Origin of the sequence: Cupriavidus necator A5-1 (assembly GCF_000744095.1) — a bacterium.
GTDB classification, from domain to species: domain Bacteria; phylum Pseudomonadota; class Gammaproteobacteria; order Burkholderiales; family Burkholderiaceae; genus Cupriavidus; species Cupriavidus necator_A.
The window spans coordinates 1,080,142-1,137,812 of the sequence record NZ_JQLI01000008.1 but is presented as its reverse complement, the minus strand read 5'-3'; the positions used below and the strand labels follow the sequence as shown (position 1 = coordinate 1,137,812).

Here is a 57,671-nt window from a genome sequence, read left to right as displayed (position 1 = left end):
ATGCGGAGAAACCGGCTGGCATCCGCGCTACCTGACGCTGTGGGTCGGCGAACGGCTGGCCGCGGCGATGCCGCTCTATGCCAAGGCGCATTCGTATGGCGAGTATGTGTTCGACTGGGCCTGGGCCGACGCCTACGCGCGCCACGGCATCGAGTACTACCCCAAGTGGCTGTCGGCGATCCCGTTCACGCCGGTGCGCGGGGCGCGGCTGATTGCAGAGGACGAGGCGGCGCGCCGGCTGCTGCTGCAGGTGGCCCTGGCGCTGGCGGCGGAAAGCAAGATGTCGTCGCTGCATATCCTGTTCCCCGACGATGCCGAGGCCGACCTGATGCAGGAGGCCGGCATGCTGATGCGCCATGGCGTGCAGTTCCACTGGACCAACGGTGGCGAAGGCGCGGATCCAGGCCCGGGCGGCGAACGCTATGCCAGCTTCGACGATTTCCTTGCCACGCTGTCGCAGAAGAAGCGCAAGAACATCCGCGCCGAGCGGCGCCAGGTGGCGCAGGCCGGCATTACCTTCCGCCACCTGCGCGGCGGCGAGATCGACGACGATGCGTGGCGCTTCTTCAACCGCTGCTATCGCCAGACCTACCGCGAGCACCATTCCACGCCCTACCTGAACCTGGATTTCTTCCGGCGCATCGGCGCGGCCATGCCGAACCATCTGCTGCTGGTGGTGGCCGAGCGCGAGGGCCAGCGGATCGCGTCCTCGCTGCTGGTGTACGACGACGCGCACGAAGTCAGCACGCTGTATGGTCGCTACTGGGGCGCGCTCGAATACCACCCGTGCCTGCACTTCGAGACGGCCTACTACCAGCCGCTGGAGTTCTGCATCGCGCAAGGCATCCGCACCTTCGAAGGCGGCGCGCAGGGCGAGCACAAGATGGCGCGCGGCTTCCTGCCGGTGGCCACGCGTTCGGCGCACTGGCTGGCGCATCCGGATTTTGCCGATGCGGTCGAGCGCTTCCTGGCGCGCGAGCGCCAGGGCATCGACGCTTATCTGGACGAGCTGGGCGAACGCAATCCGTTCACGCGCTCCTAATCGCGGCGCTCAGCGCAGCATCCGCCGCAGCGTGTTATCGCCCAGCATGTAGTGGTGGAACAGCGCCGCCATCGCATGCAGGCCGATCACCAGGTAGAAGGCGGTGCCCAGGGTCTCGTGGATCTCCTTGACGGTGCCCTTCAGCGCGGGATCCGGCCCCACCAGCGCGGGAATCTCGAGGCCCAGCGGTGGCAGCGCCAGCAGGTGCCCGCCGGCATTGATCGCCAGCAGCCCCAGCAGCGGCTGCGCCAGGATAAACAGGTACAGCACCCAGTGCATCGCCGACCCGGCCAGCTGCATCAGGCGCCGCCCCGGCTCCGGCGCGGGTGCGCCGCGCACCAGGCGCCACAGCAGGCGCGGCACCGTCAGTCCCAGCACCAGCACCCCGGCCCACTCGTGCACCGCCATCGCCAGCGCGCGCGGCGGCGTGCCTTTGGCGAAGTTGCCCGTCAGCTCGACCGCGGCATACGCCAGCGCGATCAGCAGGAAAACCGACCAGTGGAAGGACACCGCCAGCCGACCATAGCGGCGCGACGGCGACAACACGTCGGGCAGGGACTGGATATTGGTGATGTGGGTCATGTGGGCTCTTCTCTCGTCAAAAACACCGCTCAAGCGTAGCCCAGGCCACTCTGCGCGGTGCTAACCACCGTCAAGCGACGGCCAAAAAAAACCCCGCCGCAGCGGGGTTGATTCAGCCGGGGTTCAGCTCACTTCTTGTAGTTCGCCACGCCGTCGGTGATTTCCTTGTGGGCTTCCTCGATGCCGGCCCAGCCTTCGACCTTGACCCACTTGCCGGCTTCCAGTGCCTTGTAGTGCTCAAAAAAGTGCTTGATCTGGTCCAGCGTGTTCTGCGGCACGTCCGACAGCCCCTTCATGTAGGCGGTGGCGGGCGACAGCTTGTCCAGCGGCACCGCGACCAGCTTGGCGTCCACGCCCGACTCGTCGGTCATCTTCAGCATGCCGAGTGCACGGCAGCGCACCACGGCGCCAGCCAGGATCGGGAACGGCGACAGCACCAGCACGTCCACCGGATCGCCGTCGCCCGACAGCGTCTGCGGGATGTAGCCGTAGTTGGCCGGATAGCGCATGCCGGTGCCGATAAAGCGGTCGACGAACAGCAGGCCGGTTTCCTTGTCGGCCTCGTACTTCACCGGATCGCTCTGGGCCGAGATCTCGATGATGACGTTGAAATCGTTGGGGATGTCCTTGCCTGGGGATACGAGGTTGAAGCTCATGCGGTTCTCCCGATGCCTGCGCTGGGTTGTTGGATGGCGGGCATTATAGCGGCTCGAGCCTGACCAGAGGCTGACAGCTGCCGCGGGTCGCCCCGGAAGCGCCGCGTTGCAGACCGCCCGCCGTCGGCGATAATGGCGCATTCTTCAGCCGTCACTGAATTGCGCAGCCCCGTGCTGCCCTCGCCGCTTCGGAGCCACCCATGCACGCCCAGCACTTCGTCGCCAACCGCCTGATCGCGCCTGACAACGGCCTGCGCATCAAGGTATTCGATCCGTCCAGCGGCGAGCCGTTTGCCGAGATCGCGCGCGGCAACGCCACCGATATCAACGTCGCCGTCCATGCGGCGCGCCAGGCCGCCGAAGGTGCTTGGGGCCAGATGGCGCCCGCCGAGCGCGTGCGCCTGCTCAACCGCGTCGCCGTGGCGCTGATCGACCATGAGGACGAGCTGGCCGCGCTCGAGGCCCGCGACACCGGCAAGCCGCTGCGCCAGGCACGCGCCGACGCCCGCGCCGTGGCGCGCTACTTCGAGTTCTACGCCGGCGCGGTGGACAAGCTGCACGGCCAGACCATCCCCTACACCCCCGGCTACACCGTGCTGACCGTGCGCGAGCCGCACGGCGTGACCGGCCACATCATCCCGTGGAACTACCCGCTGCAGATCTTCGGGCGCAGCGTGGGCGCGGCGCTGGCCACTGGCAACGCCTGCGTGGTCAAGCCGGCGGAGGACGCCTGCCTGTCGCTGCTGCGTGTGGCCGAGATCGCCGCCGAGGCCGGCCTGCCAGAAGGTGCGCTCAATATCATCACCGGCTACGGCCATGAAGCCGGTGCCGCGCTGGCGCGCCACCCGGGCATCAACCATATCTCGTTCACCGGCTCGCCCCAGACCGGCAAGCAGGTGGCCCAGCTGGCCGCCGAGAACCATGTGCCGGTCACGCTCGAACTCGGCGGCAAGTCGCCGCAGATCGTCTTTGCCGATGCCGACCTTGACGCGCTGGTCCCGGTGGTGGTCAACGGCATCGTGCAGAATGCCGGCCAGACCTGCTCGGCGGGCAGCCGCCTGCTGGTGGAACGGCCGGTCTACGACGCCCTGCTCGACCGGCTGGCGTCGGTGTTCGAGTCGCTGCGCGTGGGCCCCTCGGAGCTGGACCTGGAATGCGGCCCGCTGATCAGCCGCAAGCAGCAGCAGCGCGTGTGGGACTTCGTTTCCGATGCGCAGCACGCGGGCGTGTCGGTGATGGCGCAGGGCCAGATCGTGGCCGAGGCACCGGAGGCCGGCTACTACCAGGTGCCGATGCTGTTCCGCGACGTGCCGCCCGCGCACCGGCTGGCGCAGGAAGAAGTGTTCGGCCCGCTGCTTGCGGCGATGCCGTTCGACACCGAGGCCGAGGCCATCGCACTCGCCAACGGCACGCCCTACGGGCTCGTCGCCGGCGTCTGGACCCGCGACGGCGGGCGCCAGCTGCGCCTGGCGCACAAGCTGCGCGCGGGCCAGGTCTTCATCAACAACTACGGTGCCGGCGGCGGTGTCGAGCTGCCTTTCGGCGGCACCGGCCAGTCCGGCTACGGCCGCGAGAAGGGCTTCGAGGCCCTGTACGGATTCACCACACTGAAAACCATCGCCATTCAACATGGGTAACATCAATTTCCTGTCCGTCGCCTTTGCCATCTTCTTTTTCTGGATGGCATGGCATGTGCGGAACAAGCGCGCCACCAATCCCTCCGGCATGCCGCGACTGCAGGTGTTCAAGCGCAAGTGGGGCGACGTCGTGGGCGATCGCGTGCACTGGTGCCTGTATGTCGCGCTGCCTTTCCTGCTGGCGCTGATGATGACGGCCAACGCGCTGCGTGGGCAGGGGCCGTTTTCGCATTGAGTACCTAAGCACAGCCAACAGATCACCGACAACCACAACACAAGGAGACAAGCGATGAGACTGGCCAACAAGGTAGCGATCGTCACCGGCGGCGGTTCGGGCTTCGGCGAAGGCATCGCCCACACCTTCGCGCGCGAAGGCGCCAGCGTGCTGGTGGCCGACCTGCGCGAAGACGCCGCCGAGCGCGTGGCCGCCGCGATCCGCGATGCCGGTGGCCAGGCGCGCGCGGTGCGCGCCGACGTTGCGCGCGGCGACGACACCGAGGCCATGCGCGAGGCCGCCCTGGCCGCCTTCGGCGACGTGCATGTCGTCGTCAACAACGCCGGCACCACCCATCGCAACAAGCCCATCCTGGAAGTCACCGAGGACGAGTTCGACCGCGTCTACGCCGTCAACGTCAAGAGCATCTACTGGTCGGCGCGCGCCTTTATCCCGCACTTTCGCCAGCGCGGCGGCGGCGTGTTCGTCAATATCGCCTCGACCGCCGGCATCCGGCCGCGTCCGGGGCTGGTCTGGTACAACGGCAGCAAGGGCGCGGTGATCACCGCGAGCAAGGCGATGGCGGCCGAGCTCGGCAAGGACAATATCCGCGTCAACTGCGTCAATCCGGTGATCGGCGCGACCGCCTTGCTGGAAGAGTTCATGGGCATGCCCGACACGCCCGAGAACCGCGCCAAATTCCTCGCCACCATCCCGATGGGCCGCATGTCCACGCCGCAGGACGTGGCCAACGCCTGTCTGTACCTGGCGTCGGATGAAGCGGCCTTTATCACCGGCACCTGCATCGAAGTGGACGGTGGACGCTGCGTGTAAGCAGCGCCCGCCAGGCTTTGTCGTAATACCGCTGTACCGCGTCGCAGCAACGCAAACATCCTCAGGAGACAGCATGACAACGACCGCAGTGAACCCCGGCGTCGGCGACGCCGCCTTTGAAGACGCCATCTACCGCAAGGTCAGCTGGCGCCTGGTGCCCTTCCTCCTGCTGTGTTACGTGGTGGCCTACCTGGACCGCGTCAACGTGGGCTTCGCCAAGCTGCAGATGCTCAACGACCTGAAGTTCAGCGAGACCATCTACGGCCTGGGCGCGGGCATCTTCTTCATCGGCTACTTCCTGTTCGAAGTGCCCAGCAACGTGATCCTGCACAAGGTCGGCGCGCGCATCTGGATCGCGCGCATCATGATCACCTGGGGCGCGATCTCGGCGATGATGATGTTCGTCACCACGCCGACCATGTTCTACGTGCTGCGTTTCCTGCTGGGCATCGCCGAGGCGGGCTTCTTCCCCGGCATCATCCTGTACCTGACCTATTGGTACCCGGCCAACCGGCGCGGTCGCACCACCACCTTCTTCATGACCGCGATCGCGCTGTCGGGCGTGATCGGCGGGCCGCTGTCGGGCTGGGTGATGCAGGCCTTCGACGGTCACAGCGGCTGGGCCGGCTGGCAGTGGATGTTCCTGCTGGAAGGCATTCCGTCGATCCTGGTCGGGCTGTGTGTGCTGGCCTACCTGGACGACCGCATCTCCCACGCCAAGTGGCTCACGCCGCAGGAAAAGGCGCTGCTCGAGCGCAATATCGCCAGCGAGGATGCGCACAAGGAAGACCCGCCGATCCGCACCGTGATGTTCAGCCCGCGCGTATGGCTGATGAGCGCGATCTACTTCTGTTTTGTCATGGGGCTGTACGGCGTCAGCTTCTGGCTGCCCACCATCATCAAGCAGACCGGCGTGAAGAGCGCACTCGATATCGGCCTGCTGACGGCGATCCCCTACGGCTGCGCGGTGGTCGGCATGGTGCTGGTGGCCCACAGCGCCGACCGCACCGGCGAGCGCCGCTGGCATATCGCGATCCCCGCGCTGCTCGGGTCGCTCGGGCTGCTGCTGTCGGTGCAATGGCACAGCGACACCACGCTGGCCATGGTGGCGCTGACGCTGGCCACGATCGGCATCCTGACCACCCTGCCGCTGTTCTGGAGCCTGCCGACCGCGTTCCTCGCCGGCACCGGCGCGGCCGCAGGGATTGCACTGATCAATTCGCTGGGCAACCTGGCCGGCTTCCTGAGCCCGTACGCGGTGGGCTGGCTCAAGGACCTGACGCACAGCACCGATTCCGGCATGTACCTGCTGGCGGCGTGTCTGGTGGTGGGCGCCGCGTTGACGTTATCGGTGCCTGCGCGCGGGGTGAGCCGCAAGTAGGCGCAGTGACGGCTGAGAGGGCCTGAAACCGGCCGTTTCCGCGGGGAAGCGGCCGGTTTTCCATTTGGGATCTCGTGAAGTCTCTCCCCCGCCGCTTGCGGCCAACAACGCGCCGTACGCTGACGCGGATGTAGGACCAAAACGGGCAGTGTTGGCCCGCATTGCGCCCTAGCATGAAAAAGAAGACACCCGGAGTGATCCCGACGGGGTCCTCCGGGGCATCTGATTCCGAGATCCGCCAAGGAGGCCACGATGCTGCACCGTCCCCCGTTTGCCCCTACCCGTTCGCTCGAGCGCGTCGAAGCGCGCCTGGCGCGGCGCTCGCGCGTCAAGCGCCTGGTGATCGCGCTCAGCGCCGGCGTGCTGGCGATGCTTGCCGTGATGCCGGCCGCCAGCCATGCGCAGGCGCCGGTGGTGGAAGCCACGCCTACGCCGATGCCGGCCACGCCTGCGCCCGTGACCCCTGCGCCCGTGACGCCTGCCCCCGCTGCAACTGCTCCGGACAGCACCATGGCGCCGACGCCGGGTGCCACGATGCCGGCCCCTGCGCCGGCCACCACCATGCCGCCGCCTGTTGCGCAGCCCGCTCCTGGCATGACCGCGCCGGGCACGGCAGCCCCGCCGCCGACGGCATCGCCGATGCCGGCGCCAAGCGGCACGCCACCGAGCGTACCGGCGCCGCCGCCGACCGCAGCCCCCGCCCAGCCGCGCCCGCCGCTGACCACGCCGCCGCCCCCGCCGCCGCGTGATGCGATGGTGCAGCGTACCGCTGGTGCGGTCACCTATATCTGCGGCGGCGTCGCCGAGGATGAACAGGTCAAGCTGCAGTCACAGGCGCGCAACTACAACATGAGCCTGCTGTTCACGCAGGGCGAGCGCGGCGAATACCTGTCGGATGTCGACGTCAAGCTGATGCGCGGCAGCAGGGAAGTCGCCAGCTTTGTCGCCGACGGTCCGCGTTGCCTGGTGAAGGCGCCGCAGGGTACATATAGCGTGCGGGCGACTTACAAGGGCCTGACCAAGACGGCAACGGTCAGTACTGGTGGCAAGAACGCGCAGATGCGCTGGTGATGGCTCGCGCCGTTCGAGGCGCGGCCGATGGAGGAGAAAGGAAGGCGCGGCATCCTGGATGTCGCGCCTTTTTGTGTTTAGGGCCCTTGGTAGGACGACGGGCTTTCAATTGCTATTGACGGGCTCCCTCTCCCGCGTGCGGGAGAGGGGAGAAAACCGGCAGCGTGCGAAGCTGGCTGCAGCGTCACGGAGCGCTTAAGCCGCCGGCCCATCCCCCAGCATCTGCGCCACCGACCCCGCCGTCCCCGCCGCCCGCTCCCCCAGCAACCGGTGCAACGTCCCCAGCAGCTCATCCTCGTTATAAGGCTTGCCCAGATACACATTGACGCCGATCTCCTCGGCATAGCGGCGATGCTTGTCCGCCGTGCGCGAGGTGATCATCACCAGCGGCATATGCGCGGTGCGCGAGTCGGAACGCACGTTGCGGGTCAGGTCGAAGCCGTCCATGTTCGGCATCTCGATATCCACCAGCATCGCATCCGGCATCACGTCCTGCAGATGCTTGAGCGCGTCCACGCCATCGCGCGCCAGCACCACCTGGTAGCCGGCGCGGCTCAGCAGGCGCTGGGCGGCCTTGCGCACGGTCAGCGAGTCGTCCACCACCATCACCGTCGGCTGCATGGCCAGGCCGGGCACCGGCTCGGCGCTGCCATCGCCGCCCAGTTCCGCCACCGCGCCAAGCTGCGCCGGGGCGGCCTGCGCAGGCACTGCCGGCAGCGCCTGCGGGCCGCGCTCGCCCACGAAGCGCTGCGCCAGCACCACCGGGTTGTAGATCAGCACGATTTCGCCGTCGCCCAGCGTGGTCGCGCCGGCAATGCCTTCCAGCCGCGCCAGGTGCGGGCCGATATGCTTGACCACCACTTCGCGGTTGCCGACCACGTCGTCCACATGCACCGCCACGCGTTCCGCGCCGCTGCGTACGACCACCACTGGCGAGTACTTGCGGCCCGCGGTGAGGGCGTTGCCTTCTTCCAGCAGCGCGCCGAAGTAGTAGAACGGGACCTCGGCGCCGGAGAAGGCCAGGCGGCCCTGGTTGTACGCCTCCAGCAGCGCCTGCGTGCGCAGCTGCTGGACCTGGTCGATCATGCCGCTGGGCACCGCATAGAGCCGCCCGCCCAGCGAGATCACCAGCACCTGCGTGATCGCCGTGGTCAGCGGCAGGTGCACGGTGAAGGTGGTGCCCTGCCCGGCCTTTGAATCCAGCGAGATGCGGCCGCCCAATGCGACGGTCTCGGCGCGCACCACGTCCATGCCCACGCCGCGGCCGGCCAGTTCCGACACGGCCTCGGCGGTGGAGAAGCCGGGCGTGAAGATCATCTCGGTGAGGCGCGCTTCGCTGGCCTCGTCATCGGCCGCCAGCAACCGGCGCTCGACCGCGCGCGCATGGATGCGCGCCAAGTCCAGCCCGCCGCCGTCGTCGACGAAATGCAGCACCACCTCATTGCCTTCCTGCTGCACCTCCAGCGTCAGCGCGCCGGTGGCGGGCTTGCCCGCGGCGCGGCGCTGCGCGGCGGATTCGATCCCGTGCACCACCGCGTTGCGGATCAGGTGTTCGATCGGGCCGGCCATGCGGTCCAGCACCGAGCGGTCGATTTCCACCGTGCCGCCCTTGATCAGCAGCCGCACTTCCTTGCCGGTCTCGGCCGCGGCCTGGCGCGCGACGCGGTAGAGCCGCTCGGCCAGCGCGTCGAACTGCACCATGCGCGCCTGCATCAGGCCGCGCTGCAGCCCGCGCGTTAGCCGTGCCTGCGCGGCCAGGTCGCCGGCGGCGCGGTCGAAGCCGCGCTGCAAGTTCTGCTCGACGGTGGCCACGTCGTTGACGGACTCGGCCATCATCCGCGTCAGTTCCTGGAAGCGGGTGAAGCGGTCGAACTCGAGCGGATCGAATTCCTGCTTGTGCTGCGCATCGGCGATGCGCGAGGCCATCTGCGACTCGGCCTGGATCTCGATCTCGCGCAGCTGGCCACGCAGGCGCGCGACGTTGTCGTTCAGTTCGCCCAGGTAGGCGCGCATCGCCTCCAGTTCGCTGTCGAGCCGCGCGCGCGTAGCGCCGACTTCGCCGGCCTCGTTGATCAGCGTGTCGAGCGCGCGCGCCTGCACGCGCACCAGCGCGCGTGGCTGTTCTGCGGGCGCCAGCGGCGTTGCCGGCAGCGTGACCATCACGTCGGACGGTCCCGGCACGGCCGGCAGGTTGGCCGCCGGGGCCACGGTTTCGGCTGCCTGCGGGGCACCGGCCTCGGCCTCTGTGTCCTGCGGCGCATCGGCCAGTCCGTTGACCACATCCGGATCGTCGGCCGGCAGCAGGCGGCCCGCCTGCAGCGCCTCGGCATGCGCGAGGATGCAGTCGTACCAGGCATAGAGCCGCTGGAACAGCTGCGGCCCCACGCCCAATGGCCCCTGGCCGCGCAGGCTGGCGTCCAGCAGCGTTTCCATCTCGTGCGCGGCCTGCCCCAGCGCCATCGCGCCGGCCATGCGCGCACTGCCCTTGAGCGTATGCAGCGCGCGCAGCACCAGGCCGCCATGGCTGGCCTCGTCAGGTGCCGCCTCCCAGGTGCGCACCAGCTTGCCCAGCTCGGGCAGCGTGCCCTGCGCCTCTTCCAGGAAAATTTGCACCAGCACCGGATCGGCTGCGCCTTCCGCGCCGTCTTCTGGCTGCGCCGGCGCAACGGGCGTGCGGTGCGAGGTCGGCAGCGCGATCACCACGGCATCGTGCGGGGTGGGCGCCGGCGCCAGTGGCGCTTGCGACGGCTCACCCTGCTGCGGCACCGACGGCTGCCCGAACAGCTGCGCCACCGAGCCATCGGCCTCGGCCTGCGCCTGCGGCGCGGGCACGGCCACGCGCGGGCGCATCAGCGCCCGTTCGCCGAACTCCACCAGGCTGCGGCGCAGGCCGGCGTCGGCATCGGGCCAGACGCCCGCGGCAAACTGGTGCAGCATGCCGCGCAGGCGCTCGACGGCCTGCTCCAGCAGGCGGAAGTCGCCCGGATGCATCACCACCGGGTGGGAGCCGAGCTGCAGCAGCAGCGCTTCCAGCGCCTCGGCAATCTCGCGCACCGGCTCCAGCCCCACGGTCGACGCGCTGCCTTGCAGCGTGTGGGCCACGCGCAGTGCCAGCTCGCTCGGGCACGGATGCCCCTCGTGACGCCACTCGGACAGGTCGGTGGCGAACTGGCGCAGCAGGTCGTCGGCCTCCTGCAGGTAGACGTTGTACAGCGCCAGGCCGATGCGCACCGGCCCGATCACCTTGTAGTGGTCGTCGTCGCTCGACAGCCCGCCGGACAGGCGGAACGGGATGACGTTGTCATCGCCATCGGTTGACGGCTGGGTTGACGGCTCGGTCGATGGCTCGGCCGGCACGGTTTCCACCGCAGCGGCCGGAGCATCCACCAGCGGCGCTTCGGCAGCCGGCGCCTCGGCTTCGGGCAAGCCCGCAGCGCCATCTCCGGCCAGCGGCGCGGCCGGATCGCGCACCGCCGCGGCGGCTGCCACCAGCGGCGCGATGTCGTGCCATGCGGCCGCGTCGCGATGCAGCTGCGCGACCCACGCCGACAGCTCGGCATGCGCGCGGCGCAGCAGCGACAGCAGTGCCGGCACCGGCTCGCGCGCTTCGGCGATCCACAGGTTCATCACCTGCTCCACCGCCCACGCGGCTTCGCCATAGCGATGCAGGCCGACCATGCGGCTGGAGCCCTTGAGCGTATGGAAGGCGCGCCGCACGCGGCTGAGCGTGTCGGCCTCGCGCAGTATCTCCAGGCCCGAGCCGAGGTCGCCGGCGATGCCGCCCAGCACTTCGTCGGCCTCGTTCAGGAAGATATCGAGCAGCTCGGCGTCGATGGCCGCGCTGTCGCCCGCGGCGGGCATGCCCTGCGCGGGCAGGGAGGCCGGTGCGGGCGCGGGCTCGGGCATCGCAGCGGCCAGAGCGACCACCAGGCGCCCGCCCGCCTCCTCGCTGCCGGCCAGCCACGCATTGCATTGCGTGATGGCGTCGGCGGCCTGGCGGCGCAGCGCGGCATCGTCGTCGATGGCGGCCTGGTCGGCCAGGGCCTGCAGCGCGGTGCGCAGCCGCTGTACCGGCGCCGCATCGGGGATGGCACCGGTGCGGATCGCTTCCTCGGCGGCGGCACGCGCGGCGTCCAGCGGATGCTGCAGGGCCTGCGCTTCGTCGCTGGCTCCGGCTTCGGCGAGCGCGTCAGCACTGCGCGTGCGGCCGAATTCGAGGGTATCGGCAAAGGCATGGACCGCGCCGAGTTCCGCCGCCACCGTGCCCAGCAGGGCGGCGCGTGCGCCGGCGTCGGCAAGATCGCCGGGCTCCGCCAGGCGCGCATTGACGGACTGTACCGCGGCGGCGGCCTGCGCGGCGTCAGCGGCAAGCGCCTCGGGCAGCGCCGCGGAACCTTGCAGCTGCGACAGCGTGGCGCCGAGCGCGGCGAACGCCTCGCGCGCATCGCGCAGGTGCCCTGCGGCGTCGGCACGCGCGGCATTGCGGTCGTAGCTGTCGAGCCACGATTCGCCGCTGTCGAGCTGCGCGCGCAGCTGCGCCACGGCCTCGCTGCGCAGCGCCTGCGCACGCGCCTCCTCGACCATGCGCGCCAGCCACGCCGGCGCGAGCGCGCCGGGATCGGCCAGGCAGTCGGCGAGCGCATCGCACTGCGCGGCAAAGCGCGCGGCGGCGGGATGCGCGGATTGCCCGTGCACGCGCCACGGCAGCGCCAGCGCGCGCGACAGGAACAGCGCGAGTCCGGTGGCGCCCAGCGCCTCGCCCCGCGCGCGTTCCCAGCCCTGGGTCACGGCCTGCGCCAGGCAACGCTGCAACGCAGGCTGCGCCAGCGGCAGCGCGGCCTCGGCCAGCGCGGCCAGCGCGATTTCCCAGGCGGCCTGGTCGGCGCCGGCCGCGCGTTCCACCCCGGCAGCGGCTTGCTGCAGGTTGCGCGTATCGATCGGGTCGAGCCAGCCGTAGTAGCGCAGGCGGAAGTCGGCATCGGCGACGGCGTGCGCGGCATCGAGGCGGAAGGCCTCGAGCGTGCGCGCAATGTCCGCGTGCAACGCTACCACGGCCGCATCATCCTGCGCATGGATTTCCGCCAGCCCGGTGCACACCAGCAGGAACATTGCGTCGTTCAGCAGCGCCTGCGGCACGCGCACCTGCCCTTGCAGGTATTGGCGCAGCAGCAGGTTGACACGTCCGGCAAAGCGCTTGGCCAGCAGGTCGGACGGCAGCAGGCCATGCGCCAGCACAGCGAAGGCCAGCCCCAGCACATGCCAGACGTCGCGGTCAGGGTGGTCGGTGGCGCGCCGCGCCTCCTGCTCGTTGGTGCGTACCGCGTCCAGTGCAGCATGCAGCGGCAGCCAGGCTTCGCGCAGCAGCGCACCGTCAGCGCACGCCATGGGCAGCCGCAGCGCCTTGAGCAGGGCTGCTTCGAACTGCTGGCGCGCGCGCGTGACCGCGGTCGGGCTCTTCGCCGGCAGCAGCATGCCGGGCAGCATCTGCAGCTCGTCGAGCCACAGGTCAGCCGGATGCACGCGCTCTTCTGCGAGCAGCCCGAGCACGCCCGCATAGGGCTGGAACAGGCGCAGCGGCGCTTCGTCGTCTCCGGCCATCAGGTCGTCGACATACTCGGCCAGCGCCTGCACGCCGGCGCGGAACACCGCCAGCGCTTCCGGGCCCGCGGCGACCGTGCCGGCGTCGATGGCGTCCAGCAGGCGGCGCAACGCCTGGCAATACGGGTCGGTGCCGCGCAGCCCGATGATATGCACCGCGCCGGCGGCCTGGTGCAGGTGCTGGCCAGCCAGCCGCAGCGAGGTGGTGTCGCGCGCGCCCAGCGCCTCGGGCGCCTGGCGTACCTCATCGACATAGTGGCCCAGCTCGGTGGCGGCATCCTCCAGCGCGCTGCGCAGGCTGGGGGCAAGCCACGCCAGGCCGGACAGGTCGCGCGCCGGCGCCGCCGCGGGAGCATCTTGCAGCGCCTGCGCCGCGGCAGGCTGCGGCGCGGGCTCCGGTTGCGGCCGTGCCGGGCCGGAGGGGCCGGAGGAACCGGCGGCCGAGGCACCGCCTTCGGCGGCATCGCGCGGGACAGGGATATTCAGGGACATGACGGCTTCCATTGCGGCGCCACGGGGGCGGCCGCGGGCGGCCGGCCACGGCGGGGCCGGGCCGGCGCTGAGTTGGCTTTGCAGGCGTGGCCAAAGCGGGGGCCGCTATGCACGGAAGCGGTCGCAGGCGTCATCCGGCCACTCAGGCGATCTTGAATCGCGACACGGAGTTGCGCAGCTCTTCGGTCAGCAGCGTCAGCTGTCGCACCGACTGCGCGGTCTGGCGCGTGCCGGTGGTGGTCTGCTCGGTGACCTGCAGGATGCGCTCGATATGGCGGGCCACGGTGGTGGCCAGGTCGGCCTCGTGCGAGGTCGATTGCGAGATCTGCTCGATCAGCTCGGCGAGCTGGCGCGACACGCGGCCGATCTCGACCAGCGCGGCGCCGGCGTTGTCCGACAGCCGCGCCCCTTCGACCACGCCCTGGGTGCTGCGCTCCATCGCGTGCACCGCGTCCTGGGTATCGGTCTGGATGGTGCGGATCAGCGCGCCGATCTGCTTGGTCGCCTCGCCGGAGCGCTCGGCCAGCCGCTGCACTTCTTCTGCCACCACCGAGAAGCCGCGCCCGGCCTCGCCGGCCGACGCGGCCTGGATGGCGGCGTTCAGTGCCAGCACGTTGGTCTGCTCGGTAATGTCCGAGATCAGCTCGACGATTTCACCGATCTCCTGCGACGACTCGCCCAGGCGCTTGATCCGCTTGGAGGTTTCCTGGATCTGCTCGCGGATGCCGTTCATGCCGGTGATGGCATTCTGCACCGCCTGCTGGCCTTGCTCGGCAGCAGACAGCGAAGCGCGCGCCACGTTGGCCGACTCGGCAGCGCCGCGCGATACCTGCGTGATGCGGTCGGCCATCTCCACCACCGATTCGCCGGTCTGGCGGATCTGGCGCGACTGCTCTTCGGTGGTCGACACCAGCTGGGTCGAGGTGGACTGCACCTGCCCCGAGGCCTGCGTCACCTCGCCGGCGGTCTGCTGCACCCGGCCGACCAGCTCGCGCAGTTCTTCCACGGTGTAGTTGACCGAGTCGGCGATGGCGCCGGTGATGTCCTCGGTCACCGTGGCCTGGCGCGTCAGGTCGCCGTCGGCGATGTCCTGCAGCTCGTTCATCAGCTGCAGAATCGCCTTCTGGGTGTTGTCGTTGTTGCGCTTTTCTTCAAGGCGGCGCCCTTCGGCCTCGCGTTCGCGCGCCTCGGCTTCCAGCGCGCGCATGCGCGAATCGCGCAGGTACAGCGCCGCCAGGCCGACCAGGCACAGCAGCGTCATCAGCGCCGACACCACGGTCGCGCCCAGCGTTACCGGGCGGTAGCGCGCCGACTCGGCATAGGCGCGCTGCAGCGTCGACAGCTCGCCGCGCAGCGCCTCGTTGTCGTTGAAGATCTGCTGCTGCGCGCGCTTGGCCGCAATCAGGCCGGGCAGATTCTGCAGGATGGTCTGGGTGGTCTTCTGCACCGCCTCGAAACGCTGCGACAGCTGCTGCAGGTAGCCGCGCGTCTCTTCGTCCGCGGCCGCGGACAAGCGCAGCGCCTCGCTGCCGTTGAGCAGGCCGTCCAGCGTCTCGCGGAAGGTGTTGGTGTCCTTGCCCAGCAGGAACGCGGTCTCGGGGTTGACGCCTTCGCCAGCCAGGAACTCGTTCAGGTTCTTGCCCAGGCGCTGCGTCAGCATCACCAGCTGCGCGGAAGCGGCCACCTCGCGTGCGTTGGCGCCCGACTGCAGCTTGATCGCGGCCACCTGTTCGGCGGATTCGAGCAGCTCGGGGTTAGAGGCGTTGAAGATCTGCAGCGTCTGGCCGATGGTGTTCAGCACCGCCTGCTGCGCCAGCACGTCGGCCGCGCTCTTCTCGGAGCGCTTCCACGACTGCATCGCGGTTTCCAGCAGCGGCGCGGCCGCGCCGGAGGTCGCGCGCACGCGCTTCTCGTCGCTGCCGTCCTGCAGCGCCTTCAGGTCCCCGGCGAGCGCGTCTTTCGACTGGCGCAGCTGGGTGAAGGCCTGCGCATTGCCCAGCAGCGCCACCGGCACCGCCTTGCCCAGGCGCTGCGAGTGCATCAGCATGTCGCCGGCGATCTCGATCTGCGCCGCGGCGTTGTTGGCAATGCGGTTGTCCATGTACACCGAGCCCAGCAGCGCCACCAGCGACACCACCACGCCCACCGTCAGCACCCGCTGCTGGGACGAGAACGGCATGCGCCCGAGCCAGACCGTGACCTGTTCCAGCGGCGTGGCGCCAAGACCCTTGGCGGCGGCGGGCGGGACAGGTGCGGGCTCCGGGCCGCCGGCATGGGCCATGCCCGGCTTGGTCACCAGGCCGGCGGCGGCATCCGCTGCCGGCTTGCGCCGGCCCAGGCTGATTTTCTTGAAACCCATAGCACCCTCTTCCGTTTTATTCGTTGTCGTGCCCGGCGGCTCGTTGCCGGGTGCGGCAGGCCGTGGCCTGCGCGTCGTTATTGTTATTTGCGTGACGTTCTTTGCGGGACCTCAGGCCGCGCCCCGTCCCACCTGCAGGAACGCCGGCGCGTCCAGCAGCGCGCGCACGTCCAGCACCTGCCAGTCACGCCCGTCGCGGTCGGCAAAGCGCTGGCCCTCCCAGGCCGGCGTGGCGGCGGACGGCGGCGGCGCGTCGCCGTGCGGCAGGCTCAGGTCGACGGCATGGCGCAAACCCGCCACGCGCGTGGCCAGGATGGCGCACGCGCGCTCGACCTGGCGCGACAGCACCACGATCTTGCTGCCCGGCTGCACCGGCGTCGGCGCGCCGCCGCAGAACAGGCTGAAATCGATCACCCCAAGCAGGCTGCCGCGCGCGTTGACCAGCCCGCTGTACCACGGCTGCGTCAGCGGCACGCGGCTGGGCGCGCGCATGTCCAGCACCTCGCCCGTGTCGGCCAGCGGTAGCAGCCAGTTGCGCGGCCCGACCTGCAGCGCCAGGTAGCTGTCGGCCGCGGGCAGGCTGCGCGCCTCGCGCAGGCGCCGGGCCAGCATGGCCTGGTAGTCCTGCAGGCGGGTCTGGCGGGCACGGAGGTCTTGGCGTGGCGCGTTCATCTGGCGGTCCCCGGAACAGGTGGCGGCGGCATCCCGTACGGCATGCGCGCGCGAAATCAGTGCGACAGCGCGGCGATCTTGCCCAGCAGCTCGTCGCCGTCGACAGGCTTGACGATGTAGTCCGACGCGCCCTGGCGCATGCCCCAGATGCGGTCGGTGTCAAGGCCCTTGCTGGTGCACATGATCACGGGGATGTCCTTGAAGCGGTCGTCGCGCTTGATCGCGCGGGTGGCCTGGTAGCCGTTCTGGCCGGGCATCACCACGTCCATAAGGATCAGGTCGAAATTCTCGGCTTCCAGGCGCGCGAAGGCCTGGTCGCTGTTGCCGGCGACCGCGACCTTGAAGCCGCGCTTGCCGAGCAGGTCGGACATGAACAGGGCTTCGGTCGGGGAATCGTCGACGATCAGGATCTTGTTGATGGCAGTCATGAGGTTTTCCTTCGATGCAGTTCGGTTCACTCAGGCCGGCAGCACGGCACCCGCGGCCTGGCACGGCAGGCAGCCCTGCACGGCCTGCAGCAGCGCTTCACGGGTAAACGGCTTGGCCAGGTGGTCATGCGCGCCGACCAGGCGGCCGCGCGAGCGGTCGAACACGCCGTCGCGCGAGGACAGCATGATCACGGGGATGGCATGGAACCGGGGGCTTTTCTTGATCAGGGAGCAGGTCTGGTACCCGTCTAGCCGGGGCATCAGGATGTCGCAGAAGACCAGGTCCGGATGCAGGTCGCCGACCTTGGCCAGCGCCTCGAAGCCGTCTTCGGCCAGCGTCACCTGGTATCCCGCCTGCGACAGGAAGATCTCCGCCGTGCGGCGGATGGTGCTGGAATCATCGATCACCAGCACCTTGCGGCGCGGCTGCGCCGTGGCGTCTGGTTTGGAATCGCCAGGCGTCGCGTGGACGCCGGCGGCATTGACCCGCTGGTTTTCTTCTGTTTGAGCGACCCGCATGTTGTTCCCGCGACCAGCTACCCCATGCGGAGCGCCGGCGATCACTTGAGAACACCCGTGCGAAGCAGCGCGACCCATGCGCACCCCGACGGACCCCCGAAAAATTCTTATTTCCCTTCAAGGCCAGGCCGTTGCCCGGCAGTGGCGGTGCGTGGAACCCGCACCTGCCTGCCGTCACCCTACCGATGGCGGATGGACGGCCAGTCATTTTGCAACAGAGTGTGACAAGACGCCGGGGGGCCGTCAATCCGGTCCGGCGGGCCCTTGGCGGCGTTCTGTCGCATTGGCGCGACGCGCGCGGCCAGTTTGCGGCTTTTCTGTGAAGCCTCGATGGCGTGCAGCCGACGCGCCTAATGGTTGCCGAGGAGCTGCCGGGGCTGCCGCCCAGCCGGGCTCAGATGGCAACCATCTCAAAGTCTTCCTTGCGCGCGCCGCACTCCGGGCAGGTCCAGTTGATGGGCACGTCTTCCCACCGGGTCCCGGGGGCGATGCCGTCTTCCGGCGCGCCTGTGGCTTCATCGTAAATCCAGCCGCAGATCAGGCACATCCAAGTCTTGAATTCTTCGTCCATAACAGGCTCTGGCCACTCTCCATTAAAATCCAGCGCAGATGGTACCGAAACCGTGACGCCGACGCCAGCCGGCGACCGCCAGATTCGTGCCAGTTCCGCCGTGTTCGCGCCTGTTAGCGCCCTGTTAGCGCATGATTGACAGCCAATTGCAGCGAAATCCTGCTGTTTTTGCCGCATGTCAACGACAAGTCCCGGGCCCAGCCGGACACGTTCTCCGCAGACTTGATTCCCACCTCAACGCCATGTCCCGTAATCAGCAGCTCTTCGACCGCGCCCAGCAGACCATCCCCGGCGGCGTCAACTCGCCCGTGCGCGCCTTCCGCTCGGTGGGCGGCACGCCGCGCTTTATCACGCGCGCCGAGGGAGCCTATATGTGGGACGCCGACGGCCAGCGCTATATCGACTACATCGGCTCCTGGGGCCCGATGATCGTCGGCCACGCCCACCCGGAGGTGGTGCGCGCCATCCAGGAAACCGCCACGCACAGCTTCTCGTTCGGCGCGCCGACCGAGGCCGAGATCGTGATGGCCGAGGAAATCTGCAAGCTGGTGCCGTCAATCGAGCAGGTGCGCCTGGTCTCCTCCGGCACCGAGGCCACCATGAGCGCGCTGCGCCTGGCGCGCGGCTTTACCGGCCGCGACCTGATCATCAAGTTCGAGGGCTGCTACCACGGCCACGCCGACAGCCTGCTGGTCAAGGCCGGCTCGGGCCTGCTGACCTTTGCCGACACCACGCAGAATGCGCCCTCCTCGGCCGGCGTGCCGGCGGATGTGACGCGCCACACCATGGTGCTGGAGTACAACAACGTCGAGCAGCTCGAGCAAGCCTTTGCCAAGCATGCCGGCGAGATCGCCGCGGTGATCGTCGAGCCGGTAGCCGGCAACATGAACCTGGTGCGCGCCACCGATGCGTTCCTGAAGGCCATGCGCGAGCTGTGCACGCGCGACGGCGCAGTGCTGATCTTTGACGAAGTGATGACCGGCTTCCGCGTGGCGCTGGGCGGCGCGCAGGCGTACTACGGCATCAAGCCGGACATGACCTGCCTGGGCAAGGTGATCGGCGGCGGCATGCCGGCCGCGGCCTTCGGCGGCCGGCGCGACATCATGGCCAAACTGGCACCGCTGGGCGGCGTCTACCAGGCCGGCACGCTGTCGGGCAACCCGCTGGCGGTGGCCGCGGGCCTGACCACGCTGAAGCTGATCCAGGCGCCGGGCTTCCACGACCGGCTGGCAGCGCAGACGCGCAAGCTGGCCGATGGCCTGGCCGAGGCCGCCAAGGCCGCCGGCGTGCCGTTCGCGGCCGATGCGGTCGGCGGCATGTTCGGCATCTACTTCCGCGACGGCGTGCCGGGCAGCTTTGCCGAGGTGACCAAGAGCGACACTGCGCGCTTCAACCGCTTCTTCCACGCCATGCTGGACCAGGGCGTCTACCTGGCGCCGTCGGCATTCGAGGCCGGCTTTGTCTCGGCGCAGCATGACGACGCCATCCTGGCGGCCACCCTCGACGCCGCGCGCAAGGCGTTCGCGGCCGGCTGAGCGCCGTCAAACAGGCGGCGCCCGGTGCGCCGCCTGCCACATGGGCGGTGCGCTACACTTGGGATTCGCTTCATCCATGTCCAACCCGCGGAGTTTCCCGATGCGCGCCTCTTCGTCCCTGTCCTCGCCGCTGTCCGTCTTCCGCTGGCTGCTGCTGGCGGTCATGGCCAGCCTGCTGTCCGCATGCGGCTACAACGACTTCCAGTCCAAGGACGAGGCGGTCAAGGCGGCCTGGAGCGAAGTCATCAACCAATACCAGCGCCGCGCCGACCTGATCCCCAACCTGGTCAACACCGTCAAGGGCTACGCGTCGCACGAGCGCGAGACCCTCGAAGCGGTGACCAAGGCCCGCGCTGCCGCCACCAGCATCCAGGTCTCGCCCGAGACCCTGAACGATCCGGAAGCCTTCAAGCGCTTCCAGCAAGCGCAGGGTGAGCTGTCAAGCGCACTGTCGCGCCTGCTGGCGGTGTCCGAGAACTACCCGCAACTGAAGGCCGACGCCTCGTTCCGCGACCTGCAGTCGCAGCTCGAAGGCACTGAGAACCGCATTACCGTGGCACGCCAGCGCTATATCGCCGCGGTGCAGGACTTCAATATCCTGGCGCGCAGCTTCCCGACCAACCTGACGGCGATGATCTTCAAGTACCCGGTCAAGCCGTCGTTCACGGTGGATAGCGAGAAGGCCATCTCCACGCCGCCCGCGGTCAAGTTCTAAGGCTGCACCCATGGGCCACACCCTGCGATCGCGCCTGCGGCCGGGCTGGCTGGCCGTCGCCCTGCTGTGGCTGGCGACGATCCTGTCCGGCCCGGCGCTGGCGGCTGACGGGTTCGTGCCGGTGCCGCCGCTCACCCAGCGCGTCACCGACCTGACCGGCACGCTGACGCCGCAGCAGCGCGGCGCGCTGGAAAACGTGCTGGCGGAATACGAGCAGCAGCGCGGCAGCCAGATCTTCGTGCTGATGGTCCCCACCACCGACCCCGAGCCCATCGACGCCTACAGCATCCGCGTGGCCGACGCCTGGCGCGCCGGGCGCAAGGGCATCGACGACGGCGTGATCGTGCTGATCGCCAAGGACAACCCGCCGGGGCTGCGCAAGATGCGGCTGGAAGTCGGCCGCGGCGTGCAGGGCTCGCTGACCGACGCCATGTCCAAGCGCATCTTGCAGGACATCATGGCGCCGCACTTCCGCCAGAACGACTTCTACGGCGGGCTGGCGGCGGGCATCTCCGCGATCCAGGCCACCATCGACAAGGAAGGCCTGGCGGGCCCGCAGGCACGCAAGGCGCAGCAGGCGTCCGCGCTGGCCGACTGGCTGCCGGTGCTGTTCCCGCTGGCGATCATCGTGTTCTTCTTCCTCAGTGCGATCCTGCGCCGGCGCGGCCCGCAGATCGTCACCACCCGGCGCGGCCGCGACGTGATCGCCGGCGGCCTGGGCGGACTGGGCGGCTATGGCATGGGACAGGACTGGGGCCGCCGCAGTGGCGGCTGGGGCGGCGGCGGCTTTGGCGGTGGTGGTGGCGGCGGCGGTGGCGGTGGCGGCTTTAGCGGTGGGGGCGGCGGCGGCTTCGACGGCGGCGGCGCCTCCGGCAACTGGTGACAGCACGAGGAACGAGGACGATGCCGAATCTGCGACGCGCACTGCACCATATCGCCACCACGCCCAGCGCCGCGCGCCGGCACTTCCCGCCTGACGCGCAGAAGCAGTTGCACCAGGCCGTGCATGCCGGGGAAGCGCGCCACCGCGGCGAGATCCGCGTGGTGATCGAGGCCAGCATGCCGGTCGGCGATGCCTGGGCCGGGGTCACGCCGCGCGAGCGCGCCCGTTTTCTCTTTGGCGCGCTGGAGGTCTGGAATACCGAGGACCATACCGGCGTGCTGCTCTATATCAACCTGGCCGACCATGCGGTCGAACTGCTGGCCGACCGCGGCATCGACGCCCGCGTGGGTGCGGACAGCTGGCGCGAGCTCTGCGATGAACTGGCGCGCGGGCTCAGGCAGAAGCTGTCGGTGGAGCCGGTGCTGGCCACGGTGGCGCGCATTCACGATCTTCTGGCCACGCATTTCCCGTCGGATGATGGGTATAACCCTAACGAACTGGACGACCGGCCGATCGTGCTCTAGATACTATGGAAGGGCTGGACAGATAAGCCCCCTGGAGTAAAACGAAGCTTCACGAACCCGTTTTACGAAAGGAGCCTGCAAATGAATGCGCCTGACACAGCCCTTCAAGGACAGGATAGGGCAGTTATTGGTCGACTGTATATGGCCTTCGAACTGGGCGAGAAGAGTTGGAAGCTGTCGCTTGGCGACGGCGTACGCGGGCCGAGCCGGTATACGGTGGCGGCCGGTGACAAGGACGCGGTCCTGCGAGCGATTGCCAAGGCCAAAGCACGCTGCGGACTGACATCGCAGGTGCCGGTCCGCAGTTGTTACGAGGCTGGCCGCGATGGCTTCTGGCTGCACCGCTGGCTGACCGAACAAGGCATTGATAACCTGGTGGTGGACTCGTCCAGTATCGAAGTCAACCGGCGTGCACGACGTGCCAAGACCGACCGGCTCGACGGCGACAAGCTGCTCTCGATGCTGCTGCGTTATCACGCGGGGGAGCGACGCGTGTGGGGCGTCGCGCGGGTTCCCACCCCGGAGCAAGAAGACGAGCGGCGGTTGCACCGGGAACTGGGGCGACTCAGGCAGGAACGCACCGCCCTCAGCAACCGAATTCGCTCGCTGCTGGTATTGCACAACCTGCGGGTCGCCCACGTCGGCGGCCGTTCCTGGGCGCACTGGTGGAACGATCATGGCGCGCAACTGCCTGTGGGGCTGCGCGCCGAGATCGAGCGCAGTGTCGCGCGACTGTCACTGGCGGTTACGCAGATCAGGACGATCGAAGCCCAGCAGCACGCGACCGTAAAGACCGGCGCGCAGCCGGCGATCGCCCTGCTCGCGCGGCTGCGCGGGATTGGCGTCGGCAGTGCCTGGATCCTGGTCAAGGAACTGTTTGGCTGGCGGAACTTTCACAACCGACGCGAAGTCGCCAGCTCCCTGGGCTTGGCGCCGACGCCCTACAGCAGCGGCGAAAGCCAGGTCGAGCAAGGCATCAGCAAGGCTGGCAACAAACGAGCCCGCTGGCTGATGATTGAACTGGCGTGGAGCTGGTTACGCTACCAGCCTGCAAGTCAGCTCACCCAATGGTTCAATGAGCGCTTTGCGCCAGGTGGCAAGCGCATGCGGCGCATCGGTATTGTGGCACTGGCACGGCGATTGGCTATTGGCCTGTGGCGCTATCTCGAGTACGGCGAGATTCCAGTCCAGGCCAGCTTCAAACCAGTCGCAACGTGATGCCGCCTGAGTATGGAAGGCTAAGCGGTAACGATCGCAGGTCAGCGCGCCCGTAACAGACTCGGGCTGCCCCCAGCGGGTAGCCGTTCTTCTAGATGGGGCGCGCGCAGGTAACAGGGGTGTTCCAGCGCTTCGCGCATGCGGTATGTGGTGACCCGGCCTTGCACCGGGCACGGATAGAAGGTAGACCGGGGCTGGGTCCCGGCCTTAAGTAACCCCGACCTCGGTTTCACGCCGTGTCAGCCCACGAAGATTCGAGGCTTGCAAGGAGAAAGCATCGCGCCAGTCATGTCTATGGAAATTCAATCCCGGAGGAGCTTGACATCCTCGCCCTCATAGAAGGGTCTGTTCACGTTTTCACGATCGGTTCAAACGCAGTGGCGAGCGACACGCCGGCCAGCGCGCTTCGCTCATTGCCGTTCCGACTTTCGGGTTCCCCGCTCTCATCGCGCTTTCCCCATTCCCCCGAGTCAGCTCGCAAGTGCCAGTGCCAGCATTTGCGTGACAGGGGAGCTTTTCACGGGCGAACCATACTTTTGCCCGATATGACCTCCAGCGCTCACAAGCTACGCTTGGTGAACAACTGCATCACAGCGAGAGAAGCGGAGCCCTCAGATTCCGCTGAAATTAGGGGAAAACCATGTTGGAAATCGCAGCAGAGAAAGACCGGGGGGCACCTGCGCCCAAAATAGACCTTCGAGAATTGCTGTTGGAGGCTGGTCTCAGAAGTGCCACCGCCATACTGCTTGCAGGGTTCGCATACGCGGCAGTCCGCCAGTGGCTCGCTGACCCGACGCGGATCACCTTGCTGCTGCTCGTGCTGGCGAGTTGTCTGACGCTCGGCCTATCCCTATTCGTCCGGGTTCCGATAAGGCGAGACTGGCATCCGGTCACAGTACTCTGCTCCTTGGGCGGCACGTACTACTTCCTTGCAGTTCAGCTGGCGCCAGGTGAGCATCTGGTACCGGAAATGTTCGGCGCTGTCCTGCAGGTCATGGGGATTCTGTGGCAAATCTATGCAAAGGTCTCGCTGCGTTGGTCATTCGGGATACTGCCCGCCAATCGCGGAATTGTGTCGAGCGGGGCTTACCGATTTGTGCGACATCCGATCTACCTAGGCTATTTCATTGCCGACGTCGGCTTTTTGCTCACAAATTTTGGGGTGCAAAACTTGCTCGTCTACGCTGGCCTGTACGCCCTGCAGGCGGTGCGGATAAATCGGGAAGAAAAGCTACTGTCTGATGATCCCGAATACCGCCAGTATCGTGACAAAGTACGGTTTCGCGCCTTGCCGGGCGTTTACTGAGAACCCTTGCCAATCGTCAGCGGGGGCGGCGCGCGCCCATTAGGTACCAAACCGCCGCCAGCGCCTGTAGCACCACCAGCCCGGTCCATGCCGCCAGGTGCGCTGCCTTCGGATAATGGCCGCCAGTAGCCGGCCACAAATCCAGCACGAAGCCGACCCCGACCTGGCAGGCAAAGGTAGCCAGGAACACCGTCAGCGTCAGCGCCGTGGTGGCGCGGCCGATCAGCGCGTCCGGGAAGCTGCGCGCGAGCACGGCATAGGTCAGGATGCCGCTGGAGCCGAACACCCCGTAGGCCGCCCACAGCAGCGCCGGTGGCAGCGGCACCTGAGCCATCAGCAGCATTTGGATCACGATAAATCCGGTCATGCCGGCGCCGGCAAAGGCGTACAGGCTGACCCCGATCCGTTCGAGGTGGCGCGCGGCCCAGCCCGAGCCGACGCAGCCGGCCATCATCGCAAAGCCGATCACCGAGATTAGCCGCGCGCTGGAGGCGGGGTCGAAGCCAGCCACATCGCGCATAAAGGCGCCGACCCACAGCGTCTGCACGGCCAGGAACACGCCCTGGTTGAGCAGCGTCAGCGGCACCACGCGCCAGAAGCGTTCGCTCGCCAGGATCTTGCGCGTGCCGCGCAGCTGTTCGCGCAGGCTTTCCTTGCCGGTGCGCGGCTTGTCGGGCACGCCGAACCACAGCAGCACCGCCATCGCCAGCGAGACGCCCGCCAGCCCTGCGCTGATCGTGCGCCAGTCGGAGAGCGACAGCAGCCACGCCAGCGGCGTGCCGACCAGCACCGCGCCCAGCCCGCCGATGGCCATCACCAAGCCGTTGAGCAGCGGCATGCGCGACAGCGGGAACCACATCGACAGCGCCTGGATGGCGGCGCCCAGGCACACCGATACGCCCACGCCAATCAGCAGCCGGCCGACGGCCAGCCCCGCCATGCCGGACGCCATCGCGAACACCAGCGAGCCGGCCACCGCCGCCAGCAGCATCGCCGCCTCGGTGCGGCGTGGGCCGTAGCGGTCCAGCAGGATGCCCGCCGGCAGCTGGGCGCAGGCAAAGCCGAGGAAGTAGAAGCTGGTGAGCAGGCCCAGGTCGCCGGCATTCAGGCCGAGCTCGCGCGTCAGGTACGGCGCAAAGCCCAGGTTGACCCCGCGGAACACATAGGAGACGAGAAAACCCAGCGAGAACACCGCCAGCACGCGCCAGCGGGCCCGGGCGGGCCGCACGGCGGGTTGCGAGTGCGGGGGCGTGGAAGACAAGTCGGGAGAGGTCGTGGTCGTCATGGCCTGCATTGTCTTCCCCATTCCGGTGCAAGGCCAACGAAAGATACCCGCCGCAATTGTGAGTAGAATTTGACGGCCATGGCCAATTCTCCCGGCAGTCGAGCCGATCGCCCCGTCCACCTGCCGCCCCTGCAAGCGCTACGCGCGCTCGAGGCCGCAACCCGCCACCGCAGCTTCTCGCGCGCGGCGGACGAACTGGCACTCACCCATAGCGCCATCAGCCATCATATCCGCGGGCTGGAGACCAACCTGGGCACCAAGCTGTTCCAGCGCACCGGCAGCCAGATGACGCCGACCAGCGCCGGCGCGCGGCTGGCCGAGCAGGTGCGCGGCGCGCTCGACAGCCTCGAGCGCGCGCTGCGCGAGGCCGACAACAGCGCGCCCCGCCGGTGGTGCGGCTGCAGGTCAGCGTGATGGCCGACCTCGCCAATGCCTGGCTGATTCGCCGGCTGCCCAGCCTGCACGCGCAGGTGCCGTCGCTGGACTTGCACTTGCGCCTGCATGCCGAGATCACGCCGCCGGACCCTTACAGCGTCGACGTGGGCATCTGGCACCAGCGCATCGACCTGCCCGGTTTCGAGTGCCACAACCTGATCGAGGACCATGTGATCGCGGTGGCCAGCCCGGCGCTACTGGCGCGCTACCCCGGCTTCACGCTGGCCGACGTGCCGCGCCTGCCGATGCTGCGCTTTGCGCTGCGGCCCTGGCGCGACTGGCTCGAAGCCGCCGGCCTGCCCGGCGACGAGCCCGAGCGCCACCCGCATCCCGTCGAGCCTGCAGTACTGGGTCACCTGGCGCGAGGGCAATCCGCGCGAGAAAGCGATCCAGCAATTCCACGCGTGGTTGCAGGAACAGGTGCGGCAGGAAGCGCCGCAAGCGAGCCCTGCCGGCGCTGACAATGGCGGGTAGTTTCATTCCTGACATTGTTTCGCCCGTCGATGTTGGCAATACGAATCATTTTCGTCCACGCAAGCAAAATCAACGGGTTGGCGTTTTACGCGAGCTGAGCGGCGGTGTGTCAGCGGCGTGCACATCAGGGGCGCCTATTGGCCCCGAGTTTCAGGAATGCAACCAATTCTTACGCCATGCCAACCGCCATGAAAAATCTGCCCAGCCCATCCAAACAGATGAGAAACGGCTGGGGCCGTCGTGCCTCGATTCCTGCAAAGGCCTGTCAACGCGGCGTTTGTCTCAGCCCGACCGCGCCTGCGCGGGGCGCGCGGCGCCAAAAGGCTGAGGTCTTTCCCGCTGTCGCTGGGGTACACGCTTCACGCCGTTGTAACGGAAATGAAACTCCTGGGCGGGGTCACCCGCGTGCAGCATCAGAGCCCTGGCGCCCTAGCGTTTGAAATCCGGCCTCCCCTCTTTAGGATGGCCTTCAGCGGGGCTAGGTAGCGTAGGCGGCACCTGTGTCGCGATGAGTGTGCGGAGCACGCCATATAACAATTCGGACAGATGCTGCATTGCAACACAAAAAGGCCAGTCGACGTATCAAAAACGGAACGTAATAACTCGCCGAGGCCTTGCCACAACTGGCCGGAAATTTGTCTTTCCCTTTGCTATCAACGATTTAGCCTGCTCTGGCACGTTCGTCGCACTTATGTCCGCGCGAACAGAAGCCCGGAACAGGGGGACGACTGGAACCGAAGCGGCAACACAGTGGCACGGGTTCGCCGAAGATCAGTTTCAGTACGATCCCCGCAAACTCCCAGGGCGGGATTCGGGCTGGCGCTGTAAGCGAGGGGTCACGCGGCAGGGACTGGCCCGCATCGGTGGACACCCAGTGGCCGCCGGCAAGATCAGAAGGAGGTCTTTCAGGGACACGGGCCGCAAGCCTGCGCGAGCGGCCCGTGAAGCCTGGAAACTGCGCGTCGCCACAGCAAGCCGGGCGGCACGCAGAAAACAAGACAGCCGCCCGGCATCGCCGGAGCGCCTGACAAAAACGGGGTGTAGCGAAAGCCTGCCATGCAGGCGCAGCGAAGCAGCCGCCGTCGCGACCGACGCCACCGCCAGGGGCAAGGCCGCGACGGCAGAGGGAACGGGCCCGTCAGCCCGTGCAGCGCGGCGCCCAGGAGGCAAGAGAACAATTTTTCGGGAGGGTGCCAGGCCGTGGCAACGAAACGATGCGGCCGGCGCAAGCCTTAGCAGTACCGAAGCCAGTGACGGCATCCGCCGGCGCCGGCTTCGTAAAAAAAATCCGGGGAAATCGTATGAGCGCATATGCCAATCGTCCGCTGCTGTACGTGTCGCAGCACCATGACGCCATGCTATGCAGGCTGCTCGCACAGCGGGGCTGGAAGATCAGCTTCGCGTCGAACCTGCACGACCTTAATGCGCTGCCACACGGCGCCCAGCCCATCGCCGCCCTGCTCGACCTGCATTGTGGCTTCAGCGATGCCGAGCTGGAGTCATTCGAACCCTGGCTCTCGCAACCCCAGATCGGCTGGATCGGCATCGTCGCCAGCCGCGATGCGCTGACCGAGGCGGCGCGCCGCCTGCTCGGACTGTACTTCGTCGACTACTACACCGCGCCGTTCGAGCCAGCCGACCTGGCGCACTCGCTCGGCCATGCGCAGGGCATGGCGCAGATGCGCCCCGGCGTGCAGCGTGCGGTGGCGGGCACCGCGCGCGCCGACGGCATGATCGGCAACTGCTCTGCCATGCAGACGCTGTTCCGCGGCATCGAGAAGGTCTCGCGCTGGGACACCCCGGTGCTGATCTCCGGCGAGTCCGGCACCGGCAAGGAACTGGCCGCGCAGGCGATCCACCGCGCCTCCGAGCGCGCGCAGAAGCCCTTCGTTGCGGTCAACTGCGCCGCCATCCCGCCCACGCTGCTGATGTCCGAGCTGTTCGGCTACGAGCGCGGCGCCTTCACCGGCGCCACCAAGCGCAAGCCCGGGCGCATCGAGATGGCCCAGGGCGGCACGCTGTTCCTCGATGAAATCGGCGACATGCCGCTGGAGAGCCAGACCAGCCTGCTGCGCTTCCTGGAAACCGGACGCATCGAACGGCTGGGCGGCACCGAATCGGTAGAGGTGAACGTGCGTATCATCTCGGCCACCCACGTCGACCTGGAAGCGGCGATCGCCGCCGAACGCTTCCGCGGCGACCTCTACCACCGCCTGTGCGTGCTGCGCGTACGCCAGCCCCCGCTGCGCGAACGCGGCAGCGACATCATGCTGATCGCCGAGCATGTGCTGGAGGGCGTGCGCAAGCAGTCGCCGGCCCGCATCCGCGGCTTCTCGCCCACCGCGCTGCGCGCGATCCAGCAGCACAACTGGCCGGGCAACGTACGCGAGCTGATCAACCGCATCCGCCATGCCGCTGCGATGTGCGAGGAAGGCGTAATCCAGCCGGCGGACCTGGAACTGGGGGTGCCTGCGGAGGAACGGCCGCTGACGCTTGCGGCGATCCGGCAAGCGGCGGAGCAGCATGCCATCGTGGAGGCGCTGCAGCGCAACCACGAACGGCTCATAGACGTGGCGGCCGAACTCGGGATTTCACGGGTGACGCTGTTCAGGTTGATGCGGGATTACAAGCTGCAGGTGAAAAAGGGCGACCTCGGTCTGCTTTGTGTGCAGGGATAACCTTCCCGATTGCGGAGGAATCAACCGATGTCCCCTGATGCCTATCTTGAAATGGCCGAAACAGAAGCCGGCCACTGGTGGTTCCGAGGACGGCGCGACATCCTCGCCACCGTCCTGACCGGCCTGGCGCTGCCGCGCGACGCCTCCATCCTGGAAATTGGAGCGGGCACCGGTGGCAACCTGGCCATGCTCTCGCAATTCGGCAACGTGAGCGCTGTGGAGATGGACGACACTGCCCTGCAACTGGCACGCGATAAGACCCATGGAGTCTACGACATACGCAGCGGCAGGTGCCCTGACGAAATGCCGTTCCCGGATCGGAGTTTTGACCTGGTTTGCCTGCTCGACTGCCTGGAACACATTGGTGACGATGCCGGGTCACTCGCCTGTGCAGGAAAGCTACTGAAGCCGGGCGGCGCAGTGCTTATTACCGTGCCTGCCTACCAGTGGCTATGGAGCCGTCATGACGTCTTCCTGCATCACCAGCGCCGCTATAGCAGGCGATCGCTGCAAGCGCTGGTCACCCGGTGTGGCTTGCGCCTGGACCGGATCTCCTACTTCAACACACTGCTGTCTCCGCTTGCGATCGCCGCACGAGTCAGCGACCAGGTGCGCGCCAGCGAGAAGGCAACCGGTGCTGGCATTCCATCCCAACCGATAAACAGTGCACTGCACGCCCTGTTCAGCGCTGAACGCCACTGGCTTGCGCGCGGATCGCTGCCGTTCGGCATCTCCCTGATGGCGATCGTGCGCGCATCGTGAAAGCCGGTGACAGCGCGCCTGAACTGCACAGGCTCGCGCGGTTCCTGGTGTCGGGTGCAAGCTCAACAGGCGTCCATGTCGCCGTCACCGCGACACTGGTCAGTGCAATGGGGGTTTCACCGGTCGCTGCAAACTGTGTGGCCTTCCTGTGCGCGACTGCTTGCTCCTACCTGCTCAACACCCTCTGGAGCTTCTCGTCACGGCTGCGCAACCGGACCCTGGGCCGCTTTGCCGGCGTATCGCTGCTTGGATTAAGCCTGACCACAGCCATTTCATGGACGGCGCAGTTTCTCGGCGCCACGTACTGGACAGGACTGGCCTGCATCGTGCTGACAGTGCCGGCCTTCACCTACCTTGCGCACCGGAGCTGGACGTATCGGGAATAGGACAGGCCCTTGCCCCGGGCCGTGCCTGACATCAACGTCCGTTGCCTGCCCCGCGCTCAAGCCGGATGACCCGCCTTCCCGTGGCAAGTTGCCGGTCCTGGCCGGACTCCTGGTAACGGCGTCGCACTAGGTAGATCGGCCGGCCCTTAGCTTCATCATAGATGCGGCCGATATATTCGCCGACCACCCCAAGTCCGATCAGCTGGATACCGCCCAGGAACAGCACGATCGAGAGCAGCGACGCATAACCAGGGACATCCACCCCGAATATCAACGTCCGCCCCACAATGAAAGCGCCATAACAAAATGCCCCGAACGCGATCAGCAGCCCGATATATGTCCAGCTGCGCAACGGTAGCGTGCTGAAGCTAGTGATTCCCTCGAGCGCAAGGTTCCACAAGCGCCAGCCCGAGAACTTTGAGCGGCCCGCAGTGCGCGGCTCACGCTCGTAGCGGACGATGGCGGTCTTGTAGCCCACCCAGGCAAACAAGCCTTTCATGAAGCGGTGTCTCTCCGGCAATTGCTTGAGCGCATTGATCACCACCCGGTCCATCAGGCGGAAATCGCCAACGTTCACCGGCAGCTTCAGGTCGGAGAGCCGGTTATGGATACGGTAATAGCTTGCCGCCGTCACGCGCTTGAGCCAGGAATCGCATGCGCGTCTGCTCCGTTGTGCCAGCACGACCTCGGCCCCCGCCCGCCAGCGCGCGACCAGCTCCGGGATCAGTGAGGGCGGGTCCTGCAAATCAACGTCGATCGGAATGACGGCATCGCCAAGGGCTTCGTCCAGCCCGGCGGTCAAGGCCGCCTCCTTGCCAAAATTCCGCGTCAGGTCCACCACGCGCACGCGTTCGTCCTTGCGCGAATACGCGAGCAGCTGGTCCAGCGTATCGTCCGTACTGCCGTCATTCACCAGCACGATCTCGAAGCGGATCCGGTCGATGGTCTCCAGTATCGGCATCACGCAATCAAAGAATTTCCCTATGCTCTCGGACTCGTTGTAGCAAGGCACAACCAGAGAAAGCAGCCTGACATCGTATGGACCCGACATGATTCCCTCCCGAGGCGGCGCGGCCAGCGCATACGCAGTCTCAATGGCGTTTTCACGCACGTTGCTTCTTCTAAGGTGAATAGGATTACAGAGAACACGGCCAACGATGCAGCCGTCCGGAGCCGCAACATCAGCAAGTCAATCCGACCTACTCCCCGTCCACGTCCTTCGCAGAATCATCATCAGCAGCAGCAGCGTCACGATGGGCCCGATCTGGGGCAAGTTGATTACCTGATTCATGCTCAGTATCAATGGCAGTAGCCAAGCCACCACCAGCAGTTCGCGCTCCCCCGTCATCCAGCCGCGCCGCACACCATCGACCGCCAAGCCGGCAATCGCTATCCCAAGCCAGGTCAGCTCGTAGTACCAAATGTATGGGCTTACCAGGAGGGTGGCAGCTGCCATGGCGGCAATACGCAGTGCTGTTGAATTTCGACCTCGCCAGACTCTGAACACAGCCCAGATTGCGAAAGCCGCGCATACGCCATGAATCAAGTACGCGACGGTCACTGGTGCCTCTGCCATGCGCAACATCGAAAAGATCGACGGGCAAAAGCGCCATCCGTTTCCACCTTGCTCTAATACTGTCTCCCGAAAAGCCGCACCGGCCTCAAGGAACGCGGGTATGGTTTCCCAGCCGCAAACGGCAATACTGCACGCTGCCACCGCGGCGGCCGTCGCTGCGGCGATGAAAAATGTCTTCCATGCCCCGTCCGCCACCAATGCCACAGGGAGCAACAGCGCCAGCTGCGGCTTGATGCACAGCAATCCGATCAGGACGCCCGACAGTACAGGTCGCGCTCTTAGGTGGATTAGCCCCCAAGCGGCCAGTCCAGCTGTCAGCAACGAGTTCTGCCCCATTATCGCGGCCTCATGGAGAGCTGGAGAGGCCAAAACGGGTAGCCACACCGCGCGGCGCCGCACGCCGGGAATGTCCAGGATCCTGATAAGTGCGCCAATGTAAATGGCTGCCGTGCTGCCAATGAAGAGAAGATAGCTCGCTGCAAACGGCAACAAGGCCAACGGCATGACAAACAACAGGAACATCGGGGGATAGGCCCACGGCAGATAGAACTGCCCTCCCCCTTTCACCGCACCGAATGCGGCAATCACAGGCCGCAACTTTTCGTAGTCATAGACCTCGGCAGCATGCCCTTTCAGAGCCAGGTAAGACGCACTCCAGAAGGCCGAGAAGTCTACGCCAGGGCGGCCCACCGAATCCGCGGTGAAGCCCTTCGTTCTCAAGCCCCATAGGAGGATCATTCCGCCATAGGCGATCAGCATGGCAATGCTGTAGACCTTGACTCGCTCCAGGCCGAGCCAATGTTGCAACGTCACGGATGCCGGCGTAGCTTCCGGGCTATGGTCCAGGCTCATCGTTCCCCGTTCTTATGTTGTTCTGTAGTACCACCGGCCCATGCATTTTTTTTAAAGAATGCCGCGGCGATGCCTCGATGTATTCGCTCCATTCTGGTCAGGAGGCCACCGATATACAAGCAGAATCAAAGCCCTGAACCGGCGACAAAAACTGGTTTGCGCAAGCGTTTCCAAACTGAATCACAGCCGGCTTTGACCGTATTCCCGCGTGTCACTCCAGTTCTTCCGGCGTTGATCGAGGTGCAGCACCCCAGCCGCAGCGCGGCGCGTTTCCCGGCTGAAACGTCGGCCACCTCCTGGCTTGCTACCCGACACACCATCCTTTGCGAGTCAGTGACGCGCGATTGGGCATCCACATCCGCCAAACGCACCGTGTGCCACGCGACCCGACTCATACTTTTGGCGCAGAAATGGCCCTGCGCGCGAGCAGCCCTGCTCGCGGCAACGAGGATCGGAGGAAATAAGCACGATTCGTCCTGGAAACGACAGGACGGGCACGTTGGCCACAAGCCGGCATGGCGCGCACCTATGGAACGCAACCCCACGGAAGACAAAGGCGTTTGCAGCGATGGCTCGCATTTTGCGATAACGGGCGACTGCGCCCTGCCTCGGCGGGCAGATCCGGTAAGCACTACAGCCATCGCGAGACGCCATGAAACTCACCACGACCTGGGTCGAGACGACGAACGGGGAAAGCCTGCTCCGAAAGGCCGCCACAAGACAGTGGTTCTGGCTTTCCGTCTTCGGCCTGAGCTTGTTCTCGATCCTTGCCTTCATTGGCGTCCGGCTACTGGCCGACGCGGACACCCTCTGGCACATTGCCGCCGGGAACTGGATCATTGCCAACCAGGCAGTGCCAACAACAGATCCGTTCTCCTTCTCTTTCCGGGGCGCCAAGTGGATTCCCCATGAGTGGCTGGCCGAGGTCATCCTGGCAACATCCTATGGATGGCTTGGCTGGGCCGGGCCGGTGCTGCTCACCGCGCTGGCAACCAGCGTCGCCCTGACCGTTCTGCTGCGGTTCCTGCTGCGCTATATCGAGCCGCTGCATGCGTTCACCGGCGCGGTACTGGCTTTCCTGACGCTGGCTCAGCACCTGCTGGCGCGCCCCCACACGCTGGCCTGGCCGCTGATGGTGATCTGGGTCTACTACCTGGTCATGGCGCGTGAGCAAGGCAAACGGCCAAGCCTGTGGCTGCTTGTTGCCATGCTGGCCTGGGCGAACCTGCATGCCAGTTTCCTGCTCGGCATCGTGCTGGCGGGCGCCCTGGCGCTGGAAGCCGTGCTTACCGAAGGCAATCCACGCCAGAGCGCGAAGGCATGGGCACCGTTCCTGGCACTCACGTTGCTGGCCGGCCTGATGACGCCAAACGGCGTGGACGGCCTGCTCTTTCCCTTCCATGTTTCCGAAATGACCTTTACGCTCAGCATCATCAGCGAATGGCAGCCGCCGGAAATCCGGTTGCTCCAGCCGATAGTGCTGTGGCTCGGCTTCGTGCTGTTCGGCGCCCTCTACTTCGGGTTTCGCTTGCCCCCGACCAGGATAGCGATGTCCTTCTGGCTTGTTTATCTTGCCCTGACATCCGTGCGCTATGCCGAGCTTCCCGGGCTGCTTGCCCCGCTCCTGCTGATGCCTTCCGTCGGCTCTCAGCTGCGCGCGGCCATTCGTCCGGAGGTAAAGGCAAGACTCTCACTCAGGTGTCTACAGGTAATCACTATCCTCTCCACCGTGCTCTTCCTCTCAAGCATCGTCTTCCTTGCAAGAGGCATCAACCGTGGCCAGGACCCGTCGCTACCCAGGGACGCAGTCCGCGCAGCCATGGCAGCGGGTGGCTCCGGGCCGGTGTTCAATAGCTACAACTTCGGAGGCTATCTGATCTTCTCCGGCATCGCGCCGGTCATCGACGGCCGCGCAGACCTTTACGGCGATAAATTCGTCCGCCGCTATATGGATGCCTATTCCGGCAATGCCAGGGTCCTGAAGACATTGATACAGGAGTACAAGATCCGCTGGGCCGTCCTGGAACCGTCAAGTCCCGCGTTACAGGTGATCCGCGACCTGCCGGGCTGGCGAAAGGTGCATGAGGATGCCGTGGCCGTAGCCTACGTCCGCGAACAATAGGGTCGTCGCTTCCCCGACTCCCGGCGTATCCCGCTGACAAACGGTGGATGGCGTGTTGTGGGCCATCCAATGGCTGGCCACGTCATTGCCTCGAACACAGCCGCTGGCCACACTGCGTTGGCTGCCGGGAGCGTGCGCTCCCGCAGTCGCGCCGGGCACCAGATTCTGACGCCATCAGCACTGCGCTATCTGATGACGCGCCGCTGGAGCGCCATCAGGGTTCAGGCGTTGCCGACGTTCACTGCTGACGCCTGTCTCTCCCGCCACTCCGCCTGGCAAGACGTCCCGTCATGACGGGACTTGCGCAATCCCGTCAACCCGGCAACTTGCAGGGCGACGCCGCTGCACTTCCGCTGGATCCCACGCTCGCCAATTCCCGATATCCACTGCGGCAAATCGCTGCGCCCCATCGATGACCTGCATCTGCGCGCCAACAGCCGGACGCTACGCAGCGTATCGCGCAAACACGCCTCAGCACCGTCGGCAGCAAGCATCGCGGCTTTCTGGTGGCATCCCGACGCCTGCAGGTCCGCAGCAGCCAGCCACGCAGAACAGAACGCATGACGGCCAACAACGGCCGCGGCCGCGACTGCATCGATAACGGCGCTTGGGCAGGCAACGTTTCCACATTGAATCATGCGACCTCATACGCCTGCGAGCCGCCTGCACACTGGGATTGCGGTGCATGCCTACGAATGTTGCCCTGCATTCCGCGAGTCCACCCGGCGATGTGACGTTTCGCTCCGGAAACGCTGGGTCGCCATCTGCCGCCCTCGTCCGTCAGTCTGGCCGACGTCGAGGAGGCGGGCGGAAGTCCGCTCGAATGCCACCGGCTGGAGTAGATGGCGGAGATCCGCGCAGGCATCACTTCATGCTTTCGGATGAGGTTTCCGCGCATTCTCCCCCGCCTCGCCGACATGGCCAAGCCGTCGATCTAGTCCTTCCGTCGCGCCTGCGGAAATGGCGTTAACTGCCTGCGTTTCCGCAAAGCAACGAAGCACGGCCAGGATGCGGTTATCGGGCTCAGCGAGGTCCCTGCCATCCTGCATCGCTACCCGCAAAGCCTTATGACACAACGGTCTGCGCGGGGCTGGCCCGCACTTTGCCTATACCTGGCATGCGGCACCGCAGTCTGGAAAGCCGCAATGCCAGCGCAACGTTCGCCGGCATCAGAAGCAAAAAACTATACGGGGAAATTTGCCATGCGAGCTGTCCGCCCACTTGCGATGCCACACCGGTATGTCGGCCACGCTGCCGCCAGCAGGGGTAGCGGCACCGCGCCATTCCGCTGCCTGGCCCGCAAAGGCCATGTGCAGCACGCCGCGCGGTGCATGCACGTGTCAGCCGAGCGTCGGCTGCAGGCGCGCAGCTCCTGTGACTCGCACGGCGGCCCTTGCCGCTGGCCGTTCCATGCCTGCGCCATCTGCGCCCCGCCCTGCCACCGCTTCTTCCAGCGCTGACCAGCTCAGCGTCCACACCGCAGTCTCGCAGTCTTACCAACTTGCTGCGCTTCGGCAACTATCCAGCCAGCCGCTTCGCAGCGCTGCAGCACCTTCTCTCAATCAAAGGAGATAGTCATGGAACACATCGCCCACACCGTCAAGCAATTCCTCCGTGATGAAGATGGCGTCACCGCCATCGAGTACGGCCTGATCGCCTCGCTGATTGCTGTCGTGATCATTGTCTCGGTGCAGACCGTTGGCAACAAGCTCAACGCAGTCTTCGACTACATCCAAACCAAGCTGGTCACGCCGTAAGCACACCGGCAATCGAAGCAGCACAAGGCGTGGACCGAAAGGTCCACGCCCGCCGCCCCCTTCCGAACGTCAGAATCCGGAGATCAGCATGTCAACGATCAATGCCCATTTGAAGCGGTTTCTGCGCGATGAGCGCGGAGTAACGTCGATTGAATACGCATTGCTCGGCGCGCTGCTCGCCATGGCAATCGTCAGTGGCGTCAGTGCGCTGGGCAACGCAGTCGGGTCTCTTTACAACACGATCGCTGCCAAGGTGTCATCGCTGCCCTGACCGGCAGCCGGACCACGAACGCGAGCCGATCCAGCCATGTCCGCCACCGCCACGCTCTCCCCCTTTATCGGTCCGATCGTCATCGCGATCGTACTCACCGCCGCAGCCATCGACCTGCATCGCCGGCGCATTCCGAACTGGCTCACGTTCGGCGCATGGATCGTTGCCCTGCCGGTGCAGGTTGCCATGCATGGCGTGCCCGGCGGAGCGTCGGCCTGGGCCCTGGGCTGGCTCACAGGATTCGGCGTCATCCTGCCCTTCTACCTGATGCGCGGCATGGCCGCCGGCGACGTCAAGCTCATGACAGCCGTGGGCGCATGGCTTGGCACCGGCATGGTCCTGAAGATCGCCCTGGCAACCTTCGTGATCGGCGGCGTCTGGGCGCTGATACAGATACTTGTAACCGGGCAAGCCAGAGCGACCCTGTTCCGCGTTGGACACATGCTGTTCGCCGCCGTGCTGCCTGGCTCCAGGCCAGTGCAACCCGATACCGAAGCCTCCGCCGGCACCATGCCCTACGGGGTATCCATCGCAGCCGGCACGCTGGCCATGCTCTTTGCCAGCACATGACACAGACAACACAACAGCACCTGCCTGTGGCGGGGCATTGAAAAACCAGGACACGAAGACCAGCAACGGGGAACGGCAATGAACGAGCATCACGACACGGGAAATACACCGCGGCTGCTGGAGGCGGTCACGGGCGGCAGGAATGCCAGCGCGGACCACGGCTCCGTGCCGCTGCCACCCTGCCATGTGCTGCCGCGTACCGTCGCGGATACCGGGCTGGAGATTGCCCAGTTGCTGGGCCTGCTGATGAAGGCGGCCTACCTGCACCGCACCGTTACGCTCGCGGTGCTGACCGACACGCTCAAGCTGCCGGCCACCGTCGTCAATGAGGTTGCCGCCGTCGCCGTGCGCGAGCGCCTACTGGAAATCGCACACCGCGGTGCCAGCGACCTGGACGTGCGCTTCCGCCTCACGGACGCCGGCTATACGCGCGCAGCCGAAACCTCGGCGCGCTGCAGCTACACCGGCGCCGCGCCGGTCACGCTGGATGCCTATCTCGATGCCGTTAAACGCCACTCGGTCAGTCACGCGTCAGTGACCAAGGCGGACGTCACCGCGGCCTTCCATGACCTGGTGATTCCGGTCCGTCTGCTGGATTCAATCGGCATGGCGCTAAATACCTGCCGCGCACTGATGATCTACGGCCCCGCGGGCAGCGGCAAAACCTACCTGGCGCAGCGCCTGGGCATGCTGCTGCCGGGCGCCGTGCCGGTGCCGCACGCCATCACCGTGGCCGGCGAGATCATCCAGGTGTTCGATCCGCTGGTTCATGTGCCCTTCGATGAAAGCGAGGCTTCGCTGGCGCGCCGTTCACTGGACCGCCGCTGGGTCCTGTGCCACCGGCCGGTGGTGCTGTCAGGCGGCGAGCTCACGCTGTCCATGCTGGATCTGCGCTACGACCGCGCCGCAGGCTTTTACCAGGCGCCCCCGCATATGAAGGCCAACAACGGCATCTACATCGTTGACGACCTGGGCCGGCAGCTCGTCGGCGTCACCGACCTGCTGAACCGCTGGATCGTGCCACTGGACCGCGGTGTCGACATGTTCACGCTGCAGACGGGTGTGCGCTTCTCGGTGCCGTTCGACGTCTGGCCGGTTTTCTCCACCAATCTGGAGCCCGCGGCGCTGGAAGACGATGCGTTCCTGCGCCGGCTTGGCAGCAAACTCTATGTGGGCGCGCTGTCGGTGGACGACTACCGCGAGGTGTACCAGCGCACCGTCAACGATTTCGGACTGACCAGCACTGATGCGGTGTTCGACTTCCTGGTCGACAGCCTGCACTACGCAAGCGACACGCCGCTGCTGGTCTGCATCCCGCGCGACCTGCTGCGCCTCGTCGCCTCCGGCGTGCGCTACCACGGCAACGCCCCGCACGTCACCGAGGAGGGGCTGCTGGCTGCCTGGCAGAGCTATTACGGTCTGCGGACCTCGGCCGAAGGTATGCCGCCGGCCAGCAGGGGCCACCGCTGGTCCGACGACCAACGCGCGGTGAGCTGAGCCGCACCAGCCAACACGGACAACTGTAGGGGAGAGTCATCATGAAAAACACACGTGCAATCCTGATGCTGCTGATTGCCCTGGTCGCCGGGGTGGCGGCGGTGGTATCCGCATCGCGCTGGCTGGTGGAGCAATCGTCCAGCTCGGTAAAGCAGGTGGTCGTGGCCACCGTCGACCTCAACCTGGGGCAGCCACTCAACGGCAGCCAGCTGCGGCTGGTGAGCTGGCCCTCGGGCAGCGTGCCGCCGGGCGCGTTCGAAGACCTCAAGGCGCTCGACGGCCGCGTGGTGCGCACCAGCCTGCAGCGCGGAGAGCCCATCCTCGACGCCAAGCTGGCGCCGATCGGCACCAAGGGCGGCCTCTCCGCCGTGATCAACGACGGCAAGCGGGCCATCACCGTGCGCGTCAATGACGTGGTGGGCGTGGCGGGCTTCGCGCTGCCAGGCAACTACGTCGACGTGATCGTCAATACCAATGAAGAGGCCAAGAGCACGCAGAACGGCAGCATCTCCAAGATCGTGCTGGAGAAGATCCTGGTACTGGCGGTGGCGCAGCAGGTCAGCCGCGACGACACCCAGCCCAAGGTGGTCAACGCCGTGACGCTGGAAGTCACGCCCGAGCAGGCCGAGAAGCTGGACGTGGCGCGCAGCGTGGGCACGCTGTCCCTGGTACTGCGCAACCAGATGGACGTGGCCGACATCAACACTGGCGGCGCCACCAAGGGCACGTTGCTGGGCAAGGCCCCGGAGCCGGCACCGGTCAAGGTCGTCACCCAGACCGCCACGCGCACCGTGGTCAGGACTCGCACGGTAGCGGCACAGCCCGCCCGCGGCAACTGCATCGGCGTGCTGGCAGGCATGCAGGGCGGTCTCGAGTGCTTCTGACCGGCCTGTAACCCTACCTCACGTGACGGACAACGAATCCTGATCTGCATCACCTCTCCGGGGGGAGATTCAAAATGAAACAGAAAATGACCGAAGCCGCCGGCAGCACTCGCACCCTGGTGCTGGCCGTGATCCTCTGCACCCCGCTGGCCGTCGCCGCGCAGGTGGCCATGGAAGCGGGCAACCTGACCAAAACGACCACGCCGGCCGCCGCCAAGGCGCCCGCAGGCCCGATGCAGATGACCATCAGCATGACGCCTGGGGCACCCGCCACCGTCGCGCAGAACACCGCCCCGGCACCCGTACCGACGGCCGAGGCACGCGGGCCGAACTGCACCGGCGCGATCCGCAACGAATCCAGCGTGGTGGTGCCGGTAGGCAAATCGCAGCTGATCCCGCTGCCGGAACCCGTGCGAAACCGCACACTGGGCAACCCGAACGTGGTGCAGGCAACCATGGTGTCGCCGCAGACGCTTTACGTGCTGGGCCGCAGCGTCGGCACCACCAACATGATCGTGCAGGGCCGCAGTGGCTCCTGCAGCATCATTAACGTCGTGGTCAACGCCGATGCCGGCGGGCTGCAGACCTCGCTCGGGCAACTGCTGCCGGGCGAGCCCGGCATCCGCGTGATGACCGCCGCCGACAACCTGGTGCTGACCGGCAGCGTCACCAACGCGCAGTCTGCGCAGATGGCCATGGACATCGCCCAGGCCTACGCCACCGCCGCGCAGGGCGACGGCAACAAGAAGGGCGGCGTGCTCAACATGATGTCGGTGGACAGCCCGCAGCAGGTGATGCTGGAAGTGAAGGTGGCGGAGGTCTCCAAGACGCTGCTGAACCAGCTCGGCTCGACCGTGAACCTGCAGGGCGGCTTCGGCTCCTGGAGCGGCGGCCTGGTGACGTCGTTGCTGACCGGCGCCTCGACCGCGATCTTCGCCAGCAAGGCCAACAACCGGCCCTTCGATATCGCCCTCGATGCGCAGAAGAACGACAGCCTGGTCAAGATCCTGGCCGAACCCAACCTGGTCACCATCAGCGGCCAGGAAGCCAGCTTCCTCGCCGGCGGCAAGATCTACATCCCGGTGGCACAGAGCAATGCGCTCGGCGGCGCGTCAACCATCACGCTGCAGGAAGAAGAGTTCGGCGTGGGACTGAAGTTCACGCCCACCGTGCTGGCAAACGGGCGCATTCACCTGAAGGTGTCGCCGGAAGTATCCGAGCTGTCGCCAACCGGTGCCACCGTACGCGGCGGCACTCTGGCAGGCCAGACCGTGCTGCCGGTGATCACCACCCGCCGCGCGTCCACCACCGTGCAAATGCGCGATGGCGAGAGCTTTGCCATCGGCGGCCTGCTGACGGACAGCGCGCGCGGCTCGCTCAAGGCGCTGCCCGGTGCGGGCGAGGTGCCGGTGCTGGGCACGCTTTTCCGCAGTACGCAGTACCAGCAGGACCTGACCGAGCTGGTGTTCGTCATTACGCCGCGCCTGGTCAAGCCGATGCAGACCAACAACTACCCGCTGCCGACCGACAGCTTCTCCACGCCGAACCCGCTGTCGCTCTACTTCATGGGCAATATGGAAGGCCGTGGCAAGCCCATGCCGCTGCCCGCGCCGGCACCGTCGCAGCCCGCCGCGCCTGCCGCAACGCCCACCACGGCGCCGTCGGCACCGCGCAGCGAAACCGCGACCGGCACGTCGGTCTCGATGGGGCCGGTGCCGAAGGGCCGCCCGCTGGATGAGCCCGCCGCACCAGCAGCCACACCTGCAGCTGCGACAGCGATGCCGCCCGCCGCCAACGCGCCGGCACCGGCCCAGCCGCCCGCCCGCAGCATCGTGGCCGCGCCGCCGGCTGAAGACACCGCCGCGCGCATCGCCCGCATCGAAGCCACCGCCGCGCGCCTCGCGCAGGCACGGGCCACCGGCACCGACAGCCGTACCGCCTCGGGCGGCAACTGATCCGCCGCCCACAGGAGAACGATCATGAGCAAGAACCTCAAGCTTTCACGCGGCGCCGCCGCCCTGGTGCTCGGCAGCCTGGCCTGCCTCACGCTGTCGGCCTGCATGACCTCGACGCCGGTGTGGGACAGCCAGCGCGGCGTGGCGCTGGCCACGGTCACGCAGCTGCAGATCATCAATCCCGACGCGCCGGCGGGCCTGCCCACCGTCACCGGCACCGACGGCAAGACCGCGGTGGCGGCGATGAAGAACTTCGACCGCTCGCTGTCCAAGGGTCAGCAAAACGGCACACCCGCCATGACCATCGACTTCGGCGCCGGCGGCTACGGCGGCGTCGGCATGGGCGGCGGTTCGCGCTAATCACTACAAGGGGAGCGCCATCATGACCAGACCCAGGCTTCACGGCACGACACTGGCGCGCCGCCACGCGCGGCAGCGCGGCGCCGTCGCCATCATCATGGGCCTCGTGATCGTGGTGCTGGTCGGCTTTGTCGGCCTGGCGCTCGATCTGGGCAAGCTGTACGTGGCCAAGAGCGAGCTGCAGAACAGCGCCGACTCCTGCGCGCTGGCCGCGGCGCGCGACCTGACCGGCGCCACGCCGCTGACGGTGTCGGAAGCGGCCGGTATCACGGCCGGCTCGCGCAACCTGGCGCTGTTCCAGAAGGAACAGGTGCAGCTGGTGGCGAGCCAGAGCGTGCGCTACACCGATTCGCTGTCCAATCCCTTCCTCGACAAGGACTCGTCCACCTACGCATTGAACACCATCAAATTCGTGCGCTGCGATGTCTCGCGCGTCGGCATCGCCAACTGGTTTGCCCACGTACTCAACGTCATGCCAGGCATCAATATCGGGCCCAGCACGGTGGCGGCGTACGCGGTAGCCACCACCACCTCGGCCCAGACCACCTGCGCGATCCCGGTATTCGTGTGCCGGCCTGACACCGCCAACCCGCCCGTGCCCGGCGGCTACACCATCGGCCAGTGGCTGATCACCAAGGCGGGCACCGCCGACAAGGACAGCGTGGCCTATGGCGGCGGCAACTTCGGCTGGGCCGACCTGACCGGCGGCAGCAGCGCCAAGGACCTGGCCAACCAGCTCAAGGGCGCGGGCCAGTGCAACCTGCCCGCGACGGGTGCGATGGTCGGCACAACCGGCGACAAGGCCTCGCTTGCCGACGAATGGAACAGCCGCTTCGGCATCCTCAAGGGTGGCAACCCGCAGGGCGTGACCGACTTCACCGGCTTCGCCTACACGAACGCCACCTGGACCGCCAAGTTCAATGCCTACGACGGGAGCTCGACCGACAGCCTGGGCAATGCGCAGCCCAACTTCCTGGCCGCGCGCAAGGCCTACCGCGCCTACCAGGGCGACGCCACCACGCTGCTGGACACGCAGGGCAGCGCCGCCCCCAAGGCGACCTACGAGTCCGGCGCCGACCGCCGCCTGGTGCTGGCGCCGATCGTAGACTGCACCACGCTCGGCACGCCGGGCACCCACAAGATCCCGGTCACCGGCTGGGCCTGCCTGCTGATGGTCGAGCCCATGCAGAAGGGCGGGCACAACGACACGGTGCGGCTGGAGTATCGGGGCGATACCGTGGCGAGCAGTCCCTGCGCCTCGCAAGGGCTGCCGGGCTCGAGCACGAGCAACGGCCCTCTGGTGCCGGTGCTGGTGCAATAGGAGACGGCGATGAAACGGCTGACGACATCACACAAACGCCAGCGCGGCGTGGCCGCGGTGGAGTTCGGCATCCTGCTCGCACCGATGGTGCTGATGGCCTGCGGGGTGGCCGAGTTCGGGCGCGCGATCTACCAGTACGACACGCTGACCAAGGCCACGCGCACGGCGGCCCGCCACCTGTCGCAGTTCTCGCCGGACGACGTCACCTATCCGACCGCCGCGGCCAAGTGCCTGGCGGCGTACGGCAACAGCGCCTGCTCCGGCCAGCCGCTGGCGCAGGGACTGAGCACATCCATGGTGGTGATCTGCGACCGCGTGGACGCCAGCGGCTGTCCTGGCCAGTCGTTCAGCAACGTCAGTACCTACGACAACCCTGACGGCACCGGCACGCCGGCGGGCACGGTGAACCTGGTCGCCGTCCGAATCACCGGCTTCGCCTATTCGCCGCTGCAGTCCTTTATCAATGTGGCCGGACTGACCTTCGGCGACATCACCACCGTCATGAGGCAAGTGCTATGAAACCGCTCGCCCCCTCTCGCGCCCGCGCGCGCCAGCGTGGCACCACCATCGTGGAATTCGGCCTGATCGCGGGCGTGTTCCTGACGCTGCTGATCGGCATCGCCGAGTTCTCGCGCGTGCTGTTCTACTGGAACACCGCCGCCGAAGCGACGCGCCTGGGCGCGCGCATGGCGGTGGTATGCGACGCCGGTGCCGCCATCGTCAAGACGCGCATGCGCAGCATGCTGCCGCTTCTGCAGAACTCGAACATCAGCGTGGCCTACCAGCCCGCCGGCTGCGATTCGGACCCTGCCACCGCGCGCTCCACCTGCCAGAGCGTCTCCGTCAGCGTGACCGGCGTCACGGTGGCCACGGTGATCCCGCTGGTGCCGATGAGCCTGGGCATGCCGCCGTTCACCACGACCTTGACACGCGAAAGCCTGAGCACGTCCACCGGAGGCTCGGTATGCAGCTGATGCACCCCGACAGACCCGGTTCCATCCGACCACCGACACCGCACCCAAGCATCGACCAGAGCATTGCGAGGACATCATGCTGAAGATCCTGATCGCATCCGAAGACACCGAACGCCTCGCCGAGATCAACCGGCTCTGCGCCGCGGTCGGAAACTTCCAGGCCATGTCGCTGCAGGAAAGCCTGGCGCGCTTCCCGTTCCATGCCAGCCGCCTGCGTATGGCCGACCTGCTGATCCTGGAGCTGCCCGCCATCGGCTCCGGGCAGATCCTGGCCATCGAGACACTGCGCCAGCAGCACCCTGACCTGCCCTGCATCCTGGTCACGCAGTCGCCCGACTCCGAGGTGCTGATCAAGGCGATGCGCGCCGGCATCCGCGACGTGCTGTCGTGGCCGCTGGACAAGGGCCAGCTTGCCGAGGCACTCAAGCGCGTGGAAGCCACGCATGTGCCGCGCGAGCACCACGCCGCTCAGGTGATCTCGGTGATCTCGTGCAAGGGCGGCGCGGGCACCAGCTTCGTCGCCGCTAACCTGGGCGACGCACTGGCACGCCACCTCGGCAAGCGCGTGCTGGTGGTGGACCTGAACCGGCATTTCGGCGACCTCACCCACCTGGTCAGCGACAGGGCCCCGCCCTCCACGCTGCCCGAGATCTGCGGCCAGATCGAACGGCTGGACGCCGCCTTCCTCGGCGCGTGCCTGGTGCATGTGGACAACGGCTTCGACGTGCTCGCCGGCGCCACCGACCCGGTCAAGGCCACCCAGATTCAGAAAGACAAGCTGGAGTGGATCCTGTCGGTGATGCAGCCCAGCTACGACTTCGTGATCTTCGATATCGGCCAGAGCATCGACCCGGTCTCGATCGGCATGCTCGACCACAGCGACCGCATCTGCGTGGTGGCCGAGTGCCTGATTGCATACGGCCGCGCCGGGCGCCGCCTGGTAGAGATCTTGCGCGCGCTGCACTATCCGACGGACAAGCTGCGCCTGGTGCTCAACCGCACGGGCCGCAAGAACGAAGTCCCGCGCGCGACGATGGAGGAGATCTTCGGCCTGAAGGTCGCCTTTGCCCTACCCGACGACCCGGCCGTCGTGGACGAGGCCGTCAGCCACGGCGAGCCCGTGGCCAAGCTGAGCCGGCGCAGCGCCATTGCCCGCGCGCTGCAGACCATGGCCACACAGTTCGCCACCACGCCCGAGGCCGAGCGGCGCCTGAGGCCCGAGCCGGTATCGCCGCTGCGCCGGCTGATGCTGCGCGCCAAGAGCACCTGAGCGCCGGCCGAATCCATTCAAACACAATAGAACGAGGGGAAACCATCATGTCCATCCGCGAACAACTGGCCAGTACCACAGCCGCCTTCAACGCCAATGGCCACGCCTCGATCCACTTCGGCGGGCAGGCCACGGCCGCCACCTCGCCCGGCTACCACGCGCTCAAGCGCGACGTGCACGAGACCGTGCTCGACCGCGTAGAGCTGGAGCGCCTGGCTCGCTTTCCGCAGGAACAGGTCAGGCAGGAGATCGGCGCCCTGGTCAACCTGATCGTCGACGAGCAGAAGGTGCTGCTCAACGACAACGAGCGCCGCCAGCTGACCGTGGAGATCTACGACGAGATGTTCGGCTTCGGCCCGCTCGAGCCGCTGTTGAACGACCCCACGGTGTCCGACATCCTGGTCAATACCGCGCGCCAGACCTATGTGGAGCGGCGCGGCAAGCTGGAACTGACCGACGTGGTGTTCTACGACGACGCCCACCTGATGAAGGTGATCGAGAAGATCGTCTCGCGCGTGGGCCGCCGCATCGACGAAACCAGCCCGATGGTGGACGCGCGCCTGCCCGACGGCTCACGCGTCAACGCCATCATCCCGCCCTCGGCCATCGACGGCCCGCTGTTGTCGATCCGCCGTTTCTCGGTCAATCCGCTACAGGTCTCCGACCTGGTCAACCTGCGCAGCCTGACCCCGCCGATGGCGCAGATGCTGCAGGCACTGTCGACGGCCAAGGTCAACGTGCTGGTGTCGGGCGGCACCGGCAGCGGCAAGACCACAATGCTGAATATCCTGTCAGGCTTCATTCCCGAGGACGAGCGTGTGATCACCATCGAGGATGCGGCCGAGCTGCAACTGCGCCAGCCCCATGTGCTGCGGCTGGAAACGCGCCCGCCCAATATCGAAGGCAAGGGCGAGATCAACCAGCGCGCACTGGTGCGCAACGCGCTGCGCATGCGCCCGGACCGCATCATCCTGGGCGAAGTGCGCGGCGGCGAGGCGCTGGACATGCTCAACGCGATGAACACCGGCCACGAAGGCTCGCTCACCACCATCCACGCCAACACCCCGCGCGATGCGCTGACGCGGCTGGAAAACATGGTCAGCATGGCCGGCCTGACCATGCCTGCAAAAGCCATGCGCCAGCAGATCGCCTCCGCCATCACCGTGATCGTGCAGGCGGCGCGCATGACCGACGGGCGTCGCAAGATCGTCAGCATCTCTGAGATCACCGGCATGGAGGGCGACATCATCAACATGCAGGAGATCTTCACCTTCCAGCGCACCGGCGTGGACAAGGACGGCACCGTGCGCGGGAACTTCCGCGCCACCGGCGTCTATCCCAAGTTTGCCGAGCGGCTGCGCGTGTTTGGCGTGGGCCTGCCGGATGAAACCTATGACCCAGCCAAGCGCTACGAAGTCTGATCCGCCCGGCCAGATACAACGAAAAGCAACTCCCGGGAGATACACATGAGCACGATCTTCTACGCCTTCGCCATCCTGCTGTTCGTTGCCGTGGTGCTCTGCGTCGAGGGCATCTACCTGTGGTGGAACAACGCCCACGGCCCCGCGGCCAAGCGCATCGAGGCACGGCTGCGGGCACTGTCCGCGGGCGGGCAAGTCAGCGCCGAGCGCCTGTCGATCCTGAAGAAGCGCATGCTGAGCGACAAGCCGCTCATGCAGCGTTGGCTGATGAGCGTGCCGCGCATCGGCACGCTGGACCGCTGGCTGGAGCAGTCGGGCAGCAGCTGGTCGGTGGCGCAGCTTCTAGGCTACTGCGGCCTGGTGGTGCTGTGCGCGGTGGCGCTGGTGCCCCTGCTGCCGGTGCCGGTGCCGATGATCCTGGGCGGTGCCGCGCTGGCGGGCGTGCTGCCGGTGCTGCTGGTGATCCGGCAGCGCCAGAAGCGACTCAAGCAGATGGAAGCACAACTGCCGGACGCGGTGGACATGATCAGCCGCGCTCTGCGCGCCGGCCATGCCTTCAGCGGCGCGCTGGGCATGGTCGGGACGGAGATGAAGGCGCCGATCGGGCCGGAGTTCCGCACCACCTTCGAGGAGATCAACTACGGCGTGGCGCTGAACGAGGCCATGACCAATCTCGCCATCCGCGTGCCAATCAACGACCTGCGCTACTTCGTCATCGCGGTGCTGATCCAGCGCGAAAGCGGCGGCAACCTGGCGGAAATCCTCGACACCATCGGCAACCTGGTGCGCGAGCGCCTGAAGCTGTTCGACAAGATCCGCGTGCTGTCGGCCGAGGGTCGCCTGTCGGCGTGGATCCTGGGGCTGCTGCCCTTTGGCACTGCCGGGATGATCCTGGTGGTCAACCCCCAGTTCATGCGGGTGTTGTGGGAAGACCCGATGGGCCTGCGCATGATCGGTGGCGCGGCGATGTCGATGGTCTTCGGCGTGCTGTGGATGCGCAAGATCATCCGGATCCGGGTATGAGCGCGGGCATGCAGCGCCAACTGCCATAACAAAAACGCACAGCCGTCGAGAGGGGAGTCCATCATGCAAGGCATTTTCCAGGGGTTCCAGCCAGACCAGTTGGTCGTGCTTGGGCTGATTTTCGTGGCCGCGTTCGGCATTGTGTTCGGCGTGCTGCACGTGCTGTCGCCCAACCGCATGCGAGGGCGCATGGAGCAGATCGCCGGGCAGGGGCGGGTGGAAGCCGACGCCGGCAAACAGCATGCCTGGGTCGAGAAGATGCTGCAGTGGTCCAGGCATATCTCGCGCCTGTCGTTGCCCAAGGAAGGCTGGGAGAACTCGCAGCTGCGTGTGCGCTTCATGAACGCCGGCTGGCGCAACGCCAGCGCCGCGCCGATGTACTTTGCCGGCAAGACGGTACTGGCGGTGGTGCTGCCGATGATCGGGCTGTTGGCGCTCAGCGGCCAGCCGGCCTTCCAGGAGCGCAACATGATGTTCGGGCTGCTGGCGGTGCTGGGCGCACTCGGCTACTACCTGCCGAACGTGGTGCTGGCGCGCAAGGTGTCGCAGCGCAAGCGCCTGGTATTCGAAGAGTTCCCGGACGTGATCGACCTGCTGACGGTCTGTGTGGAGGCGGGACTCGGGCTAGATGCGGCACTGATGCGGGTGGCCGACGAACTCGCGCTGCGCTGCCCGGTGCTGGCCGATGAGCTGCAACTGATGCTGCTGGAACTGCGCTCCGGCTTCTCCAAGGAAAAGGCGTTGTCGAACCTGTCGCTGCGCACCGGCGTCGAGGACGTGGACAAGTTTGCGTCGATGCTGATCCAGGCCGAACGCTTCGGCACCAGCCTGGGCGAGTCGCTGCGTGTGCTGTCCGACATGCTGCGCACCAAGCGCCGCATGCTGGCCGAGGAGCAGGCCGCCAAGATCGCCCTCAAGCTGCTGTTCCCGCTGATCTTCACGATCTTCCCGTCGCTGCTGCTGGTGCTGCTGGGGCCGGCGTTTATCCAGATCTACCGTGTCCTGCTGCCGACCATGGCAGGCCAGGGCGGGTGACGCCACACACTTGGGTACCGCTAACGGTTCCCCCGGCTGTCTCCCGGCGCAATGCCGGCCAGACAGTCCCTTGCCCGGACCTGGTTCCGGGCTTTTTTCTTTTCTGTTTTTTTTGCCGGATGGCCCTGGGGCTTGACCAGACCGGCGGGCTTCTTAAGAATGCAGGCAATCCCCACGCCGCCGCGGCGGCCCATGCAGCGAGCCCGGCTCGCCCCGGAGTCCCCATGAAGCTACGCATCCTGAGCGACCTCCATATCGAGCACAACATGCCGCAGTCTGTGCCCGGCTGCGATGCGGACATCGTGGTTCTGGCCGGCGATATCGCCAACGGCCGCGACGGCATCGACTGGGCGGCACGCACCTTCAGCCAGCCGGTGGTCTATGTCCCCGGCAACCACGAGTACTACGAAAGCAACTTCGATACGGTCGACCGCTTGATGAGGGAAGCCGCCACCGACCACCCCGGGATGCAAGTGCTCAACGGCGCGGTGGCCGAGTTCAGCGGTGCGCGCGGGCGCGTGCGCATTCTCGGCACGACCTGGTGGACGGACTACACGCTGTTCGGCAACGACCGGCGCGAAGACGCGATGCAGGCCTGCGCCGCAGTGATGCTGGACCACCGCCTGATCGAGCTGGCCGGCGACGACGGCCGCACGCGACACTTCACGCCGGAGGACGCGCTGGCGCGCCACCAGGCCGCGTCGGCCTGGCTCGCCGCCCAGCTGGCGCAGCCCTTCGACGGCAAGACGGTGGTAGTCACTCATCACGGCCCCGACCTCGGCAGCCTGGACCCGCGCTATTCGCACGACCTGGTTTCCGGCGGCTTCCTGTCGCGTCGGCCCGACCTGGTGGCGCAGGCCGACCTGTGGATCCACGGCCATACCCACACCAGCTTCGACTACTGCATCGACGATTCGCGCGTGGTGTGCAATCCGCGCGGCTATGTCAGCCGGCGTACCGGCGAGCCGGAGAACCCGCGCTTCGACTGGTGCTGCGTGGTCGACGTCTGACGCCGCGGTGCGCGCCTCCAGCGGGCACCGTCCAAAAATAAAAACCCCCGCGGGCTCGCACCCGCGGGGGTTTTTGTTCAGACAGCCTGCCCGTAAGGGCAGTCGGTCGGCGATGAATTACATCATGCCTTCCATGCCGCCCATGCCGCCCATGCCGCCCGGCATTGCCGGAGCCGACTCGTCCTTCGGCGATTCGGCCACGGCGCAGTCGGTGGTCAGCATCAGCGAAGCCACCGAAGCGGCGTTCTGCAGTGCGGTGCGGGTGACCTTGGTCGGGTCCAGCACGCCCATCTCGACCAGGTCGCCGTACTCGCCCGAAGCCGCGTTGTAGCCGTAGTTGCCCTTGCCTTCGATGACCTTGGCAACGACGACCGACGCTTCTTCACCGGCGTTCAGCACGATCTGGCGCAGCGGCTCTTCCATCGCGCGCAGCACGATCTTGATACCGGCGTTCTGGTCGGCGTTTTCGCCGGTCAGTGCCGAGATCGCAGCGCGGGCACGCAGCAGAGCCACACCACCACCGGGGACGATGCCTTCTTCCACCGCAGCGCGGGTGGCGTGCAGGGCGTCTTCCACGCGGGCCTTCTTTTCCTTCATTTCGACTTCGGTGGCAGCGCCAACCTTGATCACGGCAACACCGCCGGCCAGCTTGGCCACGCGCTCTTGCAGCTTTTCGCGGTCGTAGTCCGAGGTCGCTTCTTCGATCTGGGCGCGGATCTGCTTCACGCGGCCTTCGATCGCACCTGCATCGCCGGCGCCATCGATGATGATGGTGTTTTCCTTGCCGATCTCGATGCGCTTGGCCTGGCCCAGGTCGTTCAGGCCGGCCTTTTCCAGCGTCAGGCCGATCTCTTCAGCGATCACGGTGCCGCCGGTCAGGATGGCGATGTCTTCCAGCATGGCCTTGCGGCGGTCGCCGAAGCCCGGGGCCTTGACGGCGGCGGTCTTCAAGATGCCACGGATGTTGTTCACCACCAGGGTCGCCAGGGCTTCGCCCTCGACGTCTTCAGCGATGATCAGCAGCGGGCGGCCGGCCTTGGCCACTTGCTCCAGCACCGGCAGCAGGTCGCGGATGTTCGAAACCTTCTTGTCGAACAGCAGCACGAACGGGCTGTCCAGCTGGACCACCTGCTTTTCCGGGTTGTTGATGAAGTACGGCGACAGGTAGCCGCGGTCGAACTGCATGCCTTCCACGACTTCCAGCTCGTCGGCCAGCGACTTGCCGTCTTCGACGGTGATCACGCCTTCCTTGCCGACCTTGTCCATGGCTTCGGCGATGCGCTCACCGATCGAGGTGTCGCTGTTGGCCGAGATCGCGCCAACCTGGGCGATTTCCTTGCTGGTGGTGGTGGGCTTGCTGACCTTCTTCAGCTCTTCCACGGCAGCGGTAACAGCCTTGTCGATGCCGCGCTTCAGGTCCATCGGGTTCATGCCGGCGGCAACGTACTTCATGCCTTCGCGCACGATCGACTGGGCCAGCACGGTTGCGGTGGTGGTACCGTCACCAGCGTTGTCGCTGGTCTTGGAAGCCACTTCCTTGACCATCTGGGCGCCCATGTTCTGCAGCTTGTCCTTCAGCTCGATTTCCTTGGCCACGGACACACCGTCCTTGGTCACGGTCGGGCCGCCGAAGCTGCGCTCCAGCACCACGTTGCGGCCCTTCGGGCCCAGGGTCACCTTGACTGCGTTGGCGAGGATGTTCACGCCTTCGACCATCTTGGCACGTGCGGCGTCGCCGAACACTACGTCTTTAGCTGCCATTCTTGAATCTCCTGAAATCTGTACGGGTGGCGGTCAGTCGGTGAATTACTTGTTCACCACGGCCATGATGTCTTCTTCGCGCATGACCAGCAGTTCCTGGCCTTCCACCTTCACGGCTTGGCCGGCGTACTTGCCGAACAGCACGCGGTCACCGACCTTGACGTCGAGGGCGATGTTGTTGCCCTTGTCATCCTTCTTGCCAGGACCGATTGCCAGTACTTCGCCTTGATCAGGCTTCTCGGCAGCGTTGTCGGGAATCACGATACCGGACGCGGTCTTGGTTTCGTTGTCCAGACGCTTCACGATCACGCGGTCGTGCAAAGGACGCAGATTCATACGGACTCCTAGATGCAAAAGTGAGTTTCTAATCACAAATCGGCCGGCTACCGAGGCGACGGCCGTCTGAAATGTTCAGGTGCCGCAAGGGGCTCACTGTGCTGTTAGCACTCACCCCCGGCGAGTGCTAATTATAGGGACGGGGTAGGACCATTTCAAGACACGGCCTTGATGCGGGTTTTCCCGGGGGCGCGATTGCCGAGATGAGGTTGTACGCCGAAGGTGGCTACGGAAGCAGCCACACGGGCTCTTGGATCAGGCCGGCAAAAGCCCCCTTCCGTTCACGCGCGCCTGACCGGAGGCGGCGTCCATGAACCGTCGAGCACTGGCGCCTTAGGCCAGCCCGGACATAGAGCGAGAAGTCGCCCTTCGGCGCCGGCAGCCAGTTGGCGTGCTGGAGCGGGTTGCCCGGCGGCGTTGCCTGCACATAGATGGTCAGAGAGCCATCATTGTTCGGCTGCAGATCCTTGTTCTTTGTGCCAACCGAAAACCGATTGATTGGATTGGCGACAAAGAAATGATTCGAATTGTAGATCGACAGCGACCAGAATCCGTTGACCGGCGGCGTAGCGTCCTTGGGGAAGGTGATGGTGTAGCGGTTGGCGCTGTTCAGCCGCGCGCCGCTGGCGTCAAGATCCAGGTAATAGTACTTGGTCTCGTTCGGTGAGTTGACCAGGATATTGGCCTTTGCCGCCGCGGTACGCGGTGTAGTAGTCGGTGCCGAATGCGGACTCATTGGAAATCGTGCCCCAGCTGTGGGGCAGCGGCTGGGCAAAGTTGCGGAACTGGAACAGCGGCCTGACCAGTTGCTCGTCGGCTTCCTTTGCGCCCTCGGTCATCGCCTGCTTCAACTTGGGATCATTCCTGGCGGCTGCCAGTACGGCCAGCGCCTGCGCGCCCTGGGGCGGCGCGGCAACTTTCGGGAGCGCGGCCCAGTCCTTGGTCTTCATGCGGCCGTCGTATTCGGCCAGCGGATACATCAGCACGCCGCGCAACACCTGCTGGATGGCCTTCCTGTCCTCCGCGGTATCGTCCATGAATATACGGGGCCCGACCAGGCCGGTGTTGGTCGGCGAGCGGAACCGGGTAATGCCTTTCGGTACCTCGCCTTTCCAGCTCGGCCCCACCAGCATGTAGAACCCCGGCGTGGTGTTGTTGTACATCTTGCCGAGCTGGACAAAGCTGTCGGTGCGCAGATCCACTACCTGATACACCACAGGCGAGACATCCAGCCCGATTGCGCCAAGGCCATAGACCACGTCCTGGTTAGGACACGCCACCGCCCGCTCGCCGGGATCGACATAATCCGTCAGCATCGCGAACTGGTTGACCGGCGCCTGGATCAGGGGCCCGAAGCGGGCAGGTTCCTTCACCGTCGAAAAATGCCGCCGGCGATTGAAGACATTGACCATCGGCCAGGTCCAGAAATAGGCGTCGCGTCCGACATGCCTGGCATATTGCTCGGTAAGCCTGACCCGCGTATTTCAGGCGTCGGCGGCATTGCCCGGGTCCAGTTGGGGGATGGCTCGACGGGTAATGCGGGCGGCTGGACTTGTGCTTGCGCGAAGCCGGTGGCTGCGGGCAAGGCGGTTGCCGCGACCGCGGCCCCTCCGGCGACCAGGAAATTGCGTCGCGCTGGCTGACGAGGATTCTTCTTTTCACGGTCCTTGCCGTTTCTCCTTGAAGAGCAGTCGATTTCGCGACCTCCAAGGGTAAATGAGACCAGCGTCACCGCGTCCTTAATATTCTCGTTTGGTCGTCTTAATTCTTTTTAACTTTAACGGCGGCCTTACCCCACTTCGCCGAAGGCCACACTCGGCTACGCCATGCGCCAAGGTAACGGTCCACCACCACGGGAATCGCCGGCAGCGAGTTCAGTTCCGGGCGCCGCAGTGGGATCACGCTCACGGAGGATTTAAGAAGGATTTTGAGCCGCCCACACCCACTGCATCAGCAACTGGTTCCTCCGCGATGGGCTCCGGCGCAAGATGCCGGACAGCGCCAGGCAACCGCATCCGCCTGCCCCCCGGAGAGTTGCCGTGGCGCAACGCCGGACTTGTAGGAGTATGCCCGGCACCGCTTCGGGCGCATGCCCGACAGCGCAACACTGCCAAGCTGCCTAGACCGAACTTTGGCTTCTCAAATAGCCGGAATCCGCATCAGCAGTGGGTTCCGGCTATTTTTTGAGGCTATTATGTAGCCATGTAAATTAGTATTTATCTATTGTGTTTCGGTAGCTTTGTGCTTGAATAGGTGTTCATGTATATCGAACACGTCCCGAACCGCAACTCGCCCCCCGCCATCCTGCTGCGCGAGTCCTATCGCGACGGCAACACGGTCAAGAAGCGCACCCTCGCCAATCTCTCGTCGCTGCCCGCCGAGGTCATCGAAGGCTTGAAGGTGCTGCTACGCGGTGGCGTCGCGGTGTCGTCCGCCGATGAGGCCTTCGTGATCGAGCGCAGCCTGCCACACGGACACGTGGCCGCCGTGCTTGGCGCGGCGCGCGCCTGCGGCGCCGAGCAGTGGTTGTCCTCAGCGCCGGCCGCGCTGCGCTCGGTGGTGATGGCACTGCTGGTGGCGCGGGTGGTGTCCCCCGCGTCCAAGCTCGCCACGCATCGCATGTTGCGCGACGAGACCGCGACCCACTCGCTGTCGCGACTGCTGAAGTTGGGCGACGTCGAACTCGAGCAGGTCTATGCCGCGCTCGACTGGCTGGGAGACGCTCAGGAAGGCATCGAGAAGCGGCTTGCCAGGCAGCATCTGAGCGGCAGTACGCTGGTGCTCTATGACCTCACTTCCACGTGGGTGACGGGACGCTGCTGCGAGCTTGCCGCCCACGGCTACAGCCGCGATGGCAAGCGCGACGATCCCCAGATCGTGTTCGGTCTGGTTTGCACGCCTGAGGGCTGTCCGGTGGCAGTCGAAGTCTTCGCTGGCAACACCGCCGATCCGGCAACCGTGGCCTCGCAGGTGGACAAGCTCAAGAATCGCTATGGCATCGAGAAGCTCGCGTGGGTGGGCGACCGGGGCATGCTCACGCAGGCGCGCATCGACTCGGTCTTGCGCCCGGCTGGCCTGGACTGGGTGAGCAGCCTGCGCGCGCCGCAGATGGCCGCGCTTGCTCATGAGAAGGGCCCCTTCCAGCCCTCGCTGTTCGATGAGCGCAACCTGCTGGAGGTGACCAGCGAGGCGTTCCCCGGCGAGCGGCTCATCGTGTGTCGCAATCCGCTACTGGCCGAGGAGCGCAGCCGCAAACGCGAGGCGCTGCTGCAGGCCACCGAAGCCGAGTTGATGAAGATTACCGACGCGACCACGCGTGCCCGCAACCGCCTCAAGGGCACCGAGGCGATTGCCCTGCGCGTAGGCCGCGTCATCGATCACTTCAGGATGGGCAAGCACTTCGAGCTGAGCATCACCGACTCGAGCTTCACGTGGGGGCGCAAGGCCGAACAGATTCAGCAGGAGGCTGCACTCGATGGCCTGTACGTGGTGCGTACGAGCCTGCCGGCAACGGACCTGTCAGCTGAGGCGGCCGTGACGGCCTACAAGGGGCTGGCAGTGGTGGAGCGGGCCTTCCGTTCGCTCAAGACGGTCGATCTGCAGGTGCGCCCCGTGTTCCATTGGAACGCCGCGCGCGTGCGCGCTCACGTCTTTCTGTGCATGCTCGCTTATTACGTCGAGTGGCACATGCGCGAGACGTTAAAGCCGATGCTGTTTGACGATGAATACGTCGAGCTTGCGCGTGCGGCCCGGCCTTCGCCAGTGGCCAAGGCACGACGCTCGGACCAGGCGAAAGCCAAGGACGCCACCAGGCTTGGCGAGGACGGCTTGCCGGTGCACAGCTTCCGCACGTTGCTCGATGATCTGGCCACGCTCGCGTACAACGTCTGTCACACCCCCCTGAACCCGCAGGCAAAGATCGTCATGATCACGCGGCCGACCCCAGTTCAAGAAAAGGCCTTCCGCCTCCTCAACATCAGCCCCGTCGCCTGTACCCAGTAATCGACTCGCTCGCGAGCACATAACCGCGAGGAATCAAAGCGTTATGCGCGCCGCGTGCTCAAAGTTCGGCCTAGACTGAGGGCTACCGTTGCATTCCCGCTCCGGCAGGAATGTGCGGCAGAAGCCGCGCCGGGCACGTCCGCTGCCGGCGCCTCCGACAATAACTCTGGAGGTTTTCCATGGATCCGAAACAGCCCGCTCGCCTTCCTAAGCTCGTCAGCGCGATTGCCGCAGGCCTGGCAGGCCTCAGCTGCGCCGCGGCGATTGCCCAGACGCCGGCCAGCCCTGCCACACCGGCAACCCCGGCTGCCCAGGGCATGCCGGCCACCCCGGCAACCCCGGCCGTCCCTGGCACCGCGGCAGGCTCCCAAGGTGCATCGCCCGGCGTGACCCAGATCCAACCGCCAAAGGATCCACTGGTCGAGCGCCGTGAGGCACGCCAGAAAGCCTCGGCCGAGTACAAGGCCAAGAAGAAGGCGGCCAAGGGCGAGTACAAGCAGGACGTCGGCGCGGCCAAGCAGGAGCGCAAGGTCGAGAACACGGCTGCGGACGCAGTGGCCAAGGACCAAATGGCCGCGCCTAAGCAATAGCGCCCGCCGGCGCAGAACGGGGTGGCCGGGAGCAGCCGGCCACCTTCTTTTTTGCCTGTCGTATTCCCTCCTTTTGCCGGCGGCACATCCGGGGTTGGCAGCTTGTAACAGGCAGGATCGCGCCTAGACTCGATATATACGAGTCGCGCGCCTTTCCGCCCGGCTTGCCATCTGCGCCATGTCCGCTCTTCACCCGCACCACTGGTTCGCAGGCCTGTTCCTGTCCGGCCTGATGGGCGCATTCAGCCTGTACAGCACGTTTGCCGTAGCGCAGCAGAAGGCGGCGCCGGCATCCGCACCCGCGGCGGCCCCGGCAGCGAAAGCCGCGGACGGCACGCCCGCTAAGCCGCGCGGTCTGAACCTGGCCAGGAAACCGCGCACGGGCGATTTCGATGTGATGGTCAACAGCCGCGTCATCCGCGTGCTGGTGCCATACAGCCGCACCCTCTACTTCAGCGACAAAGGCCATGAGCGCGGTCTGACCGCAGAGCTGGTGCGGGAATTCGAGCGCTACCTGAACAAGACCTACGCCGATCGTCTTGGCAAGCGTCCGCTCACCGTCATCATCATCCCCACCACGCGCGACCGCCTGCTGCCCGACCTGGCGGCGGGCCTGGGCGATATCGCCGCCGGCAACCTGACCGAGACCGAGACCAGGCTGAAGCAGGTCGACTTTTTCGCGCCGCGCGATCGCAAGCCGGTGCGCGAGCTGGTCGTGACCGGCCCCAAGTCACCAGCGCTGAAGAGCCTGGACGACCTGGCGGGCAAGACCGTCCACGTGCGCCGGGCGAGCAGCTACTACGAAAGCCTGACCGCGCTGAACGAGC

49 protein-coding genes and 1 pseudogene (2 of these 50 only partly in view) are annotated in these 57,671 nt (G+C 66.4%); 35 read left to right on the top strand and 15 right to left on the bottom strand.

The genetic code is table 11. From position 1 onward, the window contains the following. Positions 1-1,042, top strand: partial view of a GNAT family N-acetyltransferase gene (locus K307_RS29405; protein ID WP_080745260.1) — the 3' portion only. The gene continues 203 nt to the left of window position 1, outside the view; 1,042 of the gene's 1,245 nt are visible here — the last part of the coding sequence; its start codon lies beyond the left edge, outside the window; the stop codon is at positions 1,040-1,042. A 9-nt stretch (positions 1,043-1,051) separates the two neighbouring features. On the opposite strand, the gene K307_RS29400 is transcribed toward K307_RS29405, so the two are convergent. After that, positions 1,052-1,624, bottom strand: a complete 573-nt coding sequence (locus K307_RS29400; protein ID WP_042884441.1) for a cytochrome b — start codon at positions 1,622-1,624, stop codon at positions 1,052-1,054. Positions 1,625-1,752: 128 nt separating this feature from the next. Beyond that, positions 1,753-2,280, bottom strand: coding sequence for an inorganic diphosphatase (gene ppa / locus K307_RS29395; protein ID WP_042884440.1), 528 nt, complete (start codon positions 2,278-2,280; stop codon positions 1,753-1,755). 200 nt (positions 2,281-2,480) lie between these two features. On the opposite strand from ppa, the gene K307_RS29390 reads away from it, so the two are divergent. The 5 genes from K307_RS29390 to K307_RS51190 all read left to right on the top strand — a co-directional run bounded on the left by K307_RS29390 (position 2,481) and on the right by K307_RS51190 (position 7,417). Next, complete coding sequence (locus K307_RS29390; protein WP_042884439.1) at positions 2,481-3,917, top strand: aldehyde dehydrogenase family protein; 1,437 nt, start codon at positions 2,481-2,483, stop codon at positions 3,915-3,917. Further along, entirely contained in the window at positions 3,910-4,152 is a 243-nt protein-coding gene (locus K307_RS29385; protein ID WP_042884438.1) for a hypothetical protein, read from the top strand. Before K307_RS29390 ends, K307_RS29385 begins: the two co-directional genes overlap by 8 nt. Before the next feature lie 54 nt (positions 4,153-4,206). Beyond that, positions 4,207-4,965 (top strand): SDR family oxidoreductase, encoded by a 759-nt coding sequence (locus K307_RS29380; protein ID WP_042884437.1) that lies wholly within the window; start codon positions 4,207-4,209, stop codon positions 4,963-4,965. A 73-nt stretch (positions 4,966-5,038) separates the two neighbouring features. Then, positions 5,039-6,346: an MFS transporter gene (locus K307_RS29375; protein ID WP_042884436.1), complete on the top strand. Its 1,308-nt coding sequence runs from the start codon at positions 5,039-5,041 to the stop codon at positions 6,344-6,346. A gap of 252 nt (positions 6,347-6,598) precedes the next feature. Next, positions 6,599-7,417, top strand: a complete 819-nt coding sequence (locus K307_RS51190) for a hypothetical protein (protein ID WP_042884435.1) — start codon at positions 6,599-6,601, stop codon at positions 7,415-7,417. 195 nt (positions 7,418-7,612) lie between these two features. On the opposite strand, the gene K307_RS29365 is transcribed toward K307_RS51190, so the two are convergent. The 6 genes from K307_RS29365 to K307_RS29340 all read right to left on the bottom strand — a co-directional run bounded on the left by K307_RS29365 (position 7,613) and on the right by K307_RS29340 (position 18,056). After that, positions 7,613-13,507 carry an Hpt domain-containing protein gene (locus K307_RS29365; protein ID WP_042887528.1) on the bottom strand — a complete coding sequence of 1,965 codons (5,895 nt, stop codon included), beginning with the start codon at positions 13,505-13,507 and terminating at the stop codon, positions 7,613-7,615. A 142-nt stretch (positions 13,508-13,649) separates the two neighbouring features. Continuing rightward, a complete protein-coding gene (locus K307_RS29360; RefSeq protein ID WP_042884433.1) occupies positions 13,650-15,866 on the bottom strand; it encodes a methyl-accepting chemotaxis protein in 2,217 nt (738 codons plus the stop codon). Positions 15,867-15,977: 111 nt separating this feature from the next. Beyond that, positions 15,978-16,538 (bottom strand): chemotaxis protein CheW, encoded by a 561-nt coding sequence (locus K307_RS29355; protein WP_042884432.1) that lies wholly within the window; start codon positions 16,536-16,538, stop codon positions 15,978-15,980. Between the two features lie 56 nt (positions 16,539-16,594). Next, a complete protein-coding gene (locus tag K307_RS29350; protein ID WP_042884430.1) occupies positions 16,595-16,966 on the bottom strand; it encodes a response regulator in 372 nt (123 codons plus the stop codon). Positions 16,967-16,996: 30 nt separating this feature from the next. After that, the gene (locus K307_RS29345; RefSeq protein WP_042884428.1) at positions 16,997-17,485 is read right to left on the bottom strand and encodes a response regulator; all 489 of its coding nucleotides are present in this window, start codon (positions 17,483-17,485) and stop codon (positions 16,997-16,999) included. Between the two features lie 394 nt (positions 17,486-17,879). Then, the gene (locus K307_RS29340) at positions 17,880-18,056 is read right to left on the bottom strand and encodes a rubredoxin (protein WP_022533831.1); all 177 of its coding nucleotides are present in this window, start codon (positions 18,054-18,056) and stop codon (positions 17,880-17,882) included. Between the two features lie 242 nt (positions 18,057-18,298). Between K307_RS29340 and hemL the strand changes: the two genes are divergently transcribed. From hemL to K307_RS29310, 6 genes are all read left to right on the top strand, one after another. Beyond that, on the top strand, positions 18,299-19,591 hold the full coding sequence (hemL, locus tag K307_RS29335; protein WP_042884426.1) for a glutamate-1-semialdehyde 2,1-aminomutase: 1,293 nt from the start codon (positions 18,299-18,301) through the stop codon (positions 19,589-19,591). Between the two features lie 100 nt (positions 19,592-19,691). Next, a complete protein-coding gene (locus K307_RS29330; protein ID WP_042884425.1) occupies positions 19,692-20,306 on the top strand; it encodes a LemA family protein in 615 nt (204 codons plus the stop codon). Positions 20,307-20,316: 10 nt separating this feature from the next. Continuing rightward, positions 20,317-21,189 (top strand): TPM domain-containing protein, encoded by an 873-nt coding sequence (locus K307_RS29325; RefSeq protein WP_042884423.1) that lies wholly within the window; start codon positions 20,317-20,319, stop codon positions 21,187-21,189. Positions 21,190-21,209: 20 nt separating this feature from the next. Continuing rightward, positions 21,210-21,713 carry a TPM domain-containing protein gene (locus K307_RS29320; protein ID WP_042884421.1) on the top strand — a complete coding sequence of 168 codons (504 nt, stop codon included), beginning with the start codon at positions 21,210-21,212 and terminating at the stop codon, positions 21,711-21,713. 81 nt (positions 21,714-21,794) lie between these two features. Further along, on the top strand, positions 21,795-22,931 hold the full coding sequence (locus tag K307_RS29315) for an IS110 family transposase (RefSeq protein ID WP_013951806.1): 1,137 nt from the start codon (positions 21,795-21,797) through the stop codon (positions 22,929-22,931). Between the two features lie 640 nt (positions 22,932-23,571). Continuing rightward, the gene (locus tag K307_RS29310) at positions 23,572-24,237 is read left to right on the top strand and encodes a methyltransferase family protein (protein WP_042884417.1); all 666 of its coding nucleotides are present in this window, start codon (positions 23,572-23,574) and stop codon (positions 24,235-24,237) included. Between the two features lie 16 nt (positions 24,238-24,253). Here the strand turns inward: K307_RS29310 and K307_RS29305 are convergent, their stop codons facing one another. Next, positions 24,254-25,522: an MFS transporter gene (locus K307_RS29305; RefSeq protein ID WP_080745427.1), complete on the bottom strand. Its 1,269-nt coding sequence runs from the start codon at positions 25,520-25,522 to the stop codon at positions 24,254-24,256. 78 nt (positions 25,523-25,600) lie between these two features. On the opposite strand from K307_RS29305, the pseudogene K307_RS29300 reads away from it, so the two are divergent. The 4 genes and pseudogenes from K307_RS29300 (at position 25,601) to K307_RS29285 (ending at position 30,257) form a co-directional block, all read left to right on the top strand. Continuing rightward, positions 25,601-26,431, top strand: a pseudogene (locus K307_RS29300) (LysR family transcriptional regulator). A gap of 1,301 nt (positions 26,432-27,732) precedes the next feature. Further along, the gene (locus K307_RS29295; RefSeq protein WP_042884413.1) at positions 27,733-29,109 is read left to right on the top strand and encodes a sigma-54 dependent transcriptional regulator; all 1,377 of its coding nucleotides are present in this window, start codon (positions 27,733-27,735) and stop codon (positions 29,107-29,109) included. 27 nt (positions 29,110-29,136) lie between these two features. Then, the gene (locus K307_RS29290) at positions 29,137-29,871 is read left to right on the top strand and encodes a class I SAM-dependent methyltransferase (protein WP_042884411.1); all 735 of its coding nucleotides are present in this window, start codon (positions 29,137-29,139) and stop codon (positions 29,869-29,871) included. After that, a complete protein-coding gene (locus tag K307_RS29285; RefSeq protein WP_042884409.1) occupies positions 29,868-30,257 on the top strand; it encodes a GtrA family protein in 390 nt (129 codons plus the stop codon). The genes K307_RS29290 and K307_RS29285 overlap by 4 nt, the downstream gene beginning before the upstream one ends. Positions 30,258-30,288: 31 nt before the next feature. Here K307_RS29285 and K307_RS29280 read toward each other — a convergent pair whose 3' ends face one another. Together K307_RS29280 and K307_RS29275 are read right to left on the bottom strand one after the other, a co-directional pair. Continuing rightward, on the bottom strand, positions 30,289-31,308 hold the full coding sequence (locus K307_RS29280; protein WP_042887527.1) for a glycosyltransferase family 2 protein: 1,020 nt from the start codon (positions 31,306-31,308) through the stop codon (positions 30,289-30,291). A gap of 138 nt (positions 31,309-31,446) precedes the next feature. After that, positions 31,447-32,685, bottom strand: a complete 1,239-nt coding sequence (locus K307_RS29275) for a glycosyltransferase family 87 protein (protein ID WP_051975220.1) — start codon at positions 32,683-32,685, stop codon at positions 31,447-31,449. 652 nt (positions 32,686-33,337) lie between these two features. Between K307_RS29275 and K307_RS29270 the strand changes: the two genes are divergently transcribed. The 16 genes from K307_RS29270 (at position 33,338) to K307_RS29195 (ending at position 50,155) form a co-directional block, all read left to right on the top strand. Beyond that, complete coding sequence (locus K307_RS29270; RefSeq protein ID WP_042884408.1) at positions 33,338-34,807, top strand: hypothetical protein; 1,470 nt, start codon at positions 33,338-33,340, stop codon at positions 34,805-34,807. 1,577 nt (positions 34,808-36,384) lie between these two features. Continuing rightward, positions 36,385-36,564, top strand: a complete 180-nt coding sequence (locus tag K307_RS29265) for a Flp family type IVb pilin (RefSeq protein WP_042884406.1) — start codon at positions 36,385-36,387, stop codon at positions 36,562-36,564. 88 nt (positions 36,565-36,652) lie between these two features. Further along, positions 36,653-36,835 carry a Flp family type IVb pilin gene (locus tag K307_RS29260; protein WP_042884403.1) on the top strand — a complete coding sequence of 61 codons (183 nt, stop codon included), beginning with the start codon at positions 36,653-36,655 and terminating at the stop codon, positions 36,833-36,835. Between the two features lie 36 nt (positions 36,836-36,871). Continuing rightward, positions 36,872-37,405 (top strand): A24 family peptidase, encoded by a 534-nt coding sequence (locus K307_RS29255; protein WP_042884402.1) that lies wholly within the window; start codon positions 36,872-36,874, stop codon positions 37,403-37,405. Positions 37,406-37,483: 78 nt separating this feature from the next. Next, a complete protein-coding gene (locus K307_RS29250; protein ID WP_042884400.1) occupies positions 37,484-38,902 on the top strand; it encodes an ATP-binding protein in 1,419 nt (472 codons plus the stop codon). 41 nt (positions 38,903-38,943) lie between these two features. Then, positions 38,944-39,786 (top strand): Flp pilus assembly protein CpaB, encoded by an 843-nt coding sequence (gene cpaB / locus K307_RS29245; RefSeq protein ID WP_042884398.1) that lies wholly within the window; start codon positions 38,944-38,946, stop codon positions 39,784-39,786. 74 nt (positions 39,787-39,860) lie between these two features. Continuing rightward, positions 39,861-41,741, top strand: coding sequence for a type II and III secretion system protein family protein (locus K307_RS29240; protein WP_042884396.1), 1,881 nt, complete (start codon positions 39,861-39,863; stop codon positions 41,739-41,741). Positions 41,742-41,765: 24 nt separating this feature from the next. Next, positions 41,766-42,101: a hypothetical protein gene (locus K307_RS29235; RefSeq protein ID WP_042884394.1), complete on the top strand. Its 336-nt coding sequence runs from the start codon at positions 41,766-41,768 to the stop codon at positions 42,099-42,101. 22 nt (positions 42,102-42,123) lie between these two features. Beyond that, on the top strand, positions 42,124-43,422 hold the full coding sequence (locus K307_RS29230) for a pilus assembly protein TadG-related protein (protein WP_042884392.1): 1,299 nt from the start codon (positions 42,124-42,126) through the stop codon (positions 43,420-43,422). A gap of 9 nt (positions 43,423-43,431) precedes the next feature. Then, complete coding sequence (locus K307_RS29225) at positions 43,432-43,941, top strand: TadE/TadG family type IV pilus assembly protein (RefSeq protein ID WP_042884390.1); 510 nt, start codon at positions 43,432-43,434, stop codon at positions 43,939-43,941. Then, positions 43,938-44,396: a TadE/TadG family type IV pilus assembly protein gene (locus K307_RS29220; protein WP_042884387.1), complete on the top strand. Its 459-nt coding sequence runs from the start codon at positions 43,938-43,940 to the stop codon at positions 44,394-44,396. The genes K307_RS29225 and K307_RS29220 overlap by 4 nt, the downstream gene beginning before the upstream one ends. 76 nt (positions 44,397-44,472) lie before the next feature. After that, the gene (locus K307_RS29215) at positions 44,473-45,666 is read left to right on the top strand and encodes an AAA family ATPase (RefSeq protein ID WP_042884385.1); all 1,194 of its coding nucleotides are present in this window, start codon (positions 44,473-44,475) and stop codon (positions 45,664-45,666) included. Between the two features lie 47 nt (positions 45,667-45,713). Next, entirely contained in the window at positions 45,714-47,087 is a 1,374-nt protein-coding gene (locus K307_RS29210) for a CpaF family protein (protein ID WP_042884383.1), read from the top strand. 45 nt (positions 47,088-47,132) lie between these two features. Then, a complete protein-coding gene (locus tag K307_RS29205; RefSeq protein ID WP_042884382.1) occupies positions 47,133-48,110 on the top strand; it encodes a type II secretion system F family protein in 978 nt (325 codons plus the stop codon). A gap of 63 nt (positions 48,111-48,173) precedes the next feature. Further along, a complete protein-coding gene (locus K307_RS29200) occupies positions 48,174-49,145 on the top strand; it encodes a type II secretion system F family protein (RefSeq protein WP_042884380.1) in 972 nt (323 codons plus the stop codon). A 224-nt stretch (positions 49,146-49,369) separates the two neighbouring features. Beyond that, positions 49,370-50,155 carry a metallophosphoesterase gene (locus K307_RS29195; protein WP_042884378.1) on the top strand — a complete coding sequence of 262 codons (786 nt, stop codon included), beginning with the start codon at positions 49,370-49,372 and terminating at the stop codon, positions 50,153-50,155. 117 nt (positions 50,156-50,272) lie between these two features. On the opposite strand, the gene groL is transcribed toward K307_RS29195, so the two are convergent. From groL to K307_RS29180, 4 genes are all read right to left on the bottom strand, one after another. Next, entirely contained in the window at positions 50,273-51,916 is a 1,644-nt protein-coding gene (gene groL / locus K307_RS29190) for a chaperonin GroEL (protein ID WP_022533804.1), read from the bottom strand. Positions 51,917-51,961: 45 nt separating this feature from the next. Then, positions 51,962-52,252 carry a co-chaperone GroES gene (groES, locus tag K307_RS29185; protein ID WP_010813047.1) on the bottom strand — a complete coding sequence of 97 codons (291 nt, stop codon included), beginning with the start codon at positions 52,250-52,252 and terminating at the stop codon, positions 51,962-51,964. A gap of 226 nt (positions 52,253-52,478) precedes the next feature. After that, positions 52,479-52,988: a DUF1214 domain-containing protein gene (locus tag K307_RS51185; protein WP_419187186.1), complete on the bottom strand. Its 510-nt coding sequence runs from the start codon at positions 52,986-52,988 to the stop codon at positions 52,479-52,481. Further along, the gene (locus K307_RS29180) at positions 52,882-53,664 is read right to left on the bottom strand and encodes a DUF1254 domain-containing protein (protein ID WP_230626165.1); all 783 of its coding nucleotides are present in this window, start codon (positions 53,662-53,664) and stop codon (positions 52,882-52,884) included. Before K307_RS29180 ends, K307_RS51185 begins: the two co-directional genes overlap by 107 nt. An 847-nt stretch (positions 53,665-54,511) precedes the next feature. Here K307_RS29180 and K307_RS29175 point away from each other — a divergent pair. From K307_RS29175 to K307_RS29165, 3 genes are all read left to right on the top strand, one after another. Next, a complete protein-coding gene (locus K307_RS29175; RefSeq protein ID WP_042876642.1) occupies positions 54,512-56,254 on the top strand; it encodes an IS1634 family transposase in 1,743 nt (580 codons plus the stop codon). A 179-nt stretch (positions 56,255-56,433) separates the two neighbouring features. Next, positions 56,434-56,844, top strand: a complete 411-nt coding sequence (locus tag K307_RS29170; protein ID WP_042884376.1) for a hypothetical protein — start codon at positions 56,434-56,436, stop codon at positions 56,842-56,844. Between the two features lie 178 nt (positions 56,845-57,022). After that, positions 57,023-57,671: the beginning of a transglycosylase SLT domain-containing protein gene (locus K307_RS29165; RefSeq protein WP_042884375.1), read on the top strand. It continues 887 nt past the right edge of the window; 649 of the gene's 1,536 nt are visible here — the first part of the coding sequence; it begins with the start codon at positions 57,023-57,025; the stop codon falls past the right edge of the window.

Coding starts and splice junctions, on each gene's coding strand:
- K307_RS29400 (WP_042884441.1), bottom strand. CDS start 1,624: ATGACCCACATCACCAATATCCAGTCCCTGCCCGACGTGTTGTCGCCG.
- ppa (WP_042884440.1), bottom strand. CDS start 2,280: ATGAGCTTCAACCTCGTATCCCCAGGCAAGGACATCCCCAACGATTTC.
- K307_RS29390 (WP_042884439.1), top strand. CDS start 2,481: ATGCACGCCCAGCACTTCGTCGCCAACCGCCTGATCGCGCCTGACAAC.
- K307_RS29385 (WP_042884438.1), top strand. CDS start 3,910: ATGGGTAACATCAATTTCCTGTCCGTCGCCTTTGCCATCTTCTTTTTC.
- K307_RS29380 (WP_042884437.1), top strand. CDS start 4,207: ATGAGACTGGCCAACAAGGTAGCGATCGTCACCGGCGGCGGTTCGGGC.
- K307_RS29375 (WP_042884436.1), top strand. CDS start 5,039: ATGACAACGACCGCAGTGAACCCCGGCGTCGGCGACGCCGCCTTTGAA.
- K307_RS51190 (WP_042884435.1), top strand. CDS start 6,599: ATGCTGCACCGTCCCCCGTTTGCCCCTACCCGTTCGCTCGAGCGCGTC.
- K307_RS29365 (WP_042887528.1), bottom strand. CDS start 13,507: ATGTCCCTGAATATCCCTGTCCCGCGCGATGCCGCCGAAGGCGGTGCC.
- K307_RS29360 (WP_042884433.1), bottom strand. CDS start 15,866: ATGGGTTTCAAGAAAATCAGCCTGGGCCGGCGCAAGCCGGCAGCGGAT.
- K307_RS29355 (WP_042884432.1), bottom strand. CDS start 16,538: ATGAACGCGCCACGCCAAGACCTCCGTGCCCGCCAGACCCGCCTGCAG.
- K307_RS29350 (WP_042884430.1), bottom strand. CDS start 16,966: ATGACTGCCATCAACAAGATCCTGATCGTCGACGATTCCCCGACCGAA.
- K307_RS29345 (WP_042884428.1), bottom strand. CDS start 17,485: ATGCGGGTCGCTCAAACAGAAGAAAACCAGCGGGTCAATGCCGCCGGC.
- K307_RS29340 (WP_022533831.1), bottom strand. CDS start 18,056: ATGGACGAAGAATTCAAGACTTGGATGTGCCTGATCTGCGGCTGGATT.
- hemL (WP_042884426.1), top strand. CDS start 18,299: ATGTCCCGTAATCAGCAGCTCTTCGACCGCGCCCAGCAGACCATCCCC.
- K307_RS29330 (WP_042884425.1), top strand. CDS start 19,692: ATGCGCGCCTCTTCGTCCCTGTCCTCGCCGCTGTCCGTCTTCCGCTGG.
- K307_RS29325 (WP_042884423.1), top strand. CDS start 20,317: ATGGGCCACACCCTGCGATCGCGCCTGCGGCCGGGCTGGCTGGCCGTC.
- K307_RS29320 (WP_042884421.1), top strand. CDS start 21,210: ATGCCGAATCTGCGACGCGCACTGCACCATATCGCCACCACGCCCAGC.
- K307_RS29315 (WP_013951806.1), top strand. CDS start 21,795: ATGAATGCGCCTGACACAGCCCTTCAAGGACAGGATAGGGCAGTTATT.
- K307_RS29310 (WP_042884417.1), top strand. CDS start 23,572: ATGTTGGAAATCGCAGCAGAGAAAGACCGGGGGGCACCTGCGCCCAAA.
- K307_RS29305 (WP_080745427.1), bottom strand. CDS start 25,522: ATGACGACCACGACCTCTCCCGACTTGTCTTCCACGCCCCCGCACTCG.
- K307_RS29295 (WP_042884413.1), top strand. CDS start 27,733: ATGAGCGCATATGCCAATCGTCCGCTGCTGTACGTGTCGCAGCACCAT.
- K307_RS29290 (WP_042884411.1), top strand. CDS start 29,137: ATGTCCCCTGATGCCTATCTTGAAATGGCCGAAACAGAAGCCGGCCAC.
- K307_RS29280 (WP_042887527.1), bottom strand. CDS start 31,308: ATGTCGGGTCCATACGATGTCAGGCTGCTTTCTCTGGTTGTGCCTTGC.
- K307_RS29275 (WP_051975220.1), bottom strand. CDS start 32,685: ATGAGCCTGGACCATAGCCCGGAAGCTACGCCGGCATCCGTGACGTTG.
- K307_RS29270 (WP_042884408.1), top strand. CDS start 33,338: ATGAAACTCACCACGACCTGGGTCGAGACGACGAACGGGGAAAGCCTG.
- K307_RS29265 (WP_042884406.1), top strand. CDS start 36,385: ATGGAACACATCGCCCACACCGTCAAGCAATTCCTCCGTGATGAAGAT.
- K307_RS29260 (WP_042884403.1), top strand. CDS start 36,653: ATGTCAACGATCAATGCCCATTTGAAGCGGTTTCTGCGCGATGAGCGC.
- K307_RS29255 (WP_042884402.1), top strand. CDS start 36,872: ATGTCCGCCACCGCCACGCTCTCCCCCTTTATCGGTCCGATCGTCATC.
- K307_RS29250 (WP_042884400.1), top strand. CDS start 37,484: ATGAACGAGCATCACGACACGGGAAATACACCGCGGCTGCTGGAGGCG.
- cpaB (WP_042884398.1), top strand. CDS start 38,944: ATGAAAAACACACGTGCAATCCTGATGCTGCTGATTGCCCTGGTCGCC.
- K307_RS29240 (WP_042884396.1), top strand. CDS start 39,861: ATGAAACAGAAAATGACCGAAGCCGCCGGCAGCACTCGCACCCTGGTG.
- K307_RS29235 (WP_042884394.1), top strand. CDS start 41,766: ATGAGCAAGAACCTCAAGCTTTCACGCGGCGCCGCCGCCCTGGTGCTC.
- K307_RS29230 (WP_042884392.1), top strand. CDS start 42,124: ATGACCAGACCCAGGCTTCACGGCACGACACTGGCGCGCCGCCACGCG.
- K307_RS29225 (WP_042884390.1), top strand. CDS start 43,432: ATGAAACGGCTGACGACATCACACAAACGCCAGCGCGGCGTGGCCGCG.
- K307_RS29220 (WP_042884387.1), top strand. CDS start 43,938: ATGAAACCGCTCGCCCCCTCTCGCGCCCGCGCGCGCCAGCGTGGCACC.
- K307_RS29215 (WP_042884385.1), top strand. CDS start 44,473: ATGCTGAAGATCCTGATCGCATCCGAAGACACCGAACGCCTCGCCGAG.
- K307_RS29210 (WP_042884383.1), top strand. CDS start 45,714: ATGTCCATCCGCGAACAACTGGCCAGTACCACAGCCGCCTTCAACGCC.
- K307_RS29205 (WP_042884382.1), top strand. CDS start 47,133: ATGAGCACGATCTTCTACGCCTTCGCCATCCTGCTGTTCGTTGCCGTG.
- K307_RS29200 (WP_042884380.1), top strand. CDS start 48,174: ATGCAAGGCATTTTCCAGGGGTTCCAGCCAGACCAGTTGGTCGTGCTT.
- K307_RS29195 (WP_042884378.1), top strand. CDS start 49,370: ATGAAGCTACGCATCCTGAGCGACCTCCATATCGAGCACAACATGCCG.
- groL (WP_022533804.1), bottom strand. CDS start 51,916: ATGGCAGCTAAAGACGTAGTGTTCGGCGACGCCGCACGTGCCAAGATG.
- groES (WP_010813047.1), bottom strand. CDS start 52,252: ATGAATCTGCGTCCTTTGCACGACCGCGTGATCGTGAAGCGTCTGGAC.
- K307_RS51185 (WP_419187186.1), bottom strand. CDS start 52,988: ATGAGTCCGCATTCGGCACCGACTACTACACCGCGTACCGCGGCGGCA.
- K307_RS29180 (WP_230626165.1), bottom strand. CDS start 53,664: ATGGTCAATGTCTTCAATCGCCGGCGGCATTTTTCGACGGTGAAGGAA.
- K307_RS29175 (WP_042876642.1), top strand. CDS start 54,512: ATGTATATCGAACACGTCCCGAACCGCAACTCGCCCCCCGCCATCCTG.
- K307_RS29170 (WP_042884376.1), top strand. CDS start 56,434: ATGGATCCGAAACAGCCCGCTCGCCTTCCTAAGCTCGTCAGCGCGATT.